The sequence below is a fragment of the Microbulbifer sp. SE14 genome (genome assembly GCF_059834885.1).
Genome location: NZ_JCBAJA010000003.1, coordinates 115,079 through 172,749 on the forward strand (window position 1 = coordinate 115,079; position 57,671 = coordinate 172,749).

At 61.4% G+C, this 57,671-nt stretch carries 35 protein-coding genes (2 of these 35 running past the window's edge); 11 read left to right on the forward strand and 24 right to left on the reverse strand.

Going from position 1 to position 57,671, the window contains the following annotated elements:
* The 3 genes from AC6R19_RS03560 to AC6R19_RS03570 all read right to left on the reverse strand — a co-directional run.
* A protein-coding gene (locus tag AC6R19_RS03560) for a filamentous hemagglutinin N-terminal domain-containing protein (protein ID WP_500578164.1) crosses the window boundary here: on the reverse strand, window positions 1-10,378 show its 5' portion. Its footprint begins 3,302 nt before the window's first position; the window shows 10,378 of its 13,680 coding nt (coding positions 1-10,378); the start codon lies at window positions 10,376-10,378; its stop codon lies beyond the left edge, outside the window.
* A gap of 58 nt (window positions 10,379-10,436) precedes the next feature.
* Window positions 10,437-12,401, reverse strand: coding sequence for a ShlB/FhaC/HecB family hemolysin secretion/activation protein (locus AC6R19_RS03565; protein ID WP_500578165.1), 1,965 nt, complete (start codon window positions 12,399-12,401; stop codon window positions 10,437-10,439).
* Between the two features lie 98 nt (window positions 12,402-12,499).
* On the reverse strand, window positions 12,500-15,100 hold the full coding sequence (locus tag AC6R19_RS03570) for a bifunctional serine/threonine-protein kinase/formylglycine-generating enzyme family protein (protein ID WP_500578167.1): 2,601 nt from the start codon (window positions 15,098-15,100) through the stop codon (window positions 12,500-12,502).
* A gap of 618 nt (window positions 15,101-15,718) precedes the next feature.
* Between AC6R19_RS03570 and AC6R19_RS03575 the strand changes: the two genes are divergently transcribed.
* The 7 genes from AC6R19_RS03575 to AC6R19_RS03605 all read left to right on the forward strand — a co-directional run bounded on the left by AC6R19_RS03575 (window position 15,719) and on the right by AC6R19_RS03605 (window position 21,737).
* Window positions 15,719-16,207, forward strand: coding sequence for an Hcp family type VI secretion system effector (locus AC6R19_RS03575; RefSeq protein ID WP_500578168.1), 489 nt, complete (start codon window positions 15,719-15,721; stop codon window positions 16,205-16,207).
* A 198-nt stretch (window positions 16,208-16,405) separates the two neighbouring features.
* Window positions 16,406-18,286, forward strand: coding sequence for a type VI secretion system Vgr family protein (locus tag AC6R19_RS03580; RefSeq protein WP_500578170.1), 1,881 nt, complete (start codon window positions 16,406-16,408; stop codon window positions 18,284-18,286).
* Window positions 18,287-18,302: 16 nt separating this feature from the next.
* Window positions 18,303-18,881, forward strand: coding sequence for a DUF6931 family protein (locus AC6R19_RS03585; RefSeq protein ID WP_500578171.1), 579 nt, complete (start codon window positions 18,303-18,305; stop codon window positions 18,879-18,881).
* Window positions 18,882-18,883: 2 nt separating this feature from the next.
* On the forward strand, window positions 18,884-19,177 hold the full coding sequence (locus AC6R19_RS03590; protein ID WP_500578173.1) for a PAAR domain-containing protein: 294 nt from the start codon (window positions 18,884-18,886) through the stop codon (window positions 19,175-19,177).
* A 2-nt stretch (window positions 19,178-19,179) separates the two neighbouring features.
* Entirely contained in the window at window positions 19,180-19,812 is a 633-nt protein-coding gene (locus tag AC6R19_RS03595; protein WP_500578175.1) for a DUF6795 domain-containing protein, read from the forward strand.
* A gap of 2 nt (window positions 19,813-19,814) precedes the next feature.
* Window positions 19,815-20,984: a lipase family protein gene (locus AC6R19_RS03600; RefSeq protein ID WP_500578176.1), complete on the forward strand. Its 1,170-nt coding sequence runs from the start codon at window positions 19,815-19,817 to the stop codon at window positions 20,982-20,984.
* Between the two features lie 45 nt (window positions 20,985-21,029).
* Window positions 21,030-21,737 carry a hypothetical protein gene (locus AC6R19_RS03605; protein ID WP_500578177.1) on the forward strand — a complete coding sequence of 236 codons (708 nt, stop codon included), beginning with the start codon at window positions 21,030-21,032 and terminating at the stop codon, window positions 21,735-21,737.
* A gap of 53 nt (window positions 21,738-21,790) precedes the next feature.
* Here the strand turns inward: AC6R19_RS03605 and tssH are convergent, their stop codons facing one another.
* The 17 genes from tssH to AC6R19_RS03690 all read right to left on the reverse strand — a co-directional run bounded on the left by tssH (window position 21,791) and on the right by AC6R19_RS03690 (window position 45,906).
* Window positions 21,791-24,436, reverse strand: coding sequence for a type VI secretion system ATPase TssH (gene tssH / locus AC6R19_RS03610; protein WP_500578178.1), 2,646 nt, complete (start codon window positions 24,434-24,436; stop codon window positions 21,791-21,793).
* A gap of 36 nt (window positions 24,437-24,472) precedes the next feature.
* Window positions 24,473-25,588 (reverse strand): type VI secretion system baseplate subunit TssG, encoded by a 1,116-nt coding sequence (tssG, locus tag AC6R19_RS03615; RefSeq protein ID WP_500578180.1) that lies wholly within the window; start codon window positions 25,586-25,588, stop codon window positions 24,473-24,475.
* Window positions 25,552-27,381, reverse strand: a complete 1,830-nt coding sequence (gene tssF, locus AC6R19_RS03620) for a type VI secretion system baseplate subunit TssF (RefSeq protein ID WP_500578181.1) — start codon at window positions 27,379-27,381, stop codon at window positions 25,552-25,554. The genes tssG and tssF overlap by 37 nt, the downstream gene beginning before the upstream one ends.
* 160 nt (window positions 27,382-27,541) lie before the next feature.
* Window positions 27,542-28,015, reverse strand: a complete 474-nt coding sequence (gene tssE / locus AC6R19_RS03625; RefSeq protein ID WP_500578183.1) for a type VI secretion system baseplate subunit TssE — start codon at window positions 28,013-28,015, stop codon at window positions 27,542-27,544.
* Between the two features lie 2 nt (window positions 28,016-28,017).
* The gene (gene tssC, locus AC6R19_RS03630) at window positions 28,018-29,529 is read right to left on the reverse strand and encodes a type VI secretion system contractile sheath large subunit (RefSeq protein WP_500578184.1); all 1,512 of its coding nucleotides are present in this window, start codon (window positions 29,527-29,529) and stop codon (window positions 28,018-28,020) included.
* Between the two features lie 107 nt (window positions 29,530-29,636).
* Window positions 29,637-31,124 (reverse strand): type VI secretion system contractile sheath large subunit, encoded by a 1,488-nt coding sequence (gene tssC / locus AC6R19_RS03635; protein WP_500578185.1) that lies wholly within the window; start codon window positions 31,122-31,124, stop codon window positions 29,637-29,639.
* Window positions 31,121-31,642, reverse strand: a complete 522-nt coding sequence (tssB, locus tag AC6R19_RS03640; protein ID WP_500578186.1) for a type VI secretion system contractile sheath small subunit — start codon at window positions 31,640-31,642, stop codon at window positions 31,121-31,123. Before tssB ends, tssC (AC6R19_RS03635) begins: the two co-directional genes overlap by 4 nt.
* Window positions 31,643-31,687: 45 nt before the next feature.
* Complete coding sequence (gene tssA, locus AC6R19_RS03645) at window positions 31,688-32,953, reverse strand: type VI secretion system protein TssA (protein ID WP_500578187.1); 1,266 nt, start codon at window positions 32,951-32,953, stop codon at window positions 31,688-31,690.
* A 145-nt stretch (window positions 32,954-33,098) separates the two neighbouring features.
* Window positions 33,099-33,893 (reverse strand): hypothetical protein, encoded by a 795-nt coding sequence (locus tag AC6R19_RS03650; protein ID WP_500578189.1) that lies wholly within the window; start codon window positions 33,891-33,893, stop codon window positions 33,099-33,101.
* A gap of 258 nt (window positions 33,894-34,151) precedes the next feature.
* Entirely contained in the window at window positions 34,152-34,823 is a 672-nt protein-coding gene (gene tagF, locus AC6R19_RS03655) for a type VI secretion system-associated protein TagF (protein ID WP_500578191.1), read from the reverse strand.
* 32 nt (window positions 34,824-34,855) lie between these two features.
* Complete coding sequence (gene tssM, locus AC6R19_RS03660) at window positions 34,856-38,398, reverse strand: type VI secretion system membrane subunit TssM (protein WP_500578192.1); 3,543 nt, start codon at window positions 38,396-38,398, stop codon at window positions 34,856-34,858.
* Window positions 38,399-38,687: 289 nt separating this feature from the next.
* Complete coding sequence (icmH, locus tag AC6R19_RS03665) at window positions 38,688-39,542, reverse strand: type IVB secretion system protein IcmH/DotU (protein ID WP_500578193.1); 855 nt, start codon at window positions 39,540-39,542, stop codon at window positions 38,688-38,690.
* 2 nt (window positions 39,543-39,544) lie between these two features.
* Entirely contained in the window at window positions 39,545-40,882 is a 1,338-nt protein-coding gene (tssK, locus tag AC6R19_RS03670; RefSeq protein ID WP_500578195.1) for a type VI secretion system baseplate subunit TssK, read from the reverse strand.
* Window positions 40,883-40,913: 31 nt separating this feature from the next.
* Window positions 40,914-41,555 (reverse strand): type VI secretion system lipoprotein TssJ, encoded by a 642-nt coding sequence (gene tssJ, locus AC6R19_RS03675; protein ID WP_500578197.1) that lies wholly within the window; start codon window positions 41,553-41,555, stop codon window positions 40,914-40,916.
* A gap of 27 nt (window positions 41,556-41,582) precedes the next feature.
* A complete protein-coding gene (gene tagH, locus AC6R19_RS03680; protein WP_500578198.1) occupies window positions 41,583-43,292 on the reverse strand; it encodes a type VI secretion system-associated FHA domain protein TagH in 1,710 nt (569 codons plus the stop codon).
* 332 nt (window positions 43,293-43,624) lie between these two features.
* Complete coding sequence (locus AC6R19_RS03685; protein WP_500578200.1) at window positions 43,625-45,112, reverse strand: type VI secretion system contractile sheath domain-containing protein; 1,488 nt, start codon at window positions 45,110-45,112, stop codon at window positions 43,625-43,627.
* Between the two features lie 2 nt (window positions 45,113-45,114).
* Window positions 45,115-45,906: a transposase gene (locus AC6R19_RS03690; protein WP_500578202.1), complete on the reverse strand. Its 792-nt coding sequence runs from the start codon at window positions 45,904-45,906 to the stop codon at window positions 45,115-45,117.
* 216 nt (window positions 45,907-46,122) lie between these two features.
* On the opposite strand from AC6R19_RS03690, the gene AC6R19_RS03695 reads away from it, so the two are divergent.
* The 3 genes from AC6R19_RS03695 to AC6R19_RS03705 are packed head-to-tail and all read left to right on the forward strand — an operon-like array spanning window position 46,123 to window position 51,160.
* Complete coding sequence (locus AC6R19_RS03695) at window positions 46,123-46,986, forward strand: Stp1/IreP family PP2C-type Ser/Thr phosphatase (protein WP_500578204.1); 864 nt, start codon at window positions 46,123-46,125, stop codon at window positions 46,984-46,986.
* Window positions 46,987-47,011: 25 nt separating this feature from the next.
* Complete coding sequence (locus AC6R19_RS03700; RefSeq protein ID WP_500578205.1) at window positions 47,012-50,074, forward strand: DUF6531 domain-containing protein; 3,063 nt, start codon at window positions 47,012-47,014, stop codon at window positions 50,072-50,074.
* Between the two features lie 57 nt (window positions 50,075-50,131).
* Window positions 50,132-51,160, forward strand: coding sequence for a succinylglutamate desuccinylase/aspartoacylase family protein (locus tag AC6R19_RS03705; protein ID WP_500578206.1), 1,029 nt, complete (start codon window positions 50,132-50,134; stop codon window positions 51,158-51,160).
* Between the two features lie 193 nt (window positions 51,161-51,353).
* On the opposite strand, the gene AC6R19_RS03710 is transcribed toward AC6R19_RS03705, so the two are convergent.
* On the reverse strand, window positions 51,354-52,583 hold the full coding sequence (locus AC6R19_RS03710) for a lytic murein transglycosylase (protein WP_500578207.1): 1,230 nt from the start codon (window positions 52,581-52,583) through the stop codon (window positions 51,354-51,356).
* 100 nt (window positions 52,584-52,683) lie between these two features.
* A complete protein-coding gene (gene trhA, locus AC6R19_RS03715; protein ID WP_500578209.1) occupies window positions 52,684-53,331 on the reverse strand; it encodes a PAQR family membrane homeostasis protein TrhA in 648 nt (215 codons plus the stop codon).
* A 279-nt stretch (window positions 53,332-53,610) separates the two neighbouring features.
* Between trhA and AC6R19_RS03720 the strand changes: the two genes are divergently transcribed.
* Complete coding sequence (locus tag AC6R19_RS03720) at window positions 53,611-55,539, forward strand: RecQ family ATP-dependent DNA helicase (RefSeq protein WP_500578211.1); 1,929 nt, start codon at window positions 53,611-53,613, stop codon at window positions 55,537-55,539.
* Between the two features lie 52 nt (window positions 55,540-55,591).
* Here the strand turns inward: AC6R19_RS03720 and AC6R19_RS03725 are convergent, their stop codons facing one another.
* Both AC6R19_RS03725 and AC6R19_RS03730 read right to left on the reverse strand, forming a co-directional pair.
* Window positions 55,592-56,914 (reverse strand): adenylosuccinate synthase, encoded by a 1,323-nt coding sequence (locus tag AC6R19_RS03725; protein WP_500578212.1) that lies wholly within the window; start codon window positions 56,912-56,914, stop codon window positions 55,592-55,594.
* 157 nt (window positions 56,915-57,071) lie between these two features.
* Window positions 57,072-57,671 carry the 3' portion of an ATP phosphoribosyltransferase regulatory subunit gene (locus tag AC6R19_RS03730; RefSeq protein WP_500578214.1) on the reverse strand. Its footprint extends 594 nt past the window's final position, so the window shows 600 of its 1,194 coding nt (coding positions 595-1,194); its start codon lies beyond the right edge, outside the window — the gene reads right to left on this strand; it ends in the stop codon at window positions 57,072-57,074.

Consider the following 57,671-nt stretch of genomic DNA (forward strand, 5'->3'; position numbering starts at 1 on the left):
ATGCGCCGGTGCCGGTAATACTGAAGGTGTCTGCACCGCTGGTACCGGCCAGGGCAGCCGTGACGGCATCCTCGAAATGATTGAATAGCAGTCCGCCGGCGGCCAACTGTTTGGCGGTGCCGGTCAGCGCCAGCCCGGCGTCAAAGGCGCTGGCATCCAGTGAGTCGTTCCCGTCCAGTGCGTCTACGGCATTCAGGTCCAGGAAGGTCATGCCGAGCAGGTCGACCGATCCGTCGGCCAGCAGCGTGAAGCTGTCGTTGCCACTGGTACCGATCAGGCCGGCACTGCTGGCACTCAGCAGCTCCACATTGCTGAAGGTGATGCCGCTGTTCCTGGCTGTGGTGTTACCGAGCGCGGTCCAATCAGCACCGGCGAAACCGGCGACAGTATCGTTGCCTCCCCTCGCGTCCACACTACTGATATCGCTAAAGGCAATCTCGTTCGCGATCAGCGCATTGGCACCGGTGACCGCAAAGCTATCGGCAGCATCCGAGCCTTCCAGACTGCCACCGGTTACGGCATCGACACCGGTGAAGTCGATTCCACTGGTCCGCGCTTCCTTGGAATTGCCAGTCAGGGTAACGACACCCAGTGCCGCAACCGTGTCGTTGCCCGTAGCGCCACTGACGCTATCCAGGCCGCTGAAGCTGATACCGGCAGCATCAAGACTGTTGGCCGCGGTGATGGTAAACAGGTCTGCGCCGCTGCTGCCGGCCAGTGCCGAGGAGACCGCGCTCTGGATATTGCTGAAGGTGATGGAACCAGCGCTCAGTTGGTTGTTCGAGCCGGTGAGAGCCACACCCGCCGCATAGGCGCTGGCATCGAGGGAGTTGCTGCCGGCCAGACCATCGACAGCATTCAAGCCACTGAAGGTCATGTTGTAGATATCGAGATCGCCGCCAGCCTGCAGCACGAAGCTGTCGTCTCCGGCGGTACCGATCAGTCCTCCGTTGACCGCGCTCAGCGCCTCCATATTGGAGAAGGTGATACCGTTGTTGGTCGCCTCATAATCGACACCGGTCAGTGTCCAGTCGGCGCCGTCGGCGCCGGTAACACTGTCGATGCCTCCCCTGGCATCCACACTGCTGATACCACTGAAGGCGATTTCGTTGGCCGTTACTGCATTGGCACCGGTAATGACAAAGGTGTCGGCATTGTCGGAAGCCGCCAGACTACCACCTGTGACTGCCTCAATTCCGGTGAAGTCGATACCGCTGGTTCCCGCTTCACCATTGCCACCAGTCAGTTGGACAACACTCAACGCACCAACGGCAACGGTGTCACCACCCATACCGGCATTGACACTGCTGAGGCCACTGAAGCTGATGCCGGCGGCATCGAGGCTGTTGGTGGCGGTAATGGTAAACAGGTCTGCGCCGCTGCTGCCGGCCAGCGCCGCGGCCACCGCGCCCTGGATATTGCTGAAGGTGATGGAGCCCGCGTTCAACCGGTTGTTCGTGCCGGTGAGGGCCACGCCAGCCCCATAGGCACTGGCATCGAGAGAATTGCTGCCGGCCAGACCATCCACGGAGTCCAGGCCACTGAAGGTCATGCCGTGGATACCGACTTCGCCGCCGGCCTGCAACACAAAACTGTCGTCGCCGGCAGTACCTATCAGGCCCCCGTTGATCGCAGTCAGCGCTTCCACATTGGAGAAGGTGATGCCGTTGTTGACCGCCTCATTATTGGTAGCGGTCAGTGACCAGTCTGCGCCGTCGGCACCGGTAACACTGTCGTTGCCCAACTTGGCATCGACACTGCTGATGCCGCTGAAGGCGATTTCGTTGGCGGTTAACGCTTTGGCACCGGTAATGACAAAGGTATCGGCATTGTCGGAAGCCTCCAGGCTGCCACCGGTCACGGCCTCTATTCCAGTGAAGTCGATACCGCTGGTCCGCGCTTCCTTGGCACCACCGGTCAGGGCAACTACACGCAGCGCCGCTACCGTGTCGCTGCCCACATCGGCGTTGACGCTGCTGAGGCCGCTGAAACTGATTCCGGCAGCATTGAGGCTGTTGGCGGCGGCGATAGTGAACAGGTCTGCGCCGCTGCTGCCGGCCAGCACCGAGGCCACCGCGCTCTGGATATTGCTGAAGGTGATGGAGCCAGCGCTCAGTTGGTTGTTCGCACCATTGAGAGCCACGCCAGCTCCGTAGGCGCTGGCATCGAGGGAATTGCTGCCGGCTAGGCCGTCCACGGAGTCCAAGTCGCTGAAAGTCATGCCGTTGATGCCGACACCACCACCGGCCTGCAGTACAAAGCTGTCATCGCCGGCAGTGCCGACCAGCCCTGCATTCACCGCGACCAGAGTTTCCACATTGGAGAAGGTGATGCCGTTATTGACCGCCTGATAGTCAGTACCGGTCAAGGTCCAGTCGGCGCCGTCGAGGCCGGTAACACTGTCACTGCCCAACTTGGCATCGATAGTGCCTGTGATGCCGCTAAAGGCAATATCATTGGCGGTTATCGAATCGCTGCCGGTAACAACAAAAGAATCGGCCAAATCTGAAGCCACCAGACTGCCGCCCGTAACGGATTCAATATCGCTGAAACTGATACCACTGCTATTGGCCTCCTGACTGGTGCCAGTCAGAGTCACTGACCCCAATGCCGCAATCGAGTCGCTGCCGTCGCCGCCGTCGACACTGGATATATTGGAGAAGCGGATACCGATAGTATCCAGTACATTATCGGATACCAGGCTGAAGTTCTCATCGGATAGTGAGCCGAATAGTGCGACGGAGGCTGATGCAGTAGCAGACTGGATTCCGGAGAATCCAATGCCGCTACTGGTAAATCCATCTCCAGATTCAGCCAAGTACACATCGGAAATAATATTAACCGTGTCACCACCGCCGGCGCCATTAAGGGTGTATAGGCCGGAGATGCTGAGCCCTGCCACATTCAGGCTATTAGAAGAGGTTATGGTGAATACTTCAGGGGAGTTGGTGCCGCTGAGAGCGCCGACAACCGCACTTTCGATATTGTTAAAAACAAGCCCGTCGGCATCTAACTGATTGTTGGCTCCATTCAGTGCCAAGGATTGGGAATAGGCGCTGGCATCGAGAGAATCCACACCGTCGAGGCCGTCTACAGAGATCAATCCTTGGAAAGTCATCGATCCAATGCCAACGTAACTATCCGTCAATGAAAAGCTATCATCGCCGGTGGTACCCAAAACGGAAGAGCCTAGTGACGAGAATGTCTCCACACTGTCAAATAGGATTCCACTAGCTTCGACTTTATCGAGATCAATCAAAGTCCATACGGTTTCATCTTGTCCGACTACAAAATCCGAGCTAGTTCCACCATAGACGCCAACCAAACCAAAATGCTCTGTACCATCCTCTTCTCTAATAGCACCATTTCCGATAACGGTTACAGTTCCCGTATCAGAGTCCATATCGAAATTGGAATTATCACCATCCGTGGAGTAAATACTGCCAAACCAAATTCCGTTTGCCGTAAAATTCCCTTTCCCACGCTCGTTTACAATATTCCCAAAATATACAAGCTTATCTTTATCCGAAGACCCTCTCGCATATACATACAACACGTCACTAAAATCAATATTTGCAACTCTAAGGCTATTATCACCGGTTGTAGTGAAAGTCTCTGTGGAACTTGTTCCGTACAGAGTTTCTACAGCGACCGCCTCTACATTTAAGAACTGAAGCCCATCGGCGGTCACAGTTAGGAGCAGCAAGTTGTTGGAACCATCTCGGGTTAGGGATAAACCGTCCGAATACGAAATTGCATCTAGAGAATCAATTCCTTCGCCAAAATCTACCGAATCTACCCCACTAAAGGTCATGTTTGCGAAGTAGACGCTGCCGGTCGAATTGAGAACAAAGCTATCGTCTCCCGAGGTTCCAATAAGACTTGAATTGGTCGCACTGAAATCTTCCGCATTGACAAAGGTAATACCATTGCTTTCCACTTGAGTGGTGCTAAGCAACGTCCATATTGAACCATCGGTACCGCTAATACTGTCAGCACCCAGCTTCGCATTGATACTGCTGATCCCGCTAAAGGCGATGTCGTTGGCCGTGGCCGCATTGGTGCCAGTGATGGTATATGCATCTGCACCGTCCGTACCCTCCAGGCTGCCGCCGCTGGCGGCTTCTATGCCGGTGAAGAGGATGCCACTGGTACTGGCTTCGCCGCTGTTTCCGGTCAGAGCCACTACATCGATAGCAGTAACAGTGTCGCTACCGAGATCGGCATTAACGCTGCTCACTCCACTAAAGTTGATACCCGCCGCATCCAGGCTGTTGGCGGCGGTAATAGTGAAGGTGTCCGCACCGGAGCTGCCGGCCAGTGCCGAGGCCACCACGCTCTGGATATTGCTGAAGGTGATGGAGCCATTGCTCAGTTGGTTGTCAGTACCGGTAAGGGCAACCCCCGCCGCGTAGGCACTGGCATCGAGGGTGTTGGTGCCGCCTGCACCATCCACAGAGTCCAGGCTACTGAAGCTCATGCCGTAGGTACCGACATTGCCACCGGCCTGCAGCACGAAGCTGTCATCGCCAGCGGTACCGATCAGACCGCCATTGAGGGCGGCCAGTGCCTCCACATTGGAGAAGGTAATGCCGTTGTTCTCTGCCTGATTACTGGTGCCGGTCAGTGTCCAGTCAACTCCGTCGGCACCGGTGACGCTGTCGCTGCCCAACTTGGCGTCGATACTGCTGATTCCGCTAAAGGCGATATCGTTGGCAGTGACCGCATTCGAGTCGGTGACAACAAAGATATCCGCAACATCAGACCCTTCCAGGCTACCTCCGGTGACGGTTTCTATACTAGAGAATGCGATACCACTGGTGCTCATCTCACCGCTATTGCCGGTCAGGGTCACCATCGCCAAGGCTCCGACAGTGTCACTGCCAAGACTCGCATCGACAGTGCTTAAACCACTGAAGCTGATACCCGCTGCATCCAGGCTGTTAGTGCCGGTGATAGTGAAACTGTCCGCGCCGGAGCTGCCGGCCAGCGCCGAGGCCACCGCGCTCTGGATATTGCTGAAAGTGATGGAGCCATTGCTCAGCTGGCTGCTGCTGCCAGTAAGGGCCACACCCGCTGCAAAAGCGCTGGCATCAAGGGAGTTGTTGCTGCCGCCTGCGCCATCCACAGAGCCCAGACCGCCGAAGCTCATGCCGTAGATATCGACATTGCCACCGGCCTGCAGCACAAAGCTGTCGTCGCTAGCGGTGCCAATGAGGCCAGCGTTGACTGCGTTTAGAGCCTCCACATTGGAAAAGGTAATGCCGCTGTTCTCTGCCTGATTGCTAGTTCCGGTCAGCGCCCAGTCGTAACCATCGGCACCGGTGACGCTGTCATTGCCCAGCTTGGCATCGACACTGCTGATTCCGCTAAAAGCAATATCGTTGGCATTAACCGCATTCAATCCAGTGACAACAAAAGTATCCGTACTATCCGACGCCTCCAAGCTGCCGCCGGTGACGGCCTCGATACTGGTGAATGCGATACCGCCGGTACTCGCCTCACCGCTATTGCCGGTCAGGGTGACCACCGACAGAGCCTCGACAGTGTCGCTGCCAAGGTCGGCATCGACACTGGTTACACCACTGAAGTTGATACCCACCGCATCCAGGCTGTTAGCGCCGGTGATAGTGAAGCTGTCAGCGCCAGAGCTTCCGGCCAAAGCCGAGGAAACGGCGTTCTGGATATTGCTGAAGGTGATGGAGCCAGCGCTCAGCTGGTTGTTACTGCCGGTAAGGGCCACACCCGCTGCATCGGCGCTGGCATCGAGAGAGTTATTGCCACCCAGGCCGTCCACAGAGTTCAGCCCACCGAAGCTGATGCCCGCGGCATCAAGACTATTAGCGCCGGTGATAGTGAAGCTGTCCGCGCCGGAGCTGCCGGCCAGCGCCGAAGCCACCGCGCTCTGGATATTGCTGAAGGTGATGGAGCCATTGCTCAGTTGGTTGTCAGTACCGGTAAGGGCAACCCCCGCCTCGTAGGCACTGGCATCAAGGGTGTTGGTGCCGCCTGCACCATCCACAGAGTCCAGGCTACTGAAGCTCATGCCGTAGGTACCGACATTGCCACCGGCCTGCAGCACGAAGCTGTCATCGCCAGCGGTACCGATCAGACCGCCATTGAGGGCGGCCAGTGCCTCCACATTGGAGAAGGTAATGCCGTTGTTCTCTGCCTGATTACTGGTACCGGTCAGTGTCCAGTCAACTCCGTCGGCACCAGTGACGCTGTCGCTGCCCAACTTGGCGTCGATACTGCTGATTCCGCTAAAGGCGATATCGTTGGCGGTGACCGCATTCGAGTCGGTGACAACAAAGATATCCGCAACATCAGACCCTTCCAGACTGCCACCGGTCACGGTTTCGATACCGGAGAACGCGATACCACTGGTGCTCGCCTCGCCACTGGTGCCGGTAAGCGTTACTGCGGCGATGGCCGCGACTGTGTCACTGCCCAGATCTGCATTGACATCGCTTACCCCGCTGAAGCTGATGCCCGCGACGTCGAGGCTATTGGCGGTCGTGACAGTGAAGGTATCCGCACCGGAGCTGCCGGCCAGCGCCGAGGCCACCGCGCTCTGGATATTGCTGAAACTGATTGAGGCTGCGCTCAGCTGATTGTCAGTACCGGTGAGAGCCACTCCGGTCGCATAGGCACTGGCATCCAATGAGTTGATCCCGGTCAGACCGTCTACAGCGTTCAGACTATTAAAGGTCATGCTGTAGGTATCCACACTGCCATCGGCATTCAGGAAAAAGCTGTCGTCGCCGACAGTGCCAATCAGGCCGGCATTTACAGCAGTCAGCGTCTCTACATTGGAGAAGGTGATACCGCTGCTTTCCGCTTCGTAATCGACACCCATCAATGTCCAGTCGGCACCGTCTGCGCCGGCGACACTGTCATTGCCCAATTTGGCATCGACGCTGCTGATGCCGCTGAAGGCAATATCGTTAGCAGTCAGTGTATTGGTGCCGGTGATCACAAAGGTATCCGCGCTGTCCGACGCCTCCAAGCTGCCACCGCTGGCCGCTTCGATACCAGTGAAGAGGATGCCGCTGGTGCTTGCCTCGCCGCCGTTGCCGGTAAGGGTTACTACGTCGATGGTCGCGACTGTGTCATTGCCCAGATCTGCATTGACCTCGCTTACCCCACTGAAGCTGATGCCCGCGACAGCGAGGCTATTGGTAGCTGTGACAGTAAATGTATCCGCACCCGAGCTGCCGGCCAGTGCCGAGGCCACCGCGCTCTGGATATTGCTGAAGGTGATCGCAGCGGCATCCAGCTGGTTGTCACTACCGTTAAGGGCAACGCCCGCTGCGTAGGCGCTGGCATCCAATGAGTTGGCGCCGCTCGCACCGTCCACAGCGTTCAGGCCGTTAAAGGCCATGCCGTAGGTACCCACACTGCCATCGGCATTCAGGACAAAACTGTCGTCGCCGGCAGTGCCGGTCAGGCCGGCATTGACTGCGGACAGTGTCTCTACATTGGAGAAGGTGATACCGCTGTTTTGCGCTTCGTAGTCGACGCCGCTCAATGCCCAGTCGGCACCATCTGCGCCGGTGACACTGTCATTGCCCAGTTTGGCATCGACGGCGTTGATACCGCTGAAGGCAATATCATTTGCTGTCAGCGCATTCGAACCGGTGACGACAAACGTATCTGCATTGTCAGACGCCACCAGGCTGCCGCCGCCGGCGCCTTCGATGCTGGCGAAGAGGATACCGCTGGTGCTCGCCTCACCGCTGTTGCCGGTCAGGGTTACTACATCAATAGCAGTAACGGTGTCACTGCCGAGACCTGCATCAACATTGCTTACCCCACTAAAGCTGATGCCTGCGGCATGGAGGCTATTGGTAGCCGTGACCGTGAAAGTATCCGCACCAGAGCTGCCGGCCAGTGCCGAGGCCACCGCATTCTGGATATTACTGAAGGCAATCGCAGCAGCGTTCAGCTGGTTGTCACTGCCGGTAAGGGCAACACCCGTCGCGTAAGCACTGGCATCCAATGAGTTGGTGCCGCTCGCACCGTTCACAGCGTTCAGGCCGTCAAAGGCCATGCCGTAGGTACCCACACTGCCATCCGCATTCAGCACAAAACTGTCGTCCCCGACAGTGCCAATCAGGCCGGCATTGACCGCCGACAGTGTCTCCACATTGGAGAATGTAATGCCATTGCTCTCTGCCTGATTGTTGGTGCCAGTCAGTGTCCAGTCGATACCATCGGCACCAGTCACACTGTCATTCCCCAGTTTGGCATCGATGGCGTTGATGCCGTTGAAGGCAATATCGTTGGCAATAACCGCATTCGATCCGGTAACGACAAAGGTATCCGCGTTATCAGACGCCTCTAGGCTGCCGCCGCTGGCGGCTTCGATACCGGTGAAGAGGATATCGCTGGTGGCCGCCTCGCCACTGTTACCGGTCAAGGTCACAACTTCGATGGCAGTGACAGAGTCGTTACCGCTTCCCGTGTCCACTGTCTCGACGGCCTCAAAGGAGATATTGCTAGCAAGAGTGAAGGACTTACTGCCGTCGACAACCAGAACATCATCCGCAGAGGTCAGGATAAAGCTATCCAGTCCGGCACCGCCGGTAATACTGCCATTACCCGCAACAATCACAGTCCCCAGCGTATTTGTGGTGTCCGCACCACTGCCGCCGACACTGAGGGAGAAATTATTGACGTCAACAGTGCCATCGCTGGTAAAGGAACCGCCTGCGATCATGGACAGATCGCCCGTGGTAGAGGAGATGGTTACGCCATTTTCAATGCGAATACCGCTGAAGGAATCCAAGGTGAGCTCTGTTGCGGCACTCCAGCTTAAACTGCTGGATACGCGGATGCCGTCGGCATAGTCGGTCTCTGGATCCCCGTCATCGGTAATTGTCTGGCCGGTTCCGGATGCGGTATTTGCATCGGTTACCGCAATGGTGACATTGTTAGAGTCGAGGGCAGTCTGGAGGCTGGTAACGGAAATGCAGTTGGTTGAACAGCTGTCGGAGATATCCAGCCAGCCCGGATCCAGTAGCCACTCGCCGGTTTCCCCCCCTGAGAGGCTCAAGGTGGACACAAACATGGTGTCCTCACCCAGCCGCAGATTGACCTTGCCGGAAGTCTCGACGAAACCGCCGTCACCGCCGAGCACGCCGGACTCGGCGCGGATACTGCCGGCGAAATCGGTACTGTCGTCGGCCCAGACGATCACCGTGCCGCCGTCACTGTTGCCGATACCGCTCGCGTCTATATCGGCTTCCGCGGTAACCGCTGTGGTTTCGGCGTTGCGCACCTGGCTGTTCTTGCCCTGGTAGTCGCCGCCGATCAGCACTTCGCCGCCGCCGGCGGTACCGCGGGCATCGATATTACCGCTGACGGTAACCTGATCGCCCAGGATCTTGACCAGGCCGCCCCGGCCGTTGTTGCCGCGCGCGGCTATCTGGCCACTGTGGGTGGCGCTGTCGCCCTCGATCGCAACCTGGCCGCCGGTGCTGCCGGACGCGTCCAGGGTACCGCTGTTGGCCACGGTGCCGCCGGAGCCGGTCAGGCGAATGACGCCGCCGCTGGTGTCGATACCGCGGGCGCGCACTGTGCCTTCGTTGTTGACCGCGGAGGTGAAGAGGTCGCCGGACACCCTGGCTTCCATCAGTACCTGGGCGCCGTCGATGACGCCCTCGTTCAGCACGGCGCTGTCGACGCCGAGCTGGTTTTCCATCACTTCCTTGGTGATCTTGACCCCGATCATGCCATCGGCATCGAAGGTCAGCACCGCCTCGTCGGCGGCGGCGAGGCTGACCATTTCGGCGCTGATCAGGCCGCTGGATGCATTGGTGACCTGCTTGCCCACCAGCACCGCACTGGAAGCGTTGATCACACCGCGGTTGACCACGACCCCGGCACTGCCGTCCTGGCCCTTGAAGGCGAAGTTGCCGTTCATGAACTCGGCCGGGTCCATGTCCAGGCCGGAGGCGGTAATGGCGCGGACGTTGATGGTGGCGGTTTCGGTAAAGAGTACGCCGCGGGGGTTGGCGAGGATGACGTGGCCATTGGCCTCGATGGAGCCGCGGATCTCACTCGGACTCTGGTCGAGGATGCGGTTCAGTACTATCGAGGAGGAATCCGGCTGCAGGAACTTGACCAGCTCCTCTTCACTGAGGTTGAAGGAGTCCCAGTCGATCGCCAGAAGGTCCGTCTTCTGGTCGATAATGGTCGCCAGGTCCTTGGTATCGATGGTGCCCTCGCCACCGACCACAACACCGCCTTTCGGCGCTGCATAGGCGGCGGGAGCGGCGATCTGGCTGGCGATCAGCCCTGCATAGGCCAGCTGCCACACCTTGATGGCCGAAGTGAGTTTTTTCAGCTCGAGCGTCATTTTATTTGCTTTCATACCGGTACCTTGCGAAGAGCGTCCTGCTCCAACAGCAGTCGATAGAATGGGGAATCAGTTAAAAGAAGAAGGAGAAATCTGCGTAGATGGTCGGATCGTCCGGGTCGTCACCGGTGCCCTCGATCGACGACTTGGCCATGGTGGGCCAGGCCACCGATATCTGGCTGGTGAAGGCCTCTTCCCAGCTGAACTTGAGCAGGAGGCCGGCACCGGAGAAGGTGGCCCAGTCGTCGTAAACATCGTCCTCGTAGTTGTTCACCACGCCGTAGGCGCCGTCGGCGATCAGTGCCACCTGCACGATGTCGTTCAGGCGATTGCCGAACAGGCGGGGATTGAGTGCTTCGGGAAGGTCCAGATACCACTCGGCCGACAGCATCGCCGCCCTGTCCGCGGAGAAGTCGCGCACGTCGAAGGCGCGTACGCCATTGGCGCCGCCGAGGGAAAACTGCTCGAAGGCCGGCAGGCTCTTGTCGCTGTACTGCCAGCGGCTCTTGACGATCAGGCGCGACTTGTTGTCGCTGAAGGGCATGGGGATAAACAGCAGCGAGCTGGTATCCGCGGCGAACTTGCCAAAGTTGTCACCGCGTTCCGGATCCACCTCGTTCTGGTGTTCTCCGTACTGGATCTTGGCGTTCAGGATATTCAGCATCGGCACGGCGCCGTTCGACAGGCTGTCCATATAGAGCCCGAACTCGCCGCCGTAGACGTGATCGCCGGGCTCCGGCAGCTCGATAATGGCCTCCAGTTCGGACTCTTTGTCGGTCAGGCTGAATGAACCGGTCAGGTTGAAATCCCGCGAGCGGCGGAACTTGTGGTCCAGGGTCAGGGCGTAGCTCTCATTGACGCCGGTGATCTCCAGTAGGTTGATGACATTGTTTTTGTCATCGTTGTCGCGCAGGGAAAACTCGTTGTAGTCGACGGAAAACTGCAGGCGGGTGCGCGGTCCGAACAGCGGCAGGCTGTAGCGGAACTGGCCGAGATCCGAGCCGAACCCCGAAAGATTCTCCGTTTGATAGGATTTCAGGTAACCGATCGTCAGGGCATCGCCGATACCGAGGGGATTCAGCCAGTCTACCGAGGTAAAGGCGCGCTGGTCGCCGGTGAAAACGGAGCCGTGATTGTCGAAACGGGTTACGGCACGCCAGGATTGCTCGTCGCGCACCCGCAGGTTCAGCTTGGTTTCGCCGGGATTCTCCCCGGCACTGAAGTAGCCGGTGATATTCAGGCTCGGCAGGTCGTTCAGCAGGTAGAGTCCCTCCTCCACATTCTCGTGGCTGACCAGTTGGCCGCGCTGGTCTTCGAAAGGTTCGGCGAGTTGCTCGAGGGTGTACTTCTGATTGTTTTCCGCGACCACCTGGCCCAGCAGGCCCTCCTGCACCGTCAGGGTCACCACCCCGTCGCGGACTTCCTGCGCCGGGATCTGTACCTGGGCCAGGAACAGGCCCTGCCTGCGGTAGAAGCTGGTCAGTTCCGCGGCTATCTCCTCCAGGTCACCGAAGCTGAGTCCGCGCTCGGCATTCTGCTTATCGATGATGTTGACCAGCCTGTGCAGTTCGCGGGGCCCCAGGTTTTCCGCATCGTAGCGCGCGCCCATGCCGTCCAGCTGCAGCGCCAGTTCCTCCAGGTTCTCGGCGGTATAGCCGCCCGCGAGGATCTGGTCCTCCTTCATGAATTTAACCCGCAGTTCCTCGGCAAGCTTCTCCACGGTTTCCCGGTCGATACCGTATTCCGGGTATTCCTTGAGGCGATGGAATTCAAACTTCCTGACGGTGATCCGCGGTCCTTCGCTGCGCCGGGAAACCTCGGGGATATCCACATCCAGCTTGGGATCGCGGGCTTCTTGTGTGCGCTGCAGGAATTCCCGCGTCACATCCGTCTCGCTGACGGTGGGAATATCCTGGTCGAAGGCCTCCCTGACGCGGCTGCGGAAGCTGGACTCCCCCTCCTGCGAGTACCCCGCCGACGGCAGTAACAGCAAACCGGCTCCGACAATGGCCAACGGACTTCTGTAGCGCGCGAGCATATCCACCCCTTTACAAATCCCTGTAGCGATTCTTATGTTTCGGTAACGCGATAAATCCGGCCGGCATCAGGTGCGCCGGCCGGAGAAATATTCTCAGGTCAGTTCAGGTCCCGGGCGACCCGGAAGCCGGTGACAGTATCCGCCTCGCCGTTGTGATAGCGCTTGGTCGTCACCAGGCAGCGGCTCATCGGATCCTCGCGGCTGCCGCCCGCGGCCATCAGCTGGCCGTCCTCGCCCAGCACCCATTCCTGTACATTGCCCACCGGATTGACCAGCCCGAAGGCGTTGCCGGAGCCGGCCCCGGCGGCCACCAGCTCCGCCCCTTTTTCGATACCGCCGTACTTGAGGTGGCAGTTGCGGTCCGCCAGTTCCTGCTGGCCGTTGGCGCTGGCCGCGGCAAACCACTCCCGCTCGCCGGGGAGGCGATAGTCGTAGCCCGTCTGGGCACTCAGCCACTCCAGGTAGGCGCGCGCGTGGGAAATGTTGATGTTTTGTACCGGCAGGTCGTCGGCGCCCAGCGACAGATCCCCACAGCTACCGGTCGCGCGGCAGAACTGCTTGAACTCGCCGTTGCTGACTTCGTACTTGCCGACAACCAGTGGCACATGCTTGCTGCCTTTTACGACCACCATGGTCGGCGCATCTGCCCCGTTCGCCAGGCGATCGGCACAGGTGTAGCGGTCACCGCGACCGCCGCTGCCGGGGCGCAGGTGGCCACAGAAATCGAGTTTGAACTCCTGCAGTACCAGCTGGTTCGGCAGGAACGCCTGCGCTTCCTGCAACAGGGGCTCGGTACGGAGGGGGTCGGTCGCGGCCAGTTTGGTGAAACAGCCGTTCAGTTCCTCGCCCAGGACCGGGCGGACCTGTTGCGCCTTGGTCGCATCCAGCTCCGCCAGCCGGTTCAATTGGGTGGATACATCCCCGATGTTCATCTTGAAACCGCAGCGCAGCGCCAGCTCCATCTCGCCCAGTACGGCGTCTATCTGCCGCTGTTTCTCGCGCGCGGCTGCCAGGCGCTGCTGGCGCAGCTCCTGCTGCCGCAATCGCTCGGCCTCGCGCTCGGCGGCCAGCCGCTCGGCCTCGAGGCGCGCCCGAAGCTCCTCGCGCTCCTGGGCGAGCTGCGACTTGATGGCCGCGGCCTCGCTGGACTCCCCATACCAGTTGGCGGCACTGGCCAGCATGCCGTCCGCCTGGTCCAGGTTACCGAGATTCAGCTGGCCGGTGGCGGCGGAGATGAAGAGATCGTAGATCCGCTGGCGCGACGACTCCAGATAGCTTTCATCCGAAGGATTTAACTCGGCGTACTCCTGCAGTTCTACCCGTAGGTCGTCCTCCCAGGCCGGGGTCAGGATGCTCAACCCGATCAGGCGGTCGATGGCCTCGCGCTTGTCGGCGATACGCCGCTCCAGCGCCTCGCGCTGCAGCTTCTGCTCCAGCTCTGCCAGTTCAACCTTTGCCCGCGCCTGCTCGGCGGCACTCTTCTGTTCCAAGTGGTTGTAGGCTACACCTGCCCCCACCAGCAGGACGGTAAAGGCGGCACCCAGAACCCACTTCCAGGTGTTGTTGACGAAGAAGCGCTGGACAAATTCCTCTACCGTAGCGGTGCGGTTCGCGCGCTTCAGTTCCAGCGCGGATTCCAGTGCTCGCCACTGTTTGCGGCTCAGCCCCTTGATCCGCTCCGGTCTCAGCCTTTTCTCCAGGACCCGGTCCGCCGGCAACTTGTCGAATGGGTGCCTGCCGGCGAACAGCTCATAGGCCACACAGCCGAGGGCGTAGACGTCGTCACTGGGCGCCGGCTCGGCGCCCTTCAGCATTTCCAGGCTGGCGTAGGCGGGGGTCAGCGCGCCCAGGGTGCCGGCGTCGAACAGGGTCTTCTCACCGACGCCGGACACGCCGCCGGAGACGGCGCGCGCAATGCCGAAGTCGAATACCTTCGCCCCCTTCTTGTTGGTAACGAAAATATTGCCCGGCTTGAAATCCGAGTGGACGATGCTGTGGGAGTGGGCGTAGATCAGCGCCTGGGAGATATCGCGCAGGACCGAACAGGCCCGCTCGAATTCCAGGCCGACATCCGCGTGCTCGCGCAGCAGCTTGTCGAGCGGCGCACCCTCGAGAAACTCCATTGTCATGAAGACGCGATCGCCGTCCCGGTCGAAATCGTAGACGGTTACGATATTGGGGTGGGCCAGAGTCTGGGATTTACGCGCTTCGCGCTGCAGCGAGATAAAGGCATCGGGATGCTGGCGAAAGTCGTCGTTCAGCAGCTTGATTGCCACATAGGGTTCGCTGTCGTTGGCCTCCAGCTTGCGGCGGTCGAGGGCCTTGTACACGGCCCCCATGCCACCGCTCCCCAGCAGCTTGTCCAGCTCGAAGCGGCCCTTGATCACCGTTTTGGTGACGGCACCGGAAGACGAAGACTCAAAAAACACGGCCTCGCGCGCCGGGGCGGCAGCGACCAGGCGGGTGGCATCCGCGTTTTCGGCCGCTTTGGGAATCGGCTTGAATACCGTGGCGTCGGCGGTAAAGCCGGCCGCAGCGGTGGGAATCAGGCCGGGGTTGGAACTCACCGGGGGATGATCGTTGGCGCCGGTGTTGTCGCTACCGACGAAGACGGTCGTATCGCCATCGTCCAGCGCCTTCTCGATGGGTTTGGCTTCAGTAGACTTACCCGGCCTGGCTATACGCGTCTTATCGTTCAAATCCGCCTCCCTGGAAGATTCATTGCGACACATCCGAATGCCACATTGAGCATTTGACAACCCTGTCTTCGATAACTGGTCAACAAAGCAGGCGCGAAGTATACCGAAGGGCCTATACAGCAACAATGACCGCTCCGGAAAATGTGCTGACAAAAACTCTCCTGAATAAAACGGATGTGCAAACTTCCCGAAAAAATGTGATCGAAATCCTATTTCTCTCGCAAAATTACAAGCCATTACACGAGCGTTACTTCGGGAACGCACTTAGTGGAATTTTTTTCACTAGAAATTGGTGCCCGAGTCAGCAGCAAAATTAATCGAATAATTTCAACTTTGCGCTTTTGCCATTTAAATCGATTCACGAAGAAAAGAGCCAATCAAAAATGGGGTCAGAGTGAATATTCCGAAGGTTTCCATTCAGAAAGCAAAGCGGCGGACAATCGGCCTGGGAAATTCGTGCCAGAGTCGATTAAATAACTGAAAAACACGGTTTTTTTTTGCAAAAAGCTCTGCTTAAATGCGTCCAGTTGCCGTTGCGGCAAGACCTGAACTGCTGCGATTCCGCGGTGGTAAAGGATGAACCACCCATGTCACAGACCACACCACGAGGGATTACTCATGGCTATTTACATGAACTTCAACAACAACGCACCGAAAGGCAACGTAACCGCTAAGGGTTACGAAGACTGGATCGAGGTGGACAGCTTCAACTTTGGCGTCGGCCGCGGAATCAGCATGGAAGCCGGTGCCATGGCCAACCGCGAAGCTTCCCGCCCGAGCATCAGCGAGATCACCGTAACCAAGCGCATCGACTCCGCTTCCGGCGGCCTGTTCAAGGCCTCCGTCACCGGCGACGAGGGTGTCAAGGTTGAGTTCCACGTGGTCCAGACCGGGGCCAACTCCGTTGAGAAGTACGCGGTATACAAGCTGGAGGATGCGATGATCTCCTCCTACAGCATCAGTGCTTCCGCCGGCGGCGCTCCGCAGGAGTCCATCTCCCTGAGCTTCTCCAAGATCGAGGCCGACCTCAACCACGCGGACAAGACCAACAAGAACCCGAAGAATATGCGTGTGGGTTACAACCTGGCTACCGCCGAGGCGCTGTAAGCCGCTTTTCGGTTCTCACCGCAGGGGCCGAGGCCTGCAGCCAAGGGCTGCGGGCTGCGGCCCCTCGGTTTTTTAGCCGAGCGTTTCTGTGAGCGCTTCGCTAAAAAACCGGAACAGCGCAACGCGTAGTGCGCAAACTGCAAGCACCGTTAGGGATAGTTGGGGCTGAGTATGTCTACTCTCAATCAAGATAAACGAATGATCCACGTCGACAGCCCTGTCGGCAAGGACGCGTTCATTGCCACGGCACTGCAGGGTGAGGAACACATTTCCAAGCCATTCCGCTACGAGCTGCAGCTGCTGTCCGACAACCACACGATTACCCAGGGCGACATTGTCGGCAAGGCGTTGACGGTCTCGGTACATCACGCCAGGAAACCGCGCTTCATCAACGGTTTCGTGACCCACTTCTCGATGCTCGATGTCAATGCAGAGGGTATGCGCAGCTACAAGGCCGTGGTCCAGCCCGGATTCTGGTTCACCAGCCTCGGGGGCAAGAACCGCGTTTTCGAGAAAAAATCCGCCAAGCAGATACTGGAAGAGGTGCTGGGCGAATACAGCAAGGTTATCAAGCTGTCACTCAAACTCAACGGGGAATACATCACCCGGGAGTACTGCGTGCAGTTCGATGAGAGCGACTTTCAGTTCGTCAACCGGCTGATGGCCGAGGAGGGCATCGCCTACTACTTCAAGCACACGGACGGGCAACACGAACTGGTACTCTGCGACGACCCGCAGGACTTCTACGATTGCGAAAGCGAGAAGGTGGAGTACGACGGCGGCGGCAGCCACCCCACCAAGCACACCGTCAGCCAGTGGCAGCGCCACTTCAACTACCACGGCGGCGGCTTCGAGCTTAAGGACTATAGCGAATTCACCGTATCCAAAGACAACAAGCAGCAGGTGAAGACCACCAGCAAACTCAATGATGTCTCCAGCTATATACGCAGCCTCTATGGCCTGAACCATTTCGAGGCCGACGGCGAACACAAGCACAAATTCAAGGACAGCTACCACAAGGCCCTCGCCGAGCGCTCCATGGAGGCCCAGGAGGCAATGTTCGATATCGGCCAGGGCCGCAGCGACTGCCCGGGCTTCAGCGCCGGAGGCCGCTTCAACTTCGACCACACCCTGGCGACGGAGAAGGGCAAGTACCTGCTCACGTCCGTGCAGCTGTCCGTCACCGACAGCAACAACAAGGACACCCACTTCCACAACAGCTTCAGCTGCGTGCCTGCGGCTGTAATGCCGCGCCCGGATCCGCATATCTGTGCCAATCGCATTCACTCGCCGCAGGTGGCGCAGGTGTTGGAGGTCAAGGCCACCGCTTCCGACAGCTCCCAGGATCCCTACACCCAGGTCAAGGTGAAGTTCCCATGGAATTCCGCGCAGAACAGCTGCTGGGTGCGCGTGATGCAGTCCTTCGCCGGCAAAAACTGGGGAGCCAACTTCGTGCCCCGCGTGGGCCAGGAAGTGGTGGTGACCTATATCAACGGCGACCCGGACCGCCCGCTGATTACCGGCGCCGTCTACAACGGCGACAACCCGGGTCCCAACTACACCGCCACCCAGAGCGGCTGGAAAACCGAGTATGAGGGCAGCAAGTTCAATGAGCTGCGCTTCGACGACAAGGGCGGCAAGGAAGAGATCTACATGGAGGCCGGCAAGGACCACAACTTTGTGATCCACAACGACCAGACCGGCAAGATCGAGAACAAGCAGACCCTGGAGATCAAGCAGGATCGCAGCGTCACCGTCACCGACGGCAGCGAGACGGTCACCATTGCCAAGGGCGACCAGACCGTCAATATCGACAAGGGTAACCAGAAAACGACCCTCGGCGCCGGCAATCACACCCTCAAGATCAGCAAGGGCACCCAGACCACGGACGCCATGGGTGCGATCAAGATCACATCCAAGACCTCCATAGAGCTCAAGGTTGGAACCAGCAGTATCAAGCTGACCCCCGCCGGCATTACCATCAAGGGCACCACCCTGTCGTTCAAGGGCGATGCCACCGCTGAGGTCAAGGGCGGCGGCATGCTGACACTGAAAGGCGGCGTGACCATGATCAATTGATGGAGTTAGTTGAGTAATGACAGACCTGGTGAAAGTACAGGCCCTGACCGCCGCTGAGCTGTTGAAAAACTTCGACGTTAGCGAGGAGGCCGAGGAACACCTGGTACCGGATACCGCACCGGAAGTGAGTATCGACCGCCTGATGAAAGCCGGCCTCTACCCGGACGCCATCAAGCTGCTGGCACACGGACTGCCCAAGCGCGAGGCCGTCTGGTGGGCCTGCCTGGCGGCCCGCGATATCCAGAACCCGCAGACTGACGAGGACAATATCAACGCGCTCCTTGCCGCCGAGAGCTGGGCCGTGAAGCCGAGCGAAGAGGCCCGCCTGAAGTGCAAGGCCATGGGTGAGAAAACCAAACACAAGACCCCCGCCAGCTGGGCAGCCACCGCAGCCAGCTGGTGCCACGGCAGCCTGGCCGCGGAGGGCGAGCCGGCCATAGAGCCCCCCGACCACCTATACGCCCACGCCGTAGCCGGCAGCGTGACCCTGGCGGCTGTGTTATCAGACCCGGTGGATCCCGGCGAGCGCTTTATCCGCTACATGAAGCAGGGCCTGGACCTGGCCCGCGGCGGCAACGGCAGAGTAGAGGAATAGACATGGGAAAACCCGCTTCGCGCATAACAGACATGCACGTGTGCCCGATGGTGACCGGCACGGTTCCCCATGTCGGCGGCCCGATACTCAGCCCCGGCGGCCCCACGGTGATTATTGGCGGCATGCCTTCGGCCACGGTCGGCAGCACCTGCACCTGTGTGGGTCCGCCCGACACCATCGCCATGGGCAGTACGACCGTGATGATCCAGGGGAAGCCGGCGGCGCGGATGGGGGATACTACTGCGCATGGGGGCAAAATCGTGGTCGGGTACCCGACCGTACTGATTGGTGGATAGCCTTGAAGAAAGAGTTTTTTAACAAGTTTTACAAGCAATTTCGCATAGGCACAACAACCATTGTTGAAGACCAGCGACCCCGCGGGTCTGGTGTTTGCTCTGGTTATTATGCTGCCCGAAACGGCTTCAGCCCAGTTTCCAGTTTTCTTACAGGAACCTTTGCTCTGGTTCTTGTTCTTTTGAGCACGGAGATTTCTGCCATGTCACTATTCGATGCGGGAAAGGTATGCACTTTTTCGAGCATTTCCGGGGTCATCTTGAAAGACGGGAACCCTATTCCAAACATAACCGTAACCAGAACAACCTCTTACCAGAAAAAAAAGACAGATCAAACGAAAACTAACGACGACGGCTATTTTGAGATGCCCGCCCTGTTTGAGCGCAGTGCCTTAAGCTTGCTGCCGCAGGAGTTCGTAGTCGGTCAACTTCTGGTTGTTTCCATCGATGGCACAGAACACGTCATTTGGGATGGAGTAAAGCGTATCAAGGATGAAAACTCTGAGTCGAAAGGGAAACCACTGGTTGTGACCTGTGAAGTCAACAGTGAGAATCAAGTTATAGAGGTTGATGGCCAGCCTTTTATAACCAAGTGTACATGGGACGTTGTTCCGGACAATGTAAACAAGGGATTTTAGCTATGGAATTGACTCCACTACAGTCTGTCAGCCTTTCTCGAGACGTATACGCACTATCGAAACTTAACACAATTGAAGCTGCAATCGCCTATCTAAACAAAGAATACAATGGGAAGCTGGCATTCTTTGAAAACAATCTTCTGAAAGGCAAGACCGGAGGCCCCGGAGCCATAAAGGTCAGAACCGCTTTCGGCTTTCTACTAGTCGGCCAAGGAGAATATAAAGGCAACGCATATATATTGTTTCGTGGCACCCAGTACCTGGCAGACTGGTTGACCAACTTAAATATAACGCTTTCAAAGTCAGCCAGCGGGCAAGCAGTTCACGACGGATTCAACAAAGCATTCCAATCAATGTTGCCCCAAATCCGCCCTTTCGTGAATGCATTGCCGACCGGCACTGACGTTCACTGTCTTGGACATAGCCTAGGTGGGGCCCTCGCCACCATTGCTGCGGAATGGATATCAAAGAACACAGCGCACACCCCAAGACTGTATACCTATGGGAGCCCTAGAGTTGGATTGATAGGTTTCTCAGAGAAATGCACCAGTTTACTTCGGGAAGAAAATATATTTCGCGTGTACCACAGGACAGACATAGTCCCCTGCATACCAATATGGCCTTTTGTTCACACTCCAAGCTCAGATAAAGAATACTTTCTTCCCTCCCCAGGACTTGTTCCCTGGAAAACTTACCATGACATGGTTTTATATGGTAAATCGGTCGGTCAAAAATCCTGGGAACAGATATATGCAATGAGGCCGCCAAAGCGTACAGATTCCGGGGTGGAGACTTGGCTGAAATCGAATGCCGTTATTGGCCCCACCATATCAGCCATAGAGTGGATCAATGATGCCATAGTCTATGTACTCAAAAAGTGTTTCGAGTATGCGGGAAGAATCATAGACTTCGGAGCTTCGACCTACTTCACACTGATGGATCGACTTGCCTATATTATCAAGAAGGGAATTGATTTTGCAGAGGCTATATCTGGGTGGGTTCTTTTGCTGATGCGCAAGATAGCCCAATTTCTTGGCATGCGGAAACTTATTGAAGCTGCTGACCTTACACACGATTTTCTGCGCGGCTTACTACTTAAACTTTCTGCTCGAGTCAATGAAATCAGCAAGCAAGCATTGAGTAATACACTAGCTGACGGGCGGGCTATTTAAGCCCGTCAAAACCGGCCACCCACGAAATAAAATGCAGCATCAAGTATGACTGAAAATCTATCGGTGGCCGTACTTTTATGTTTTTTTGCCATAATATTGGCAATCATTGACTGCTATACGGCCGGCAGGAAGGGAAAGAAGAGTGAAAGTCTAGAGCGCAAATCTGACCGGTTGAGTGATCTTGTATTATTTGCACCCTTCATGGCGCTTTTCTATACGGAAAGCTTTTGGACCAGTTTGGTTTATACCTTACCGATCATTCTGGCTTCATACCTGGCGCAATTAACATGCTATAAGAAAGGCTGGCTGGATAGCCCGCCCGAAGTCATCGCGCTGGCTCCGGGCAGTTACCTGCTAACGATCATCGCCTACTTCATATTTTTCCACGAAGGTTTTGCTGAGGCCCCGCCACAGGAAGCGGCGGAAGCCAGCATTGACGGGCGATCCTCCTGGTCGGTCTACTGGGTTTCTGCGCTGTACGTCGTCTGTTTTCTGCTCGCCGCAGTGCCGAAGAAGCCGGATTCCGTCTTTCTGTCACTATTATTCTTGATTCCCGCAATCACCATCCTGCCCTTCTTCACCGGTCACTACTTCTGGTTCATGCTGCTGGGCTTTCTTTTCCTGCTCATCAGCGTTCGCAGGGGGCTCAGGAATTTGGAAACTGGCAGTGGCGGGGCACTTTCTGCGGTGGGCGGTTATTTTTATATGCTTTCCGCCTTCGCCAGCCTCGTGGTTTACGCGATTCTCTACTGACAATAAAGCAAAACGCTCGGCACGCCGGGCGTTTCGCGATGGACATGAAAAAATCAGCTTATCCGGTAGCTGAAATCGCCCTCCTCGGTCGCCCCCACATGGATGGCCGTAACTTCTTTGCCCTTGGCCATCCTGTCCAGGCACTCACTGGCCAGTGACGGCAGCAGGGTGCGGTTCAGTATCACCTCAATATTGCGCGCGCCGGTATCCGACTCCTGGCAGCGGGCGACGATATTGATCAGGACGTCCTCATCGTAGCTGAAGCCGGCTCCGTAGTGCTCCTTCACCCGCTTCTCGATGCGGCGCATATTGATCTTGCAGATCTCCACCAGGTCCTCGTCGTCCAGTGGGTAGTAGGCGATCACATTGGCGCGGCCGAGGAACGCGGGTTTGAATTTCTGCAGCAGATGCGGGCGGATATTGTCCAACAGCACATCCGGCTCCGGCTTTTCCTCCACCTGGCTGAAGATGGCGCGGATGGCCTCCTCACCGGCGTTGGAGGTCATGATAATCACGGTGTTCTTGAAGTCGATGTCGCGGCCCTCGCCGTCCTTGATGGTGCCCTTGTCGAACAGGTTGTAGAAAATATCCTGCACACCCGGGTGGGCCTTTTCCATCTCGTCCAGCAGTATCACCGAATAGGGCTTGCGGCGCGCCGCCTCGGTGAGTACGCCGCCCTCGCCGTAGCCGACGTAGCCGGGCGGGGAGCCCAGCAGCATGGAGACCTTGTGCTCCTCCTTGAACTCGGCCATGTTGATGGTGGTGATGTTCTGCTCGCCGCCGAACAACTCGTCCGCCAGGGCCAGGGCGGTTTCGGTCTTGCCCACGCCGCTGGTGCCGCAGAACATAAACACCCCCACCGGTTTGCGCGGATCGGTGAGGCCGGCGCGGGAGGTGCGGATGGCCTGCGCCACCGCCTCTATGGCGTGGGGCTGGCCGATTACGCGCTTGTTCAGGCGCTCGGCCAGGGTCTGTATTGCGACTATCTCGTCGCTGACCATCTTGCCCACCGGGATACCGGTCCAGTTGGCCACCACCTCGGCGATCGCCTGCTCGTCCACCGCCGGCTGCATTAGCGGTGTATCGCCCTGCACTTCCGCCAGTTGGGCGTGCAGGGACTGCAGCTGCTGTTTCAGGTCCGCCATCATGGCCTGATCCGCAGATTCGCTCTGGAATTGTTCCTCTATCTGGTCGCGCAGCTTGTGTATCTGCTCGATCAGCTCAAGCTCGTGGGTGCGCTGGTTTTCCAGCTTTGCCAGCCGCTGTTCGGCCTGGGCCTGCTCTTCGGCCAGGGCCTGCAGCTGCTCCTCGTGGGCGCCGCTGGCCGCGTTCTCACGCTGCAGCTTTTCGCTGGTCGTCCTGGCGCGAGCAATGGTGCGCCTGGCATCCTCGATCGCACCCGGCGTCGCCGACTGGCCAAGGGCCACGCGCGCGCAGGCGGTGTCCAGCAGGCTGACGGACTTGTCCGGCAGCTGTCGGCCGGGGATATAGCGGTGGGACAGTGTTACCGAGGCGACCACGGCCTCGTCGAGAATGCGCACCCGGTGGTGTTCCTCCAGCGTCGTGGCGATGCCGCGCATCATATCGATGGCCTTGTCCTCGCTCGGCTCCTCGACCTTTACCACCTGGAAGCGCCGGGTCAGGGCCGGATCGCGCTCGAAGTATTTCTTGTACTCGGCCCAGGTGGTGGCGGCGATGGTGCGCAGCTCGCCGCGCGCCAGGGCCGGCTTGAGCAGGTTGGCGGCGTCCCCCTGCCCCTCCTTGCCGCCGGCGCCGATCATGGTGTGCGCCTCGTCGATAAACAAGATGATCGGTGTGGCCGAGGCGCGCACCTCCGCGATCACCGACTTGAGGCGATTCTCGAACTCGCCCTTGACGCTGGCACCCGCCTGCAACAGGCCCAGATCCAGGGTGCGCACGGCCACGCCCTTCAAGGGTTCCGGCACGTCGCCGCTGACGATGCGCAGGGCGAAGCCCTCGACCACCGCGGTCTTGCCGACGCCGGCCTCGCCGGTCAGTATCGGGTTGTTCTGCCGGCGGCGGGTGAGAATATCGATACACTGGCGTATCTCCTCGTCCCGACCCAGCACCGGATCTATCTCGCCCTTCTGCGCGCGCTCGGTGAGATTGACGGTGTACTTGTCCAGCGCCGGCGCCTTGCTCGCCGCCGCGGCGACGGCGTTCGCACCCTCCTCCCCGCCGGCAGCACTGACGTGATTGGATTCGCCGCTGTGGCCGAACATGGCGCGGGCGGTCTCGCGGATGGACTCGGGGGCAATATTCTTAAGTTCCGGGCAGGACTCCAGCAGCTGGCGGCGGGAGGTCTCCTCCAGCAGCAGCGCCGCCAGCAGGTGGCCGGAGCTGATGGCGCGGTGGCCGTAGTCGATGGAGGCGAGCATCCAGGCGTTCTTGGCCCCCTCGACGATGGTCGGCGACAGCGCCGCCGGCCGGCTGCTGCCGGACTTGAAGCCGGCGATGGCGGTCGCCAGCTGTTTGGCCAGGTGCGAAGGATTGCAGTCGTGTTTCTCCAGCAGGTGGTAGAGATCCGTATCCGACTGGTCCAGCAGTTTCAGCAGCCAGTGCTCCAGTTCCACGTTGTACTGGCTCTGCGCCAGGCAGAGCCCCGCCGCGCCCTCGAGGGAATCGCGCATGTGCGGCGTCATGGTATCCACCAGCCGTTTCAGGTCGATATTGATCATTGGCAAAGTTCCTTTTTTCTGTTTTCGGATTGGCAATCAGGCTGCGGGGAGAGCCTCGTCCGGGGAGACCCGGTCGGCGCTCAGGGTGATCTGCACCCGCCGGTCGCCCTCGCATTCACCGGCCATATGGGTATTCCAGCCCAGCAGCGGCTGGAGCGCTTCTTCCCGGCTCAGCTGCGCCGGCGCCACCTGGCCGGTAAACAGGGTCACGGAGATGTCGAAATCCATCTCCACGCCGGCGCTGAACTGGATAAAGGACTTGAGTGCTTCCAGCTTGCCGGAGCCCGGGGCTATGGCCATAAACTGCTCGTAGGCCATGGGTTCGATCACCACGCGAAACTTGTTCTGGGCCTGGAAACACTGGGTGCCGAGTACCGTGTTGACGCCCAGGCAGTTGTTGACGCCCTGGGGGTACCCGGGGCCCGGCAGGCGACAGAGCACATCCTCCGGCAAGTCGTCCCACTGGCCGCGAAACTGCTCGATGCTGACGTCGAGGCCGAAATAGTGGCGGATCATCCCGGCCAGGGCGGCGGCGGAGCACTGCTGCCGGCTCAGGTGCCCGGCCATGCCCAGCAGCGCCTCGTCCGGCAGCGGCATGCGGTAGCGCATCTCGCTGGTGCCCAGCCCGGCCAGGGAGGCCAGCGCGTGACTGAAGAGGTCCGGCTCCCGCTCGCGGCGCAGGTGCTGGCGCTCGTAATTCACCGGCAGCTGGTACTTGTGCCAGGCCTGGTAGAAGAGCGACACGTGGCGGTGGTTGAACAGGTCGAGGAAGTCGCGCAGCGCGGTGTTCTTTTCCCGCAGTTCCTTCAGCACCAGCTCGGTCAGGTAGTAGGGCATTACCCCCTGGCTGCCGATCAGGCCGGTGAAGCCCACTTCCATGCGCCACTGGCTGAGTTCACCGCCTGCGCCTTCGCGCTGTTCCAGGCGCTGTACATCGGCGCCGTTGAACGACAGGCCGGACTGCGCACTGAAGCGCACCAGCTCCCGCGACGGCGGCGCCGAGCCGGCGATAGGCTCCCGGGCGCAGCCGTCGCCGCCCATCACCGCCGCGCGCTCCAGCAGCCGCACCGCCTGGAAGAAGTCGAAGCGGTAGGGCTCGCGGCGCAGGCGCTCGATTACAGTAAGGCTTTGTCGCCGGCGCGAGGTGGCCATCGCTTCAGCTCTCCATCCCTGCCACTCATGGTGGCGATCAGGCGGGTAAAGGAATTCAGGGAACAGTAGAGGCCGAGGAAGCGCTCGATCACACTGGCGAACAGCAGCGGACTGGAGCCGGCCAGCATCATCGAATCCAGCTCTATCTGCACCTCGGTGCCGCGGCACAGCACCACGCTCTGGTCTATCTGAATGGGCGCGGTGATGGGCCGCGTGTTCAGTTTCAGCAGCGACTCGATCAGGTTGCGGGTGCTGGCGGAATCGCGGAAATCGTAAAGGCGGAATATCTCCTTCAGCGCCTCGCAGCCGCCGCTGGCGGACAGGGACAGGTGATTCAGGTTCAGGTGTGAGATCAGCCGCCAGTAGCCCCGCTCGCGCCGCGGCGGCCGCAGTGTGGCCGTGGGTGAGACGACGCAGCTGATACGGCTCGCCGGCGCATCGCCGTCGACTATTTCCAGGTAGGGCTGGGCGTTGCCGCTGGGCAGTTTCTTCGGCAGGTTGCGGTTGCAGCAGGTCAGCTGCAGGTCGAGGGTCTGGTCGCTGATGCGGTGCGGGTTGAAGTCCAGGTCCACCAGGCAGATGTCCAACTCCGATGCCTGCTCGTTGCGGTGCTCGCCCTCGATCACGTCGCGGCGGCGGCTGAACCAGAAGGCGGACTGCTGGGCGTGGTGCTGGCTGTGCTGGATGCCATAAAAGGGGCGGTAGCCGGTGGTCACACCACTGCCGTCCGTCGCGCTGACGGCATCGATGGAATAGATCTCCAGGCCGTCGCTGCGACGCGCATCGGGCACTACGTGGTAACTGTACTGGGCGTGGCTGAGCGGAATCGGGTCGGCGGTCTGCGGGAACAGGTTGACCACCGGTGTGCAGCCGAGGGCAAACATGCTCGCGGCTATCTGCTTTTCCAGTTCGTCGTGGTTTTCCGCCAGGTAGAAATAGAGGTTCAGCGTATCGCCGTAGCTGTCGTTCAGCGCGGACTGCAGCCCGTTGATATCGATAAAGTGGAACTTCTCCGGGAAGGCGAAGTACTCGGTCAGCAGGCGGTAGCCGCTAAAGGCAGTGTCCGGATAGGGCAGCAGCCCCTGGTCCGGCTCCAGGCCCACCTGCTGTAGCGCGTCCGCCTCCAGGAAAGTTGGCTTCGGATCCGCCTCCCCGTTGGCGACCACCAGTTTGACGCACTTGCTCAGCAGCAGGTCGTAGAGGGCGTAGATATGGCTTGACTGGCCGCGCAGGAAGAAGCGCAACTGCTCGGGCCGGATTTCGGCAAAGCTAAGGTCCGGGCTCAGGGTTTTCAGGGAAAGCTTCAGTACCGCGTTGGCTCCCTGGATGTCGTTGCAGCCCGGCGCGATAAAGGGGCGCGGCATCAGGCTGGCGCTGACCGCCTGGAATGGGCAGATATCCACCGGGTAGCGGCTGGTGAAGCGGCAGGTCTGGCCCTGGAAGCTCTCGGTTTCCAGCAGGGTATCCGCATCCACACGGGTGATTCCGTCCAGGTCCGGCTCCGGCTCGAACTGCACTATGGCGCAGGAGGGTATCGGCCTCAGGTAGTGCGGGTAGAGGGTCTCCAGCATCGCGTCGGTGAGCTCGGGGAAGTCGTCGCTGAGCTTCTGCTGCACCCGCGCATTCATATAGGCGAAGCCGGACATCAGTCGCCCCACCAATGGATCGTCGACGGTGTCCGTGTCGAGCTGCAGGCGCGAGGCCGCGGCCGGGTGCATGCGCGCAAACTCGGCAGCGGTCTGCTGCACAAACGCCAGCTCCCGCTCGTAGAGGTCTATCAGTTTTTCGCTCATTTGGGCATCTCTAGAAATTGTAGCGAGCGGGTGGCTGGTGGTGGCCGCCGGAACGCAGTGAGCGGAACGTACTTTAGTACGTGAGGATTCGACCGGGCTGGCGCACCAGCACCGCCGGACGCCGCCACACACACGCGCAGTAGATTTATCGAGATGCCCATTACATTATCTCCGACACATCGACTGTCTGGGTCACCGGATTCAGGGCCGAATCAAAGACGATGACCTCCGATGCGGGATTCACGTGCAGGACCGCCTCGACGCGGAAGCGGATACTGGGGTCCTCCACATCCACCTTGTCCTGGGTGGTCACCTTCACCGAGCGGATGCGCGGCTCGAAATCCAGTATGGTTTTCTCGATTTCCCGGCAGAAGCGCTTGCGGCTGTCCAGGGACGACAGGTTGATCGTCGACAGGTCCGGCAGGCCGTAGTTGATATTGGAATGTTCCAGGTGCGCGTGTGTCTCGGGCGCCGACAGGCAGCGGTAGCGGGTGTTGAACAGGTATTCCAGGTCCCGCCGGACCCCCTCGCGCAGCTGTCTCAGGACCTGGTGCGGCTGGTGCAGGTCCATGTTGCGGGACGTCTCCAACAGGCGATCCAGTACCGGCGCCAGCAGGCGCTTCTCTCTTGCCATGGCTATTGCACCGTCCCTATCTGTGCCAGGGCCGTGGTCAGTTTCAGCTCCGAAACCAGGTGATCCACGGTGTAGTGGCTCTTCAGGTGAATGACACTCTGGTAGCTGCCCACCCTGCCCGGCTCATCCACCACCCGTACCCTGGCCTCGCGCAGGGGGTAACGGGCGAGCATTTCCCAGGACAGGTCGTCGCGGCCGGTGGTGTAGCGGTCCAGCCACTGCTGCAGCTGGCGCTCGCAGTCGCCAGCATTCATGTAGGCCCCCACCTTGTCCCGGATCATCACCTTGATGTAGTGGGCGAAACGGGACGCGCACAGGATCTGCTGCAGCATGGAACTGATGCGGGCGTTGGCGGTGGCCGCCTTGGTGGTGTACAGCTTGGGGCGCTGCAGCGAGGGCACACTGTTGAAGGCGCTGTAGGGGGTGTCGTAGCAGTGGCAGAGACAGGCGAAGCCCAGCTCCCCCAGGTCCCGCTCGACGAAGTCGGTCACCAGGATGGAGGTGGACATGCGCACCATGCCCGGTTTGCTGTCCGGCCTGTAGGGAATCGCCGGCAACTGGGATACTAGGCCGCCGCCCAGGTGATCGCGCGCGACACCGCGGATATGGGAGAACCAGCCCACCTCGCTGAACTCGCGGATCAGTACCATCCCCAGGGCGAAGCAGGCATTGCCCCACAGGTAGTTCCGGTTGTGGGAGGCCGCCACCTGCTCGGCGAAGCGCAGGCCGCGGTAGCTGGAAAACTCCGTGTTGTAGGGCTGGCGTAACAGCACCTGCGGCAGGGTCACCGCGAGGAAGCGGCTGTCCTCCAGATCCCGCAGGCCGTTCCAGCGAATGTATTGCTTCTGTCGGAACACCTCGGCGAAATCGATCGGCTTGGCCAGGTCGTCGAAGTGGTCTATGCCGAACAGTTGCGGCGTCGCCGCGCAGACGAAGGGTGCGAAGGCGGCGGCCGCGGTGTGGGAGATGCCCTGCAGCGTGAAGACGTCGTCGTAGGGGTGGTCGGCAAAGGGCCGGTGGGATACATAATAGTCCCCCAACAGCAGGCCGAAGGGCTCGCCGCCGGGGGTGCCGAACTCCTCGTTGTAGACCAGGTGAAAGAGACCCGACTGGTCGAAGTCCGGCGCCCTTTCCATATCCTTGCTGAGATCCCGCCAGCTGAGGTCCAGCAGCTTGATCTTGATGTTGTCCGAGTGCGGCGCGCTGTGCACAAGCATCGACAGCCCGCGCCAGCTGGCCTCCAGACGCTGGAAACCCGGGTGGTGCAGTATGGCGTTGAGCTGGTCGCAGATGGCCTCGTCCAGTTCCGCCACCAGGCGGCTCAGCCACTGTCGCACCGTAAACTGCTCCCTGTGCGGGCAGGGACAGATCTCCGTCAGCCAGTATTCGAAGGCGAAGAGATCGTCCGGCTCGTCAAGGAATTTCTTCAATGCGCTGCGCCCGGCATCCATCAGCTGCGGGGGCAGCAACTGATCGCGATCACTGGAAAATTGCTCGGTCGGTGCAGCGGGCACGGAAAAACTCCCACAGATATTAACGGGCCGGGAAGCGCGCGATCTCCCGGCTGGATTGTGACTTTCAGTCTGGGGAAAGGCCCGCCCGGGAGGGCAGGCCCCGGGTCTTATCCCGCGGTGGGAATATTGGCCACCATGCGCATGGAGGTGGTCAGTTCCTCCATTTGCAGCCATGGCTTCAGGTAGGCCACCGCGCTGAAGCAACCGGGCTGGCCCGGGATTTCCTTCACCTCGACCCGCGCCTCGGCCAGCGGGTACTTGGCTTTCATTTCCGCGCTGGCTTCCGGGTTGGAGTTGGTGTACTGGGTGATCCACTTGTTCAGCCAACGCTCGCAGTCGCTCGCCTCCATAAAGGAGCCCACCTTGTCCCGCGCCATCACCTTCAGGTAATGGGCGATGCGCGACGTGGCCATCAGGTAGGGCAGGCGTGCGGAGATGGCGGCGTTGGCGGTCGCATCCGGATCGTCGTAAGTTTTTGGCTTCTGGGTGCTCTGGGAACCGAAGAACACCGAGTAATCGGTATTCTTGTAGTGGCACAGGGGCAGGAAGCCCTGGGCACTGAGCTCCGCCTCACGGCGGTCGGTGATGCCGATTTCGGTCGGGCACTTCTGGTCCAGGTCGCCGTCGTCACTCTTGAAGAGATGCGTCGGCAGGCCCTCGACTTTGCCGCCGCCCTCGGCGCCGCGGATGGCAGTACACCAGGAGTTCTCCGCGAAGGCGCGGGTCATGGTGGTGCCCATCACATAGGCGGCGTTCATCCAGCAGTACTGATTGTGCTCCGCCGGGCGCGACATGCCGGATTCGTCCACCTCGAACTCCTCGAAGTCAAAGGACTCGATCGGTTTGGTGTTGGCGCCGTAGGGCGTGCGCGCCAGGGTGCGCGGCATTACCAGGGTGACGAAGCGGGAGTCCTCGCTGTCGCGGAAGCTGCGCCACTTGATGTACTCGCCGGACTCGAAGATGCCGCCCAGGTCGCGGGGCTTGGACAACTCGGTGAAGTCTTCAAAGCCGAACATGCCGGCGCCGGCGGCGGAGATAAACGGACAGAAACCGGCGGCGGCCACGTTGGACATCTTGCTCAGCAGTTCGATATCCTCCGGGTGGCTGGTGAATTCGAAGTCGCCGATCATGCAGCCGAAAGGCTCGCCGCCGGCGGTGCCGAATTCCTCTTCGTAAATCTTCTTGAAAGTCTGGCTCTGGTCGAACTCCACCGCCTTGTCCAGGTCCCGGAACAACTCGCGCTTGCTCAGGTTGAGCATGCGGATCTTCAGGGTGGCCCCGGTCTCGCTGTTCATGACCAGGTGGTGCAGGCCGCGCCAGGAGCCCTCCAGCTTCTGGAACTTGCTGTCGTGCAGTATCGCCGACAGCTGCTTGGACATGGCCTGGTCGATGGCCTGGACCGCTTTCTTGATCGTCTGCGTCAGGTTGCGGTCCCAGGTGACGGTGCCCTTCAGTACCTGCTCGGTGAGGTTGGCGATCAGGTCCTGCGCTTCCTGGGGCTCCGTCTGCTTGGTGGCGGCAATGGCCTGCTCCAGCAGATTGACCGATTGCTCTTCGGTTTCGCTTTCCGCTACGTTTTCTACTTCGGTGCTCATTCTGATTCCTCTTCCTTCTTATCGCCCAGGCCCAGTTGCTCGGAGATGGCACCGACGTTTTCGGTGCTCTTCAGAATGTCCTCGAGGACTTTTTCCAGTTCCTCGGAGCGGTCCGCCTTGCTCAGCAGGTCGCGCAGCTTGCTGCGCGCCTCGAGCAGCTGCTTCAGCGGCTCCACCTGCTGCACTATCTGCTCCGGGGAGAAGTCGTCCATGTGATTGAAATCCAGGTCGACACCCAGCTTGCTGCCGTCGCCGGCGAGGGTGTTCTCCACCTGCAGGTTCAGCTTCGGATTGACCTTGGCCATGACGTCGTTGAAGTTGTCGCGGTCGATCTGCACGAACTTGCGCTCTTTCAGGGCCTTGCGGTTCTCGGCGTTGTCACCGGAGTAGTCCCCCATGACGCCGGCCACGAAGGGCAATTCCTTCTTTACTTCGGCTCCGTTGGTTTCCACATCGTAGGTAATGTGCACGCGCGGCTTGCGCACGCGCTTCAGTTTGTTGTGGATGCTCTCAGACATCTCAGGTCTCCTTTCCTAATTTAGGGACTGCGAATCGTGAAATGGTTACCAGCCTACGCTGGCCTCGGCCTGCGGCTCCCCGCTCCAGGCTTCATCGGCGGGGGCCGCCTCTGTGGCACCGGCCGGTTCTGCCGCGGCGGCGGGTGCGGGTGAGGGCGCACTCGCCGGCGGCGCCACGTAGCGGCGGGTGTCGGAGCCGTCCAGCCTGACGCCGGTCAGCTGCGAATAGACGGCCCGCGACTGGTCGTCCGGCAGCAGCTCGGTCATCAGTTCGGAAACCGTCATGCGGCCCCAGCCGATCAAGCGCTCCAGGCCGGGGGCCAGGGGTGTATGGGGCTCATAGGTGCGGAAGTATTTGGCCGCTGCCTCCAGCAGCCTGAGTGCGTCCTCCCGCGACGCCACTGGTCCGGCGGCGACGGCGACTGCAGCGGGCGCTGCCGCAGCCTGCACCGCTGCCACCGGCTCGGCGGACTCGCTTTCTGCCTCTGCGGCGGACGCGGCCAGGGCCTCCAGCTGCGCCTTGTAGATAAAGCGGGTGGTGCGCAGGACCTCGTCCAGCAGGGTGCTGATATTGGTCGACGGCGGCGCATCCTGGCCGCAGCTCGCGCGCAGCGCATCGTTGATGCCCTTGTAGTGGGCTATGGCGGCCTCGATGGTTTCCACCAGGTTCTGCGCCCACTCGTTGCTGGCCGCATTCACGCACTGGTCGATCTCGGCGAGGCTGTAGCCCAGGGTCTCGACGCGGGCCGCCTTGGCCTCGTCATCGGCGATGCGGTCGGCATCGCGGGCCTGCTGGTGCTGGAAAAATGAAAAGGCCCCGTAATCCCCTTCCGGCGTGATCTCGGCGCTGCGGATCGGCATCAGCAATGTGCCGTCGCCGCCGTCGCCGTTCAGCCCCGCCAGGGGCGCCACCTTGGTTTCCAGGCCGTCCTCGTCGGGTTCCGGGTAGAGGCTGTCCCAGTAATCCGCAACCAGCCGCTCGATCAGCACAAAGCCGTCGCGCAGACCGGTAAAACCGTGCAGGCGGATAAGCGCCTCGGTGTACCAGCTGGCGACCTCCAGGTCTTTGCTCTGGCCGGCAAGGATTTTCTCGGCGGACCTGGCCACGTCACGCCAGGGCGCCAGCAGGTCGGCATCAGTGTCGTCGAACATCGCCGAGCGCTCGGCGGCACGGGCGCTGTTGCGGGCGTCCTTGATGGTGTAGTAATCGGAGGTGGGGGAGCGGTCCTCGCGAATATCGCTGCCGCCTGGCTGGTCCTCAGTAATTGGCGCAACCAGTGCATCTATGTCTATTACGTGGGGGAAGGCCATGTAAGATCCTTTTATTCAATCAATCCCTTAAACTGAATTTTCTTGGAAGAGTACATTGTGCAGCCATCTAATCAAGATAAATACTACCTTGAGAAAAAAATCTTATGAAAAATGTGTACTGAATACAGAATTAATCAAATAAATTTTACGAAACGAATTCCTCGACAGAACCCTGCACAAACGTACCTGTTTCCATGCCCCGCGCGCCAGTCCTCACATTGAAAGCCGAAATAATTCGATTAAAGATCGGCTTTTGTCGATCGAAGTCCCGGCCGTCGCACCACAGGAAAATCGTATAGAAATTCTGCTCGCATTGAAAATGTGCAATCAGGTAGCGAATCGAAGTTCCGTCCAACTGCGCGGACATCTCGGCGATACACAGCGGCAAACGCTCGTGCCGGGAATTTGCAGGGCCGGACAACAACTGTCCCGCCGACACCCTCGCCACACACTGCTGTAACTGTGCGGCAGCGTATGCCGACAGGGTCAGGGTCAGCGGCAGTTCCCGCCGCGCCTGTTTCAGGATGACGACATAGTGGTGCTTTTCCCGGTCGCCGGCCTGGAGCAGGGCGCCGGGATTGAGGTCGGTGCAGGGTTGCCAGGCGCGGGGCATACAGAGGGAAATCATGGAATCTGCACTGTAGTGCCTTACCATGTCAGGCCCGGCAGCCTGGTGTCTCCTCTGCCGCGCTTCACCGGTGCGGAAGACGACACGATTGCCCAGCAGCAGCTCCGAATGCCAGCCCCCGCTCCACAGGGCCCGGACTATCTTTTCCGCCTGCTGCCGCTCTTCTGCCCGCTTGATCACCCGGCGGGAACCGGACAGCAGGCGCTTGACCTGATCGAAGTCCAGCCCGAACTTGTGGCACAGCGTATCTATCCCCTGGCGGCGACTGAAGCCGTCGCGCAGCGCCCCCGTAAAGACAACCTCAAAAGACATTCTTGTAACCTGCGTTCCGTGCATTGATTTGACACCCGCAAATACGCGGATTCAGCGGCAGTCCATGTTGCCCCGAAAAAAATCTTCCTCAGTCGCGTTTTGCTCGCGATAGTAGCAGCGACAATTCCAGTCGCCCAAGACAATAACTGAAAATTGAGAAGCCGATCAATTACAGTTTATTACAGCAATCTTTCAAAAAAATCCGCATCCACAGAAGCCGGGAATATTGCCCTGACTAGCCCCCTCAACAGTTCACCGTCACCACTGCAGGCTCTGTGCGCCGAGCATGGACGCGTAGAGGGTCGGCTCCGGCAGGGCGGGACAGAGCAGCGCGGTGGGCGCCAGGTGCTGCGAGCCGGCGCACCACCAGAGACCGAAACTCTGGTGGTGCTGCCGGTACAACTGGTTGAGCAATCCCGGATAACTGCTGGTGATTCCACTTCCGTCGCCGGTGGCCATATGGATTCCGCCGGCGCCCCCGGGCGCATCCGCGGCGGGGACATTGTCCGGAAAGGCCGGGAAGCGCTCCGTCAGCTCGTCGGCCTGGAGCGCGTTCTGCAGCGCCTCCACGGCCAGGTCCGACAGCTGCCGGTACCAGTCATCCGCGCCCGGCTGCAGCGCGAACGGATTGCCCCTGCCGGAAACCGGGGCCGCCAGGGTCAGGGGAAAATACCGTCCCACACTGTCGACACTGGGCACCAGCACGCCGGCCCAGGCGTGCTCGTCTAGCACCCCGGCGGACAGGGCGAAGCGCCAGATGGGGCTGGTGAGGAAATAGTCCAGCCAGGATTCCCCCACCAGCTCGCGGGAACCGTGCACGGCCCGCTGCAGCCACTCGTCCCAGGGAGTCACAAAGCTGGCGGGCAGCTGGCGCTGGATGAAGTCGCCGTGCCCCGGCAGCTTGCCGAAGAGTCCCACTGTGTTTGCCACCCTGCCCCCTCCTGACAGTTGCTCACCCGCGATCATAGGGTTTCCGGACAGCGGTAACCGCGCAGCAGGCTGCGATCGAAGGGGTTGTTGGTGCCGGCGGCGGCCAGCCTGAACTGCGCCCTGCGCCCCTGCTCCTCGAAGGTCACCAGGTGCTCGGTGCTGCTGCGGCCAGATTCCAGCTCGGACGCGGCCAGCAGGCGATACCAGGCCCAGTCGCCCTCGAAGTGCTTGCGGTGCACCGTCTCGTTCAGGTCCTCGAAAATAATGCGCACGCGATTGCTCTCGCCGCCGCGCCAGGTCAGTTTCTTGCTGGTCCTGGGGCCGTGGGAATAGGGAACCCGTTGTTCGCCCATCTCCAGCGCGAACAGGCGCACGCCGGAATCCAACTTGGTCGGCTCTATGCGGAACGAGTAGCCCGCCTGTTCGCCGGTGCTGAAGAAGGTATTGCGAATCCGCTCGGCACGGCGCAGCTGCGCCAGGGTTTCCGCGGACAGCCCCAGGCTCTGCCCCTCCAGGGCCTTCAGTCTCCAGCTGCGGGTATCGATAAACGGCTTCAGGTATTCGCTGACAAATTTCTGCTCGACGCCGCCCGGTTTGAAGTACTTGTTGAACTCCAGTATCGGCACCTCCTGTTCCCCGCTGCTGCGCAGCGGGTAGCGGTTGGCGAGGCTGCGGCTGTAATTACCGTACACCTGCTCGCGCCAGATGCGGTCCGCGTGCAGCTTCGCCTTGGCCATCACCAGGCCCCAGGTGCTGTCGGCGATATCGCCCAGCCACTGGTCGAAAGGAGCCGGGGCATTGGCGGCCTTGATGCGCAGCTGCTTGATGGCGTCGCCGCCACCGCCGGCGAAGCGCGCCTTGGCGCTGGTAAAGGCGGCCTCATTGGCATCAGGCGCGCTGTCTATCTCGGTCAGGTATTCCTGTATTTTCCCGATGGCGGAGAGGTATTCCTGCACCCTGGCCGGGCGTCCCTTCTCGCTTTGGGTGATGCGCTGCAGCTCCTCGAAACGCAGGTCGACGACGGTCGGCTGGAAGCGCTCCTGCAGGGCGCCGGCGGCGCTGCCCAGTGCCGCCGCGCCCGCGCTGCGCGTCCTGCTCGACACCGGCAGCGCGACCCCTGAGGCATCGGTGGGTAGCTCGGGCCGCGGCGTCAGGCGGGTGTTGTCTGCGGTGATTTCCGAGACGGCCAGCAGCGGCGAGTAGACCGGATCGGCGAGCTTGGACAGCGTATCCAGGGCCTGGCTGGTGGAGCGGAAGCGCTGGATCGGGAAGCCGCCGAGAAACTGCTGCCAGCGCTGCTGGTACTCGCCCAGGTATATGCGCTTCACCTCCTCGCCGAGCTTTTCGCGATCCGCCTCGCTGAAGTCCTCACCGCTGATGTCGCCGCCGTAGATCCAGCGCTCCTCCGCCAGCTTGGTCAGCAGCGGGGAGTCGGCGCCGAAATCCAGTTCCTTGTAGCCCGCCTTGGTGTAGAGGTAGGGAATGCTGAAACGCGGATCCGTGGCCGGAACGCCGAACAGCTGCTCGGTGTCGCCGCCGATGTCCCCGTACAGATCCACCGGCGTCAGGCCCAGCTCGCTGTTCTGCAACTGCGCGTAGAGGCGCTGGGGCACCGGGATGCGCCTCAGCTGCTGGCGCGCCCGCGCCACCACCCGCTCATTGGCCTGCAGGCTCTGCGGCAGCGGCCGCGCAAACAGCTGCTGCAGGTGGTGCGCCAGCCGCGCCTGCTGCTGCGCCTCGCCGGGCAGCTGCCGCTCCCAGCGCGCCGTGTAGTAGTCCTGTAAAAGCTGCGAATCCCGCTTCTCCGGATTGAAGAACATCAGGTAGGTCTTCAGGGTATCCACCAGGGCCGGATCCTCGCTGCCGAGGCGATTGAGATCGCCCTCGATATCGCGGATCAACGCGGGCAGGAATACATTTTCCAACTGGTCCCGGTAGAGTTTGTCCGCGGCCCTGTCGACCCTGTCGTCGTAGAGGCCGAGATTGCTCAGCCAGGGATGTTCCTCGCGTTCATAGACGGAGGCGGCGCCCTGCAGCGGCTCCAGCAGCTGCAGGCTGGTCTCGGCCGTCAGCCTCTTGCCGGCATTTTCCCGCTCGCCCTGTTTGTACTGGGCGATGTAATCGCGCACCTCGCCCATATAGATCCTGTTCTGCGCCAGGCTGCCGGTCCACAGGAACAGCGCGCCGACAAAGATCGCCGCCAGCGACACATACACGGCCCTGCGCAGCCACTGGGTGGCAGATTCGATCCTGCGGTTGACGCCCACCAGCTCAGCTTCGGGGAAGATCACATCCTTGAGCAACCGGTGCAGGAAATAGCTCTTGCCGGCGCCCTGGAATTTGCGCCCCATATCCCGTTCCAGGCCGAAGTCGGCGCTCACCGATGCCATCATGCGGTCGATGGGGCTGCCCTCCTGGGTGCCGCTGGTGAAATAGACACCCCTGACCATAGGCACCGTGTCGTAGCGGTTGGGGCCGAAGGTCTGCTTGACAAAATCGCCGAGGATTTCCCGCAGGCTCTCCATGCGCGCCGGAAAACCCTGCAGCAGCGCCCGCTTCTCGACGTTGCGCTCCTGGTGCACCCGCCACAGCACCCGCTGGTTGAGGCGCTCGATCAGCTGCTGGAATTCCGCGGTAAAGCTGTCCAGCGGCGCGCCGACGGTGGGGCCCGCCTCGGCGGGGAAGCTGATGCCCCACACCTGCTCCCGCTCCGCCTGGGACAGGTTGTCGAAGAACTCGCTGAAACCCGCCACCAGGTCGCACTTGGTGAAAGTCAGGTAGATGGGGAAGCGGATTCCCAGCTGCTGCTGCAGCTCGTTGATGCGCTGGCGGATGGTCTTCGCCTGGTGCAGCCGCTGCTCGGTGGTCTGCACCATCAGGTCCTGCAGGCTGATGGCGACCAGGACGCCGTTGATGGGACGGCGGCGGCGATAGCGCTTGAGCAGGCCGAGGAAAGCCTGCCAAGCGCTGTTGTCGTAGACCCGGTGACTGTCCTGGGTGGTATAGCGGCCCGCGGTGTCGATCAGCACCGCATCGTTGGTAAACCACCAGTCGCAGTTGCGCGTGCCGCCGACGCCACCCAGGGCCTCCTTGCCGTGGCTCCGGGCCAGCGGGAATTCCAGGCCGGAGTTGACCAGGGCCGTGGTCTTGCCGGAGCCGGGCGGGCCAATGATGATGTACCAGGGCAGCTGGTAGAGGGAGACACTGCCCCGGTCCGACTTGAACCTGGCCTTGCGCAGCACCTCCATGGCCTCGCGGAAGCGGCTCGACAGCGCGCTCAGCTCCTCGCGGCTGCGCTCCCGGTCCGGGTCGACCTCGTCCTGCTGGGACTCCTCTATCTCCTTGATCAACGCCTGGTTCTGGCGCCGCTCCACCAGCCACTGGGCGAGGTTCCACACCAGCCAGATGGCGAAAATGAACACGATCAGGGTCAGGCGCACACCGTGAGACAGGGTGGCGTTGTCGCTGCCGAACTTGATGTAGTCCGCCCCAAACCAGATCAGCAGCGACAGGGCCGTGAGGCCGATAAGCCCCAGCACCCATTTATTGGTAAAAAAATCGCGCAGGCGTTTCATGCAGTGCTCCATCTCCCGGGCCCTTCCGGCGCCAGGGTAATAACAGTCTGGGAATTACCGACTTCCTTTATTTTCGTAACTGCTCTCTCCTCGGGACCCGGAAACGAATACCGAGGTTTGATGCGAAGGCCCTGATGCCGGTGGCTGTTTGCGGGACTGTCAGCGAGTGGGACCTCGCTGCCAAGCCTACAGGGATGTATTCACGGGGGGCGCCTAGCCCGTGTCCCGCAAACAGCCACCGGCAGCAGGGCCGCCACCGGCCTCGATTCAGTGCCACAGGCGTGAGCAGTTACCTGTTTTCCGCTTCGTCAGTGGCCGCGGCGGCAATGCTCTCCGCCACCGGTGTCGCGCTCTCGTACAGCCACCAGCGATAGCCGCTGTAGGTGACCACCAGCAGACCGAAGACCACGCTGGCAATCACCCATAGCGGGATATAGTGAATCAACCGCGTCTTGCGCTCGACGCAGCCCCGCCAGTGCGGCGACAGGTCCCGCTCCATCGCCGGGCGGTGGCTCTCTATGGTCTGGTAGAGGTTGTCGCGGATCTGCTCCAACTGTTCGTGGCCGCGCTGCACCAGCCGGTATTTGCCCTGGAAGCCGAGACTCAGGCACAGGTAGAACAATTCCAGCAGTTCCAGGTGGGTGCCCGGCGTCTCCAGCATGCGCTGCAGTATCGCGAAGCATTTCTCGCCGCCGAAGGTCTCCTTGTGAAACAGGCTCAACAGCGAGTGCTGGCTCCAGCCGCTGGCGCTGCCCCAGGGCGTGGTCAGTACCACCTCGTCGACGACGGTGCAGAGCAGGTAGCGGGCGGTCAGCACCGTCTCCGGGGAGAGGGACAGCTGCTTGGCCTCGCGCTCGAAGCTCTGGATTTCCCGGGTCAGGCGCTTGTGCAGGTCCGGCACATTGCCGTGGTTCATGGTGGTGCGCAGTTTGATGATTGCGCCGAGCAGTTTCGAGGCGGCGGCCACCAGCGGGTTGAGGCTGTTGCGCACGCGGATTTCCTGCTGCAACTCCGCACTCTGGAAAGCGCCGCCCGCTTGGCCCGGGGCCGACTGGGCTGAGGCCGCGGCGCCCGGCGTCGGCACTATGACGGTGCGGTCGCCGGCAGTGGGCGCGCGCGGCGGTATGAAGCTGTCGTTGCTCATGATCAGTTGTTCCTTATTGCCCAGAGCTCCATGGTCAGGCCGGGAAATTCGGCCCCCAGGTGCACCGCGAAGCCGCCGGATCTCTGCATCGCCTGCCAAAGCTCGCCGCTGCGCTCCAGCTCAAAATAGGTAAAGCCCGCGTGGTAGGGAATCTGGCGCGGCGCCACCGGCAGCGGCCGCAGTTGCAGACCCGGCAGTTGGGCGGAGATCAGCTCGCGGATGGCCTCCACCGGCGCGACCTTGGCCTGGCCCGGGAAGCGGCTGCGCAGCAGATCTCCGGGCATATCCGCCTTCGCCGCCATCACGAAACTCGCCGACTTGACCAGGGACGGGTCCGTGACCGGCGCCACGTAGATGCCGTATTTTCTCTGCACCAGCTCCATGGCGATGGCGGTCTGCTCCAGCACCGTCGACAGCGACTGGCGCAGCGCGGAAAACAGGCCGGCATAACTCTGCTGCAGGTTTTCGTGGGCGTAGTGCGGAATCTCCGGCGGCCGCTTGTTGGGAGCCGTAAAGGTGGACAGCTCCCCGGCCAGCTGCAGCAGTTCCAGGAACAGGCTGTGGGGATGCAGGCGCGGCTGTGCCGTCAGCTGGCGCAGCAGCGGCTCGAAGCGGTTGATCACCTGCAGCAGCAGGTAGTCGGCAATCTCCGCCGAGCCGCTCCTGCCGCTGTCACTCAACCGGTGGCCCAGCGCCGAGCCGCGGTGATCCAGCAGGCCCTTGATCTCCTCGATATAGGCCTTGATCACGGAGGAGGCCTCGGCGTTGAGCAGCGGCGCTATGTATTCGGAATCCAGCTCCACCGGCTTTTCCGGCTGGCGCTCGCGAATCCGGGCTATGCCGATGGCCGCGTAGCCGCTCAGGTCGTCGCTCTCCAGTTTCAGGCAGACGCGCAGCTTACCCACCTGAATACGCGCGGATTCACCGGAGGCGGAGGCGCTGTTGCGCGCATCGAAGTTACTGGCCTGGTAGCGGGCCTGGGGAAAGTCCTCCTGGTCGCGCACCGATTCCTGGCTGCCCGGCCGCTTCATCGGAATGCACAGGTAGACGATTTCGTCCCTGCTGTTGACCGGCACTTCCAGCACCTCGGGCAGCAGCTCGTTTTCCGGCGCCAGCATCGGCGTGCCGTCGGGGAAGATCGCCTTCACCCGCGAGACGGATATCTTGCCCATGGCCAGGGGTTCGCTGTCGATGGCCAATTCGATAATGCCCCAGGTGTAGGGGCCGAGCGCCGCGGTGCGCGCCTCCAGCAACTGCTCCAGGTAGCGATCCTGCTGCTGGAAATGCTGAGGGCGCAGAAACATGCCCTCGCTCCAGATCACCTTGTTGTTTGCCGACATGTGTAGTCCCTAGTGAAGCCAGCTTCGTAAATTATCTGGCGATGGTGTCGGTGGATTTCTTGGCCTTTTCCATTTGCTGAAGTCGCTGCTGCATGCGTTCGTACTCCTCGCTGGAAATGGTCACTGTCTCGTCATCGGCACCGGAAGTGCTGCGCCGCGACAGGGTCGAGGTGGACGGCCGCCGCTTCTTGGCGATCGCTTCCGGGGAACCGATGCGGGTGTCGGCCAGCGTCACCCGGTATTCATTCTTCTTGTGGTCGGTGATGGGCAGCAGCATCAGCGCGTCCGCGCGCTGGTACTGCACGAACTCCGCGAGCAGGCCGATATACCGAACCTCCGGTGTCAGCGGCAGCTCTTCGACACGCTGTTCGCCGGGCGCGAACTCCTTCAGGATCACCGTATCAATCAGGTCCTTGCCCAGCCGCGAGCCGGCATTCTCGTAGAGGTTCAGGAAATCCTCGCGGGCAAACTGCCGGTCGTCGGCGAGCATGAATACGCGCACGACCACCGGCGAGGCGCGCCCGTCGTTGTCCGGGTTTACATCGTTCTTTATGTCCACGGACAGTTCGACACTGGTATCGAAATTGAGGGTGCGACGGGTGGTCTGGCAGGCCGCGACCGACAGCACCAGCGCGCCAACCAGCAGCAGCCCCAGGGTTTTGTTGATAGACACTACAGGCTCCTTGTGTATGTTTTTCGATTAGTTTTTCAGGTGTCTGGCGTTCTTCAGCTCTGACAACTGGTGTTCGTAGGTACTGGCAAACTCATCGCCGAACAGACGCCGGTAGCAGGCGTCCGGATCCGCGACCAGATCCCGGTACATGTCGACGAAACCCTCCCAGTTCCTGGCGTTCTTGCTGGCGAAGACCCCGCCCTGGCTGTTGAGGCGGCGCTCGATATTGTCCGGGTTGAAGAATTTCAACATGGCGTCGTAGCCGGCGCGCATGCCGGCGAGCACCGCCACCTGGTGATCCGACAGATCATCGAAGCTGTCCGCCACGGCCCGCTGCGGATCCATGAAGGCGCCGTTGCCGGCAAACATCGCGGCCAGCGCATCGGCGGCGGTGGCGCTGAACTTCAGCGGGTTGTTCGCCTCCGTCTGTATCATGGTGCGCTGCACGCGCAGCTCGTTCTTGATGCTGGTGCGCGCGCGCAGCAGGTCGATCAGCCGGGCAATGGTCTCCTGCACTATGGCCGCCGCCTGCTGGTCGAGCTGCTGCTGTTGCGCTGGGGCCAGGTTCAGGCCCAGGGCCGCGGCCAGCGCGCTGCTGCCGGCAGCTGCCGCGGTCTGCGCGGGCACCTGCGGAGGAGGTGGCGGCGCCTGGACCGGATTCTGCTGAAAGCCGGTATTCGGCGCTGTCTGCTGCAGCGGGGAGAACTGCTGCGATGCAGCGGAAAACCCGGCCGCCGGATCCGGACTGCCTGTATTGACAGGAGCGCTATCGAATCCCGGCGCGCCCTCGACCTGCTGCCCCTGCATGGCCGCAAAGGACTCCGCGAAGGGATTGTTGGCGGCCGACTGAGGTGTGGCCGGCTGAGGTGCGACCGGCTGGGGTGCGGCGGGCGGGGGCGCGACCGGCTGGGATGTCACCGGAGGCTGCGGCGCCGCAACAGATGCCGGCGGAGCCGCCGGTGCCGGCTCGGGCTGCTCCGGCCTGAAGTGCATCGCGTGGCGGTCTGCCGGGGCGTGATCCTGCTCGCTGCCGTCCTTCCACCAGTCGTCGTCCGCCCACTGGCTGCCGGCCGCACCACTGGCGCCGGTACCGAAGCCGGACAGGGGATCGGCCCCCGGAGCGAAATTATTTCCCGAGTCGAACGCGGCCAGCGGGTCGACACTATCTCCAGGCAGCCCCCCACCCAGGTCTCCCCCCAGGCTGTCGGCGGACTGGCCGGCGCTGCCGACATAGCCCCACTCGCCGGTGTGGGACGCGCTGGAACTGGCACCCGGCTCCAGCCAGCTGTCCAGTTGCTGCGCCTCCGCCTGGTTCTGCATTTTCGCCGCCGAGGCGGCGCTGAAGGTGGTGCGATCGGAGCCGTCGAGGAAGTCGGCGTCGCCGAGTCCTTTCGGCAGGCCGCTCTCGGCCTGGGGCCGGCGCAGGGCCACCTTTAGCTGGTAGTCGCCGACACCGATGATATCGCCGTCGTTCAGGGCAACCCGGTTGCCCTTGCCCAGGGGGTTCGACCCCTGATTGACATAGGTGCCGTTGGTGCTGTTGTCGATCAGGTAATACTGGTTGTCGCTGAAGGCAATCCGGGCGTGTTGCGAAGAGACCACCCGCTCCGGATCCGGCAGCACCCAGTCGTTGCCGTCCGCGCGGCCCAGACTGCCACCTGCCTGGGTAAACAGCTTGGTGTGCTTGAGCATGTTGGCCCCCTTGGGGTCCGCCAACACCGAGAGAATCAGATCCATTTAACTCTGGCCCGCATAGTTAATTAAAAATTATCGACTAACATTCTGGTCAATGCAGATAGCGCATTTGGAACTTTCGACACAGGGTTTTCATTTATCGTCCCCCAGCACTAGTCGCGTCACGGCATGGTGCCACCTTTCGCCCGGAAAAATTCTGCAACCGGTCACACCGCGGCGGAAGCCGTCAAACCCGCGGGGTATTTCTTCCAATTGTGTAACTGCTCACCCTCCGGACTCGGGAAAAGAATACCTAAACCTGATGTGAAGGCCCCGGCCTAGCGCCGCTGGAGTTAGTAGTTACCCAGTTTTTAAAAACAACCCGAGGCCATCCATTAATTCCAGGGCCCCCGGAGATCGCCGCCGGCCAGAGACTGCAGCCGCGGCAGCAGAATCTGGTCCCGCCCCTGCACCGAGCGCAGGGTACTGATGCCGGCCCGCTCGAAGTGCGCCGCGGCCCTGTCCGTCAGCAGCGCCTCGGCACAGGGGACTATCCACTGGCCCTGCGGAGACCTGCGGATATGCATCGGCAGGCTGTCATAGGTGGCCGATCGCACGGGTTCCAGCTGCCCGACGTGGGAAAACTGCTGGCAGACCGACAGCGCCAGCAGGTAGGCGCCGTTGCCCCACAGGTAGTAATTGTGCCCGTGCTCCTGTGTCAGTTCTTCGTAATCAAAACAGTCCGTCGTGGAAGAGTCGGCACCGTAGGGAAGCCGCAGCAGAAACCGGGGTCCGGCCAGCGCCACATGCGCACTGGCGGAGTAATCCCGCACCGCCTGCCAGCTCTCGGCGAACTCCCGCGAGAGCGGGTAGTGCCAATCGTCGGGATCCGTGGAACCGGCCAGGCCGGGGCAGCCGGCCAGCCGGCTGTCACCGCCGGCGACCAGCGCGCTGCCCGCGGCCTCGGCGATGGTGGCCAGGTCGATCAGCAGGTGCAGATCCCGCTCCTCGTCGGTAATGAAGAAATCGCCGACGACCAGGTTGTAGGGCCGATTACCCGCTGCGGTCTCCCGCTCCACCAGGCACTTGAACACCCCGGACTTTTCCAGGTCACTCTCCGCACTGGCGAAATCCGCCAGCAATTCCTCTTTGCTGACATCGATCAGGTAGAGCTGCAGGTTCGGGTGATCGTCGAGGCGGCGCAGCAGCAGCTGCAGGCTGCGCCAGCTGGCCTCGACCTGGCGAAAATCGCTGTGGTGCATGATCTTGCGCATCGCCTCGGAGGCCGCCTGTGTCAGCGCCTGCAGGTAGCTGTCCCGACGGCGGTCCGGCTTTTGCTGCACATAGGGGGCGATTATGTCCCTGATCAGGCGATCGACCTGGATCGCCCCCCCGCGCGGCTGGAAATCCCGATAGCCGCCCCCCGACAGGATGGCGTCCAGCAGGGATTCCGCGCCCAGCCGCTTTTCGGGTTGCGGCTCCAGTTCCGGCTTCCACTGCTGCATCTCCTCCGCGGCCAGGTCGAACTCCCGCGGATTCAGCAGGCGCTTTTCAAGTTCGATAAAGTGCCTGAACAGCGGCAGGCGGCTGTAGAGGTAGTCGGGATGCAGGTCGTCGAACTCCAGCAGGGACAAGGGCTCGTCCATCGTCGGCAGCTGCAGGCGCACGCCGAGCTGCTCGAACAGGGATTCGAAATTGTCCTTGGTCAGCCGGTGGGCCCTGCGCCCGGACAGGGTTTCCGGTTCGCACTGCCGCCGGCTGGCGCGGCCGCTGAAATCGCCCAGTATCGCGACTTTCAGCAGTTGGCCGGGAGTTTGTCGGCGGATTCCATCCCGCTCGCCGCGAAAGACAGTTTCGCCGGAATTGATGGTGGCTCGGTTCACACTCAGGTTTCCATTGGGGCCAGGTCGGCGTTTTCGGTTTGTCGGGACAGCTCTTTGGGCGCGGCTATTTTTGTCGGGGCCGCTTCAGCCCCTGGCTGTTCGATTTTTTTTGATTTTCTCGGCCGCCCGCGCTTCAGCGGCCTGACCCGCTGGTTGGCGATCTGCTCGATTTTGTCCTTGAAGGCATCGCCGCCCAAGACATGGCCCAACTTGATGGTCTCGGCAATATATTCCAGCAGGCGCCGGTCAAAGCTGTAGCGGAAGAGTTTCCTGTACTCCTGCGCGCGCTGCGTCGGTGTTTCTCCGAGGGCCATATAGAGCCGGTGGTCGGTGATCACATCGCTCTCCGCATTGCTGGCGTGGTGGTTGAAGCTGGACCAGACGTAGTCGCCCAGTGAATCCGCCAACCCCAGGTACAGGGGGCGCAGCTCCACATAGCGGTAACAGGTGAGCAGATAGGCATCGGAGTCGATCAGGCTGGATTTGTAGCGCCCCCTCCACAGGGTTCCGGAGCGCTTGTAGCGATGATTGACATACTGGACATAGCGGCGCCCCAGGGATTGCATCATCGAGGAGACGCCGTCGGGCACCCTGGGCGTGGCAATAATCTGGACCATGTTGGGTAGCAGCACATAAGCGTGAACGTCAACGCGGTATTGCTCCGCGGCGTTGCGCAGGCTGATCAGGTAGAACTCGTAGTCTTCGTCATCGAAGAAGCAGGGCAGGTTGTTGTGGCCCACCTGAACGATGTGCTGGGGAATATCTATCAGGTTGAGTCTGGGGAGACGGGGCATCTTGCCAACAAATCCTTTATGCTGCACAACCGTACCGACTGTGCCTTGTCCATATACCGGTGGGCCATTATCGCAAAACAAAGAAAAAAATTTCAAACACCCCGTTTCACCACGTTAAAATTACCGGCCGGTTTCGATTGCGCCAAATAACGAATAAAAATCGATTAGCGCGAATGTAAATTCAGCAGTACAGATTAACAGGGAGTCGCAACTGACATGGAGCCCATCAGGCTGGCAGTCAACGGGCGGACGGACATAGGTCAGGTTCGCGAGGAAAATGAAGACAGCATCCGCTGGCACGCCGACCCGGACAGACCTTTTGCCTATGTAGTCGTCGCCGACGGCATGGGCGGGTACAGCGGCGGCGCCACGGCGAGCAACATCGCCGCAGATACCCTGAAGGAAAACCTGGACGGTCTGCTGGAACACACCTTCCTCTCCTGCTCCCCGGAGCAGCAGCAGTTGATGCTTCGGGCCGCGCTGATGGATGCCATCCACAGCGCCAATCGGGAAATACTCACCGCCAAGAGCGCCCACCCGCAATTGTCACAGATGGGCACTACGCTGGTGGTGGCGGTGATCTGGCACGACTTCCTGATCGTCGCCCATCTCGGCGACTCCCGCGCCTACCTCTGGAACAACTACGGCATGCAGCGCCTGACCCGGGACCACAGCCTGGTGCAGGAGATGATCGACAGCGGCCAGCTGACACCGGAGCAGGCCCAGGAGTCCAGCGTTCGCAATCACATCACCCGCGCACTGGGCGTCTCCGAGCAGGTGGAACCCGACATCAACAGCTGGAAGCTCACCGAGAACGCCCTTCTGCTGCTGTGCAGCGACGGGCTCACCGAGTATCTCGATGACCATGGGATAGAGCGCATACTGGCGACGCACCGCCCGGCCCTGGAATGCGTCTACCGGTTTATCGACGATGCCAACCGCCTCGGCGGGAGGGACAATATCAGTGCCGGCATTCTGGAGTTTTCCAAGCAACCGGAAGTGGCGGCGACAGAAAGCGCGAACAGCATCACGCTGAGACCGAAAAAGGAAGACGTCACCGTGCGCAGGGAACAGCGCTAGTTTTAAAGTTTATGAGAAAGCCGCTATGACACCGGAACGTCTGGCCAACCCTATCCCGCGATTACTGCAAAAGCTGCATCCGCCGACTGTCGATATGCGATCGGGAGACCCGGCCTCCGCCTGCCGCTGGCTGTACCGGCTCAACCGCGGTGAGCAGCCTTCTGCACCCAACGCTCTACCCGATTCCCCACTCGGCAATCTGTGGCCGCAGCTGCCGCAGATTGCCCCGAACGAGTACAGCCTCGGCGGGGCACCACAGCAACGCCAGCTCTTTGTTGCTGACGCCGGCCCCATACAGGCAATCAGCGCGCCCGGTGTCAATCCGCAACAGCAGCCACTGCCGGCACTGGAGTTTTGCCAGCGGGTTTCGGGACATGTGATCGCCTGCAACGGTGAAGTGGCCTTCGAGCGCACCGATGCAATACTGCCGGGCCCGCTCGAATTTCGCTGGCAGCGCTTTTACCGGCACAGCGATAACGAGGACACAGGCCTGGGCACCGGTTGGCGCCACAGCCTCAGCGAACAGCTGCTGGTCCGGGACGGGGAGGCGGAGCTGCACACCGCCGAGGGGCGGCTGGTACGCTTCAAGGTCCCCGCCATAGGGCACAGCTGCTACAACCGCTTCGAGCGGTTGCTGCTTCACCGCCAGAGCCTGCACAGCTACCGGGTCTCGGGCTTCGACCAGCCGTATAAAATCTTCCGCTCCGACGGCGTCAACAGCGCCCTGCCGCTGGCGGAAATCCGCGACCGGTTCGGCAATTCCCTCACCATCGATTACCGGGAGGGGCTGCCCAGAAAAATAGTCAGCTCCTGGGGCCGCGTGGTGGAATTCCGCTGCCGGAACGGGCGTATCGAGCAGCTGGCCAACGCTCACGCGCCCGGCGACCAGCAACAGCTGTGTCACTACCAATACGATGCACAGCTACTCGTGGAAGCCGCAGTCGGCCTGCTGCGAGAGCGCTATCAGTACCGGGAGCAGCTGCTCGCCGCCATCGACAGTGCCGAAAAGGGTAACCTGCAGTTCCGCTACGACAATCAACAGCGCTGTTGCGAACTGCAGTTCAACCGGCTCACCCAGACCCTGAGCTGGCGCAGGGCCCAGCGGCGCTGCACCCTGTATTCCTCCGACCGCCACCCGATACAGTGGAAGTTCAACGCCTGCGGCCAGTTGATCGCCGAACAGCAGCAGGACAGGCACAGGAGCTGGCTCTACGATCTCTACGGGAATCTATGCCAGGCCATCGCCGCCGACAACCAGCGCAGTATCTACAGATACGATGAACTGGGCCGGCTCACGCGCTACACGCACAACAGTATCAGCGACCGCCACCTCTACGACAGGCGCGGCTTTCCCGCCGCCACGCAGCTGGGGAACGAACAGCTGTGGCGCTATGAATACAGCGATCTCGGACTGCCCGACAGGATCGTCGATCCGGAAAGCCACGAGTGGCAGTGCCACTACAGCGAACGCGGTCAGCTGCTGCAGATCACCGATCCCGAGGGTGGCCGGGTGCAGTTTAACTGGGACAGCCAGGGACAACTGCAGTCGATCCGGCGCGGCGACCGCCAGTGGGGGTTTGAATACGATTACTGGCAGCGGCCGACCGCGCTGGTCGCCGACGGGGAAGCCCGACGGCAGTGGCACTATGGCCACAGCGGTGAACTGCGGGAAATCACCGTCGGCGAATATCAGTACCGGCTGGATTACGACGAACGCGGCCGGCCCTGCGCGCTGCACGCAGACAATGGCCAGAGTCTGCACTGGCACCTCGATGAGGGTGGTAACTGCCGGCAGATCCGTTTTGCCGACGGTCGCGAATGGCATTTGCACTACAATGCCCACAGGCAGGTGACCGGGCTGGAGACAGAGGCCGGCGTGACTGCCTGGCAATACGACAAATTCGGCCAGCTCGTTTCTCGCGAAGATCCGGACAAGCGCCTGCGCCAGTGGCACTACAACCCGGACGGGAAAGTGCGCGAATACCGCGACAACGACACCCGCTGGTATTTCCACTACTCGGGTGATGGCACTCCGAAGCAGATCCGCAACAACAGCGGCGAGCAGTGCGCATTCCACTACGACCAACAGCAGAGACTGGTGCAGGCCGACAACGGCCACTCCTCGGTCCGCTTCCAGTACGACCGCCGCAACCTGCTGGTGGCCGAGCACTGTGACAGCAGGGACACGGACAGCATCAGTCTGAGACACCAGTACGACGCCCGCGGCTGGCTGAAGGGCAGCAGCTCCGACAGCCTCGACCTGGCCTATACGCTGGCACCGGACGGCGAGGTCTACGGCGTGGACGCCAACGGCGAGGCTGTGTTTCGCTGTGAGTTCCGCTGCGAAGAGAAGGGGAAGTCCGCGATCCGGATACAGGGCGACAGGCGCAGTGACTACCGCTATCAGTACGGACAAGTCACCGCCATAGAAACCGATCCGGATCTGCTATGGCAGTTCCAGCTGGAGACACCTCTCAGCCTGGCTGCGCCGCAAGCCAACGTAACGGTGCCGGAGAAAGGTTTATCCAGGGATACGCGCGGAAACATCACCCGCGAGCTCAGGAGCGCAAACCGGCGGGAGTACCTCTACCAGTACGACGGCTGGGGGCTGCTGAGCAGCGCCGAGTGCGGCGACTTCAAGACCTATTTCCGTTACGACCCCTTCGGGCGCCGCCTGAGCAAACTCAGCACCCACCGCAAGTCCACCCGCCGGCGCCGTATCAACACCGGTTGGTACAGCCTGGGCCTGTGGGGTGAAACCATTATCCTCAACGGCAAGCCCCAGTCGACCGCCCACTACCTACACCACCCGGGCGACCAGAGCCTGCTGTGCCGCTGGCGCCAGGATGAAATACAGCATTACCTGGTCGACCCGCGGGGACAGCCCCTGGCCCTGTTCGATCACGACGGAGAACTGCTCTGGGAGGCCCGGGACAGGAAGGGGACAGCCGAGTCAGGGGGCGACCGGGGCCCCTGGCGCGGCCGCGGCCTGCTCGCCGACAGCGAGACCGGACTCTGGTATTGCTGGCGGGGATACTGGCATCCGCTGCTGCGGTGCTGGCTGACCGCGACGGGAGATTTGATTTAGCCCATTCACGATGCCTTCAGCCCTACAATAAAGAAAGGAGATGGTAAAAGGTCCGGCATGGCAGAGGAGTTTGAAATCGGCGGCGTGTCCGTGGCGCCCGGTGAAACCAAACGCATCGACCTGCCGGTGGTGCGCCTGTACACCGACACGGAAATGGCGATTCCCGTCTATGTGCAGCGGGGCAAGCGCTCCGGCCCCTGCCTGTTCGTGTCCGCGGCGATTCACGGCGACGAACTGAACGGCGTCAAGATCGTCAGCCGCCTGATCAATAGCCGCGCCCTCAAGTCCCTGCGCGGCACCCTGATCGCGGTGCCGGTGGTGAATGTCTACGGCATGCTGCACCAGTCCCGCTACCTGCCCGACCGCCGCGACCTGAATCGCTGCTTCCCCGGTACCAGCAAGGGATCCCTCGCCTCGCGCATGGCCTATGTCTTCATGCACGAGGTGGTGGCCAAGTGCCAGTACGGTATAGACCTGCACACCGGTGCCATACACCGCGGCAACCTGCCACAGATCCGCGGCAACCTGGACGACCCGGAAATCCGCGAACTGGGCCGCGCCTTCGGTGCGCCGGTGATGCTGCACGCCAATCTGCGCGACGGCTCGCTGCGGGAAGCGGCCACGGACCTGCAGGTGAAGATACTGCTCTACGAGGCCGGCGAGGCGCTGCGCTTCGATGAGGTCTGCATCCGCTCCGGCGTGCGCGGAGTGATCAATGTAATGCGCCAGCTGAAGATGTTGCCGATGCGCCAGGGCCGCAAATCCATGGAGCCGTTTATCTCCTATGAGAGCGGCTGGGTGCGCGCCGGTGGCAGTGGCATAGTGCGTTTCGAGCGCAAGCTCGGCGACTGGGTGGAAAAAGGCGAACTGCTGGCCAGCATCCTCGATCCCTACGGCCACGAGCTGGATACTGTGGTGAGCGACGACGACGGCATAGTGATAGGCCGGCTGAATTTACCGCTGGTGCAGGAGGGCGACGCCATGTTCCATATCGCCCGCTTCAGCGAGCCCCACGAGGTGGTGGAGCGGCTGGAGGAAATGCAGGACGCGCTGGCGGATGAGGCGTTTGTGGGGGAGCGTTTATAGCTCGCCCCATCGGGACTCGGGACTCGGGACTCGGGACTCGGGACTCGGGACTCGGAAAAGAATACCGGAACTCAATGCGCTGGCCCTGTTGCCGGTGGTTACCTGGCAAATATTTACCGATGAGGTTTTTTGCCAGGTAACCACCGGCAGCAGGGCCGCCCGAGCCTCGCTTACTGGTAACAGGGACGAGTAGTTACGATCCGTTTTCCTTCAGCAGATCCAGGACTTCCCGGCTCGGATACCCCAGCACTTCCACACCGGCGCTCTTCTCGAATTCCCGGATCGCCTTGCGCGTACCGGAACCCGCCTTGCCGTCTATCTCGCCCTTGTAGAAACCCTTCTCCTTCAGCAGCGTCTGCAGCTCCTCCACCTGGGCGCTGTCGATGCGGGTAAAGGGCCGCTTCCAGTCGTGCACCAGGCCGGGGGCGCCACCTATCTGGTCGGCGAGCAGGCCTATCGCGGTCGCATAGCGGTCGGAGTTGTTGTAGCGCTTGATCACGAAGAAGTTTTTCAGCATCAGGAAGGCGGGGCCACCGCGGCCGTCCGGCAGCTTGAGCTCCGCCTTGTCATCCTGGCGCGGAAAGGGCTCACCGTTGGCGCGCTTGACGCCGAGCTTTTCCCACTCGGCGATGGTCAGCTTGCCGGCGGGCAGCTTGCGCTCGGGAATGGTGACCTCGTAGCCCCAGGTCTCCCCCTTGCGCCAGCCGTTGTTCGACAGCAGGCTGGCGGCGGTGGCCAGTGCATCCGGCACCGAATTCCAGATATCGCGCTTGCCGTCGCCGTCCATATCCACCGCATAGGCCTGGTAGCTGGTGGGAATAAACTGGGTGTGGCCCATGGCACCGGCCCAGGAGCCGGTCAGGTGGCTCTCGTCGATATCGCCACTCTGCAGTATCTTCAGTGCCGCCAGCAATTGCTGGCGGCCGAATTTCTTACGCTGCGGGTCGGCGTATGCCAGGGTTGCCAGGGAGCGGATCACATTGCGCATTACCTTCTGGTTATCCAGGATTTCCCCGAAGCTGGACTCCACCGACCAGATCGCCAGCAGGATATTGGGGTTCACGCCGAAGCGCTGCTCAATCTTGTCGAGCCAGGGCTGCAGCTTTTCCTTCTCCCTTTTGCCCCGCTCCACCGCGCGCTTTCGCACCCGATTGTCGAAATACTGCCAGACCGGCGCCTTGAACTCCGGCTGATAGGCGGCCTTCTCCAGTACCCACGGGTCCGGCGCCGTGATGCCCTCGAAGGCGCGGTCGTAGACCTCGCCGGAAATACCGTTCGCAATCGCGGTCTTGCGGAAATCCTTTACCCATTTCTCGAACCCCGGGTCCGCGGCCTCCCGGGCAGCCGACGGCAATGGGAATATCAGGGCGGTGAACAGGGCGAAGAGCAGGGGGAAATGAAAAAGTGGGCGGGAGCTGGACATAGGGATTCCTTCAGCGAACAAATAGCTCGCTCAAGGGTAGAACGGTAAGCTGTCGACCGAAAGGCGGATTTCTTTTTCCCGTGACGCCGATCAAAACCGCTCAGGGAATTACATAGAAAAGCACGGCAAAGAAATGCAGCACGCCGCCAGCCAGTACGAACAGGTGCCAGATGGCGTGGTGGAAGCGCAGGCTGCGCCACAGGTAGAAGGCGATACCACCCGTGTAACAGAGACCGCCCAGTACCAGCAGCCACAGGCCGCCGGGCTCGAGGCTGTCCATCAGAGGTTTGATCGCCGCTATCACCACCCAGCCCATCAGCGCGGAGAGCGTGATCGACAGGGCCCGGATCCTTTTCAGCGGCGTGAACTGGATGACCAGTCCCGCCAGCGCCAGTCCCCAGATGATGCCGAACAGCCACCAACCCCAAGGCCCCCGCAGGGTCACCAGGGTAAAGGGTGTGTAAGTGCCCGCTATCAGCAGGAAGATGGCCGAGTGGTCCAGGGTGCGCAGTATCTCCTTGGCGCGGATATGGCTGATGGCGTGATACAGGGTGGAGGCGCCGAAACAGAGAATCAGCGTGGCCGCGTAGACACTGGAACTGACAATATGCCAGGCATCGCCGCGCAGCGCGGCAAATCCGCACAGCACCCCCAGCCCGGCGATGGCGAGCAGCGCGCCCACGCCGTGGGTAATGCTGTTGGCGATCTCTTCCGCGAGACTGTAGCGGGTAGCGGCGGTGGTTGGCATGGATCCCCCCGATATCTTTTAAGCTGGCAGCCTGACAGCTGTCTGTGACCAATTGATTAAATCTAGTCCACATCATCGCGACAGTGGCATCCCGGCGCAAGGATTGAATGGGACCACCCGTCCGTATATCGCGCCGCGATCTGTGCGTCCAGTGCATTTTTGCGGCGTACATGCATGCTTATTGCATATTAGCCGCAAGAATGTGCTGGGCGTGCAGAGATCAAGCGAAGGCGCAGCTCGCGGCGCGATATACGGACGAACTCACATGGAGGAGAAATTATGACCGCAAATCCACAGGAGATACTGCAGAACCGCTTTCGCCTGCGCGACTTCCGCCCCGGCCAGCGGGCGGTGATCGATCGTCTGCTGGCCGGCGACTCCGCCCTGGCCATATTCCCCACCGGTGGCGGCAAGAGTCTCTGCTACCAGCTGCCGGCGCTGGCGATCGACGGCCTGACCCTGGTGATATCGCCGCTGATCGCCTTGATGCAGGACCAGGTGGACGGCCTCCGCTCTCTCGGCATCGCCGCCGCACGCCTGGATTCCAGCCGCAGCGGCGACGAGGTGCGGGAGATCTACCGCCAGCTGCGCGTCGGCGAACTGAAACTGCTGTATGTGGCCCCGGAGAGGCTGCAGAACGAGCGCTTCCTGCAGCTGCTGCGCGGCCTGAGCATCGGCCTGATGGCGGTGGACGAGGCCCACTGCATTTCCGAGTGGGGCCACAACTTCCGCCCCGACTACCTGAAGCTGGCGCAGCTGGCCCGGGAGCTGGGCGCCGAGCGCATTCTCGCCCTGACCGCCACGGCCACGCCCGAAGTGGCCGCGGATATCCGCCGCCAGTTTGGTATCGACGAAACCGCCCAGGTACAGACCGGCTTCTACCGCAAAAACCTGCAACTGGAAGTCACCCCCTGCGACGAGGCGCAGAAGCTGCCGCGCCTGACCGAACGGCTGCTGGCGGCTCCGGAAGCACCGGCCATCGTCTATGTGACCCTGCAGCAGACCGCGGAGACCGTCGCCGCACGGCTCAAAGCGGCCGGCATTCGTGCTGCCGCCTATCACGCCGGCATGAAAGCCGAGGAGCGCGAGCAGATACAGAACGCCTTTATGGCCGGCGAGATCAGTGCGGTGGTGGCCACCATCGCCTTCGGTATGGGCATCGACAAGGCCGACATCCGCGCCGTCTACCACTACAACCTGCCCAAGTCCCTGGAAAACTATATGCAGGAAATAGGCCGCGCGGGCCGCGACGGCGGGGCGGCCCGCTGTGAGCTGTTCGCCTGTGCCGGCGACGTGCGCGTGCTGGAAAACTTCACCTACGGCGACACGCCGATCACCGAGCACCTGGAGGCGCTGCTGCGCCAACTGCTGGAACAGGGCGAAACATTCGATATCTCCGTCTACGAACTGTCCAAGCGGTTCGATATCCGCCAACTGGTAGTCAGCACCGCCCTGACCTACCTGGAACTGGAGGGTGTGATCCGCGCCACCGGTCCCTTCTACACCAGCTACCAGATACAGTTCCTGCAACCGGCGACGGAGATTCTGGCGCGCTTCGACGCCGCGCGGGCGGATTTCCTGCGGCGCCTCTTCGATACCGGCAAGATGGGCCGCACCTGGCTCACCATCGATGTGCAGCGAGCCACCGAGCAGTTGGGCGAGCCGCGCACGCGTATCCTGAAGGCGCTGCAGTACCTGGAAGAGCAGGGCTGCGTCGAGACCCGCGCCAAGGGCGTGCGCCAGGGCTACCGCCGGCTGCAGACACCGGACCTGACCGCTCTCTGCGCGAAACTGGTGCAGCTGTTCGCCCGCCGCGAGCAGCAGGACCTGGCGCGCCTGCAGCTGGTGCTGGACTACGCCGCCAGCGCCGAGTGTCTGCCGGCGCAATTGTGCGGCTATTTCGGCGAGACGCTGCCGCAGCCCTGCGGCCAGTGCAGCAACTGCCGCCAGCCCCAATCTGACAAACTGGTGCGCAGCCTGCCTGGTACAGAACCGAGGGAAACCGGCGCAGCCGATAGACGGGGAATCGAGCAATTGATCGGCGAGGCACAGCCGGCGCTGGCGCACCCGCGACAGCTGGCGCGCTTCCTCTGCGGCCTGGCCAGCCCGGCCAGCGGGCGCCTGCGCCGGCACCCGCAGTTCGGTCGTCTGGCGCAGCAGCCGTTTCGGCAGGTACTGGCTTTAGCCGAACAGCTGTCGGGAAACTGAAAACGAAAACGGCGTCCCGAGGGACGCCGCTTCCGGTAAGAGCCGCAAGCGATCAGCGGCTGGGGCTGTGGATGCCCATTTCGCACAGGGCCGAGGACTCGCGCACTATGGTCTCGTTGCGATCCGGGCCGGTGGAGATGATATCGATCGGCGCGCCCACCAGTTCCTCGATACGGGCGATATAGGCGCGCGCATTGTCCGGCAGCTCCGCCTCGCGGCGGATTCCGAAGGTGGTCTCGCTCCAGCCGGGCATTGTCTCGTAGACGGGCTCCACACCCTCCCAACCGGCGGCGTCGAAGGGCACCGGCACTTCCTCGCCGTCGCTGTTGCGGTAGCCGACGCAGATCTTCACTTCCTCGAGGCCGTCCAGCACGTCCAGCTTGGTCAGGCACAGGCCGGAGATGCTGTTGATGCGGATGGCGTGGCGCACGGCCACGGCATCGAACCAGCCGGTGCGGCGCGCGCGGCCGGTGGTGGCGCCGAACTCGTGGCCCTTCTCACCCAGGTGGCGGCCCACGTCGCACTCCAGTTCGGTCGGGAAGGGGCCGCCGCCGACCCTGGTCGTGTAGGCCTTGGTGATGCCCAGCACATAGTCCAGGTACAGGGGGCCGAAGCCGGAGCCGGTGGCGGTACCGCCGGCGGTAGTGTTGGAGGAGGTCACGAACGGGTAGGTGCCGTGGTCTATATCCAGCAGCGAGCCCTGGGCACCCTCGAACAGGATGTGGTCGCCGCGCTCGCGGGCGCAATGCAGCTGGTCGGCCACGTCCGCAATCATCGGCACCAGTTGGTCGCGCCACTCCTTCGCCTGCTCGACCATGTCGTCGTAGTTGACCGGATCCACCTTGTAGTACTGGGTCAGGGCGAAGTTGTGGTACTCCAGCAGTTCCTTCAACTGGGCACAGAAGCTGTCCCAGTTGCACAGGTCGCCGAGGCGCAGGCCGCGGCGCGCCACCTTGTCCTCATAGGCCGGGCCTATGCCGCGGCCGGTGGTGCCAATGGCCTTGTCGCCGCGGGCCTTCTCCCGCGCCTGGTCCAGGGCCACGTGCACCGGCAGTATCAGCGGACAGGCCGGGGACAGGCGCAGCCGCTCGCGCACCGGCACACTCTTGGCCTCCAACTCGGCCATTTCCTTCAGCAGCGCCTCCGGCGACAGCACCACGCCGTTGCCGATCAGGCAGGTGACACTGGGGCGCAGGATGCCGGACGGGATCAGGTGCAGCACGGTTTTCTCGCCGTCGATCACCAGGGTGTGACCGGCGTTGTGGCCGCCCTGGAAGCGCACTACCAGGGATACCTTTTCCGTCAGCAGGTCGACGATCTTGCCCTTGCCCTCATCGCCCCACTGGGTGCCCAGCACTACTACGTTTTTGCCCATTTGCGTAAATCTCTGACTCAGGTTTTTTCCCTTGTAGGAGCGGCGGGGCGGCCATCCGCCGTTGGCCGCGATCGGTCCATGCCGAAACCACTATCGATCGCGGCCATGGGCCGCTTCCGCCCGAGCCGCTCCTACAATAAATTCAATAAGCTTAGTTTCAAGCCCGCGGCTTTACTGTCCACCCCCCGTTTTCCAGTCGCAGTTCGCGGTCGCAGCGGGACTGCACCTCGCCCTCGGCGCCGTCCGGGAGTGTGTAGATGACCACTTCACCCCGGCGGCGCAGCTTCTCCACAGCGCGCCACAGGGTCTCGCCGTCCGCCCCCTCTGCCAGCGGTGCGAGGATGGCGTTGTCCGCCAATTCCGGCGCGCGGCCGAGGATATTCAGGGAAACCAGGTCGCTACTGAAACCGGTGGCAGGGCGGTCGCGGCCGAACACCCTGCCGATGCCGTTGTAGCGGCCGCCGTTGGCCAGGGCCTGGCCGTGGCCGGGGGTGTAGGCGGCGAATACCAGGCCGGTCTCATAGTCGTAGCCGCGCACTTCGGAGAGATCGAAGAAGAGCTCCACTGACGGATAGCGCTGCGCCAGGGAATCGGCCACCTTCTGCAGGTCGGCCAGCGCCGCCGCCAGTTCCGTCGGTGCGCCGGCGAAAAGGTCGCGGGCCCGCGCCAGGCAGTCGCGCCCGCCGGCGAGTCGCGGCAATGCGCGCAGCCAGTCGGCCGCCCGCGGCTCGGCGACATTGCCCTCGACCCAGCTCTG

Excerpts from the sequence above, each read along its gene's own strand:
- AC6R19_RS03565 (WP_500578165.1), bottom strand. The coding sequence starts at position 12,401 with ATGCTCGCGCGCTACAGAAGTCCGTTGGCCATTGTCGGAGCCGGTTTG.
- AC6R19_RS03575 (WP_500578168.1), top strand. The coding sequence starts at position 15,719 with ATGGCTATTTACATGAACTTCAACAACAACGCACCGAAAGGCAACGTA.
- AC6R19_RS03580 (WP_500578170.1), top strand. The coding sequence starts at position 16,406 with ATGATCCACGTCGACAGCCCTGTCGGCAAGGACGCGTTCATTGCCACG.
- AC6R19_RS03585 (WP_500578171.1), top strand. The coding sequence starts at position 18,303 with ATGACAGACCTGGTGAAAGTACAGGCCCTGACCGCCGCTGAGCTGTTG.
- AC6R19_RS03590 (WP_500578173.1), top strand. The coding sequence starts at position 18,884 with ATGGGAAAACCCGCTTCGCGCATAACAGACATGCACGTGTGCCCGATG.
- AC6R19_RS03600 (WP_500578176.1), top strand. The coding sequence starts at position 19,815 with ATGGAATTGACTCCACTACAGTCTGTCAGCCTTTCTCGAGACGTATAC.
- AC6R19_RS03605 (WP_500578177.1), top strand. The coding sequence starts at position 21,030 with ATGACTGAAAATCTATCGGTGGCCGTACTTTTATGTTTTTTTGCCATA.
- tssH (WP_500578178.1), bottom strand. The coding sequence starts at position 24,436 with ATGATCAATATCGACCTGAAACGGCTGGTGGATACCATGACGCCGCAC.
- tssG (WP_500578180.1), bottom strand. The coding sequence starts at position 25,588 with ATGGCCACCTCGCGCCGGCGACAAAGCCTTACTGTAATCGAGCGCCTG.
- tssF (WP_500578181.1), bottom strand. The coding sequence starts at position 27,381 with ATGAGCGAAAAACTGATAGACCTCTACGAGCGGGAGCTGGCGTTTGTG.
- tssE (WP_500578183.1), bottom strand. The coding sequence starts at position 28,015 with ATGGCAAGAGAGAAGCGCCTGCTGGCGCCGGTACTGGATCGCCTGTTG.
- tssC (WP_500578185.1), bottom strand. The coding sequence starts at position 31,124 with ATGAGCACCGAAGTAGAAAACGTAGCGGAAAGCGAAACCGAAGAGCAA.
- tssB (WP_500578186.1), bottom strand. The coding sequence starts at position 31,642 with ATGTCTGAGAGCATCCACAACAAACTGAAGCGCGTGCGCAAGCCGCGC.
- tssA (WP_500578187.1), bottom strand. The coding sequence starts at position 32,953 with ATGGCCTTCCCCCACGTAATAGACATAGATGCACTGGTTGCGCCAATT.
- AC6R19_RS03650 (WP_500578189.1), bottom strand. The coding sequence starts at position 33,893 with ATGTCTTTTGAGGTTGTCTTTACGGGGGCGCTGCGCGACGGCTTCAGT.
- tssM (WP_500578192.1), bottom strand. The coding sequence starts at position 38,398 with ATGAAACGCCTGCGCGATTTTTTTACCAATAAATGGGTGCTGGGGCTT.
- icmH (WP_500578193.1), bottom strand. The coding sequence starts at position 39,542 with ATGAGCAACGACAGCTTCATACCGCCGCGCGCGCCCACTGCCGGCGAC.
- tssK (WP_500578195.1), bottom strand. The coding sequence starts at position 40,882 with ATGTCGGCAAACAACAAGGTGATCTGGAGCGAGGGCATGTTTCTGCGC.
- tagH (WP_500578198.1), bottom strand. The coding sequence starts at position 43,292 with ATGGATCTGATTCTCTCGGTGTTGGCGGACCCCAAGGGGGCCAACATG.
- AC6R19_RS03690 (WP_500578202.1), bottom strand. The coding sequence starts at position 45,906 with ATGCCCCGTCTCCCCAGACTCAACCTGATAGATATTCCCCAGCACATC.
- AC6R19_RS03695 (WP_500578204.1), top strand. The coding sequence starts at position 46,123 with ATGGAGCCCATCAGGCTGGCAGTCAACGGGCGGACGGACATAGGTCAG.
- AC6R19_RS03700 (WP_500578205.1), top strand. The coding sequence starts at position 47,012 with ATGACACCGGAACGTCTGGCCAACCCTATCCCGCGATTACTGCAAAAG.
- AC6R19_RS03705 (WP_500578206.1), top strand. The coding sequence starts at position 50,132 with ATGGCAGAGGAGTTTGAAATCGGCGGCGTGTCCGTGGCGCCCGGTGAA.
- AC6R19_RS03710 (WP_500578207.1), bottom strand. The coding sequence starts at position 52,583 with ATGTCCAGCTCCCGCCCACTTTTTCATTTCCCCCTGCTCTTCGCCCTG.
- trhA (WP_500578209.1), bottom strand. The coding sequence starts at position 53,331 with ATGCCAACCACCGCCGCTACCCGCTACAGTCTCGCGGAAGAGATCGCC.
- AC6R19_RS03720 (WP_500578211.1), top strand. The coding sequence starts at position 53,611 with ATGACCGCAAATCCACAGGAGATACTGCAGAACCGCTTTCGCCTGCGC.
- AC6R19_RS03725 (WP_500578212.1), bottom strand. The coding sequence starts at position 56,914 with ATGGGCAAAAACGTAGTAGTGCTGGGCACCCAGTGGGGCGATGAGGGC.